The following is a 56,543-nucleotide window of genomic DNA, read 5'->3' as shown; positions in this document are numbered from 1 at the left end:
GTGACCTTCCCCGAGGAATACGGTGCTGAGAACCTGGCCGGCAAGGCCGCTGTCTTTGATTGCACCATTAAGGCCGTCAAAGCGCCGAAGGCCGCCGAGGTCAACGACGAGCTGGCCAAGAAGTTCGGTGCCGAGGATCTGGCCGCGCTGAAAGCACAGATTGCCGAGCGTCTGGAAGCAGAATACGTCGGTGCCGCACGTGCGGTGATGAAGCGTAACCTGTTGGACAAGCTGGACGAAGTTGTCAGCTTTGACCTTCCGCCGAGCCTTGTGACTGCCGAAGCCGACCAGATCGCGCACCAGCTGTGGCACGAAGAAAACCCCGATGTGCATGACCACAATCATGACAAGATCGAGACCACGGACGAGCACAAGACCCTGGCCGAACGCCGCGTGAAGCTGGGCCTGCTGCTGGCCGAGCTGGGCCAGAAAGCCGAAGTTCAGGTGACCGACGCCGAGATGACCCAGGCGATCATGAACCAGGCGCGTCAGTACCCCGGTCAGGAACGTCAGTTCTTTGAATTCATTCAGCAAAACCAGCAGATGCAACAGCAACTGCGGGCGCCGATCTTTGAAGACAAGGTCGTCGACTATGTCTTTGAACTGTCGACCGTGACGGAAAAAGAGATCACCAAGGATGAGCTTCAGGCCGCCGTCGAGGCGCTGGAAGAAGACGAATAATCCTTCGGGCATTTGCCTGATGCGAAGGGCCGCCCGGTTGGGCGGCCCTTTTGCATTTCGGGGGCGGCACAGGCATTTCGGGGCGAAATGTCGGTACGGGCCGGGTGAAATCTCGCAAGTCTTTGAAAACGCCGGATTCGAACGTCGGTATCTTGACGGTATCTGTACGGTAACTGAACGGTGCCAAAACCACCCCGGCCAAGGTGAGGATGGTGACGCGAGGTGGCGTGCGCCGGGTCAGGGGGCCGGGCGATGACGCCTGCGGACGGGTATCCCCGGACGTCGGCGCGGCGCAGCCGGGGCGCGAACATGCTCAACCGATGATGCGCGGCGAGCGGATCAGGGCGCAGCATGGGCGGTGCTCGGGGACGCCGGGGAGCAAGGCGGGCGGCGCGAGGGAGTCGCGCGTGAGGGCTGGAGGAATGAGGCAAGAGCCGCGGCCGGGCGATGACGCCTGCGGTCGGGTACCCCTGGACGCAGGCGCGGCACAGCCGGGGCGTGAACATGCTCAACCGATGACGCGCGGCGAGTGGATCAGGGCGCAGCTCGGGCGCGGCGCGGGGACTCCGTGCAGCAAGGCGGGCGGCGCGGGGGTGTTGCGCGTGAGGGCTGGAGGAATGAGGCAAGAGCCGGGGCCGGAGGATGACGCCTGCGGACGGGTATCCCCGGACGTCGGCGCGGCGCAGCCGGGGTGTGAACATGCTCAACCTATGACGCGCGGCGAGCGGATCGGGGTGCAGCTTGGGCGCGGCGCGGGGACTCCGTGCAGCAAGGCGGGCGGCGCGGGGGTGTTGCGCGTGAGGGCGGGTGGAATACGAGACGAGGCCGGGGCCGCGTGATGCGATGCGGGCAGCGACGATCAGGGGGCGGGCCACGATCTGTGGGCGGGGCTGTCAGCGGCGCGCGTCGGGCAGGTGGCGGCGCTAGGACCCGGAGAGGATGATGCGGTCACGCCCTGCCTGTTTCGCGGCGTAGAGGGCATTGTCGGCGCGCGTGTAGACATCGTCGATGGTGTCCCCGATGCGGCAGCCCGACAGACCGGCGGAAAAGGAGTAGCGGCAGGGTGTCGCGCTGCCCATCGGTTGCGACCGGCGCACGGCATAGAGCATCCGTTCGATCACCAACTGGGCCTCCTCCGGGGTCGTGTCGGGCAGAACCAGCATGAATTCTTCGCCGCCGATCCGCCCGAAGGTATCATTGCGGCGCAGCAGGGCCAGCAGCGTGCGGGCAAAATCGCGCAACACCATGTCGCCGCCGCTATGGCCAAAACGGTCATTTATGCTTTTGAAATGGTCTATGTCGAGAATGCAGACACAGCCCAGCGGATCGCCCAGCGGCCCGCCGATGGCCAGCATGTCGGCAAGGCGCCCGGTGACAAACCTGCGATTGGCGATGCCGGTCAGTTCATCGGTCTGCGAGGCCCTGATCGCAAGGTCCCGATCCTGGCGGACCGAGCGGTCTTCGACACGCAGGCCGCTGATATCCGTGGCAATGCACAGCATCCAGCCATCGGCCTGCACGGTTTCCGTCATTTGCAGCCAACGCCCATCGTGCAGATCCGTCTCGTAGCTCTTGAAGCGGGTCTTGCCACGGCGGGCCTGGGTTTCCATCAACCATTTTTCAAAGTTGTCGGTCTTGATGATGGTGCCGATCTTGCGCGGATGATTGCGCCGCATGACCTCAGCCCATGTCGGTTCTTCGTCAACGGTCAGGCCAAAGCAGTCGCGAAAGGTGGGGTTGGCATAACGCAGTCGGTCGAACCCGTCGTAGAGGGCCACCATGACGCCGGTCTGATCCAGCAGGCGCAACAATTGCTCCGTGGCTTGGGTGATCGGAACGCGGTCCTTCGGAGTCTGGCCCACCTGGGCTGGCTTGGTCGCTTTCGGCGGTGTGGACCCCTGAAGGGATGGTGCCGTCAAACGTCTGATCATTCCGGGCCTCGAAGATGCGGGCCATGCCCATTGCAACGAAACGTCTTGGCATTGTTATACAACATCCGAACCGCTTTGGCTGCATTTTTGCGTGGGGCAGTGCAAACTTTGCCGGGGGTGGGCGCCCCCGCTGCCAGATCGGCAGGCACAGGGTGATCAGGGGGTGGCTATCGGGTGACGCCGGGGAAACGCGAACGGGGCCACCCTGCGCCAGGATGGCCCCGTTGTCGTCATGAGATTCGAGGTGCCGCAGGCGGCGCCCGGTTCAATCCTTGGTGCGACGCGGCGGGGTCGATCCACCCTGCTTGGCACTGCGCGGCTTGCCGCCAGGCTTTCCACCGGCTTTCCCACCGGGTTTGCCAAAGGGCTTGGCACCGGGGCGGGTGACACGCTGCGACGGGTCGGAGGCGGAGAAGCGCGGCTTTGCCGGACCGTCGGATTTGCCCTCGGACGATTTCCCGTAGGGTTTTCCGGCCGGTTTGGAAAAGGATTTCCCGTCGGATTTGCCAAACTTGCCTGCCGGTTTGCCACCTGCGGGTTTGCCGCCCGCCGGCTTGCCGCCTGCGGGTTTGCTGCCTGCGGGTTTGCCCGAATATTTGCTGACGCCGGGCAGATCGCCCGCGACATGCGGTTTGGGTTTCTTGAAGCCGCCGGGCTTGGCCGCCGGTTTGCGATCAGCGGAATAGGGCACCTTTTCAAAGGCGCGCTTTTCCGACCGCGGTTCGGTGCGAGGTTCCGCATCGGGGCGCGGGGCCTGCGGGACCGGTGCCTCGGCTGCTGCCGGTTTGGCGGCTTTCGGGGCGTCGTAGGCGGCCTTCTCCTCGCGCGGCTTGTCGTATTTGGGTTTGTCCGATTTTGGTTTATCGAACTTGGGTTTATCGAACTTGGGCTTGTCGAACTTGGGTTTATCGTAGCTGGGGCCGCGATTGGGGCGCGGCGGGGCCTCGTCCATCGGGCGGACGCCGACACCGTCTTCAAGCTCGTGCGCGGCACCGATGGCATTGAGGAAGCCGGGGGCGCTGGATTCGAGGATCTCGACGTAGGTTTCGGAATCCTGCACGCGGATGGCGCCGATCGACTCCTTGGTGAGGTTGCCGGAGCGGCAGAGCAGGGGCAGCAGCCAGCGGGCCTCGGCCTTGTTGTCGCGGCCCACGGAAAGGGCGAACCATTTCGAGGGGCCGAAAGGCACGCGATCGGCGCGTTCACCGCGTTCGGCACGCGCCGGGCGTTCGTCCGGGTTGCCGAGCTCCTCGGGGGCGGACTGGCGGGCGCGGTAGAGGCGCAGGTAGGCGGCGGCGATCTTTTCGGGGCTGTGCTGTTCCAGCAGCTTGGCGGCAAAGGTCGCGGTGTCTTCGGAGATGTCCTCGTCCCAGGCGGGATCGGTCAGCAGGCGTTCCTCGTCCCGGCGCAGGATTTCCTCGGCCGAGGGGGCGGCGGTCCATTCGGCGTTGATCTTGGCCCATTTCAGCAGACGCTCGGCCTTCTTGACGTCGCGGGGACCGACGATCAGGGCCGAGGTGCCCTTGCGCCCGGCGCGCCCGGTGCGGCCCGAGCGGTGCAGCAGGGCCTCGGCGTTGGTGGGCAGATCGGCGTGGATGACCAGTTCGAGGTTGGGCAGGTCGATGCCGCGGGCCGCGACGTCGGTTGCGACGCAGACGCGCGCGCGACCGTCCCGCATGGCCTGCAACGCGTGGGTGCGTTCGTTCTGGCTGAGTTCACCGGACAGGCAGACGACCGAGAAACCACGGTTGGAAAAGCGCGCGGTGAGACGGTTCACGGCGGCGCGGGTGTTGGCAAAGACGATGGCGTTTTCGGCATCGTGGTAGCGCAGGGTGTTGATGATGGCGTTTTCGCCATCGGCGGCGGCCACGCGCAGCGCCTGGTAGGTGATGTCGCTGTGCTGCTTGCCGGAGGTGGCCGTGTTGACGCGCACGGCGTCGCGCTGAAACTGCTTGGCCAGGTTGGCGATCATCGGCGGCACGGTGGCCGAGAACATCAGCGTGCGGCGGTCTTCGGGCGCTTCGCCCAGCATGAATTCGAGGTCTTCGCGAAAGCCGAGGTCGAGCATTTCGTCCGCTTCGTCCAGCACGACGGCGCGCAGGCTGTTCATGTCGAGCGAGCGGCGCTTGATATGATCGACCAGGCGGCCCGGCGTGCCGACGACGATATGCGCGCCGCGTTCAAGATTGCGACGCTCTTCGCGCATGTCCATGCCGCCGACGCAGGACGCCATGCGGACACCCGCCTTGGCATAGAGCCAGGCCAGTTCGCGCATCACCTGAAGCGCCAGTTCCCGCGTGGGGGCGATGATCAGGGCCAGGGGGGCGGCGGGCGGTGCGAGGCGGTATTCCTCGCCCAGCAGGGTGTGGCCGATGGCGAGGCCGAAGCCGACGGTCTTGCCGGAGCCGGTCTGGGCGGAGACCAGTAGGTCTGCGTCCTGAAGCTCAGGCGCGGTTACGGCCTCCTGGACGGGGGTCAGGCTGTCATAGCCACGCTCGGCGAGCGCATCGGAGAGGGAAGATATCATGCTTTGGGGCGATCCGTGAGATGGCGGGCGGAGCGGGGCTTGTCAGCGCCGGGGCCGCGGAAAAAGGGACGTTTAGCCGGAAACACGCCGGATGTATATCGTAAACTTCGCAAGATTTCCATGCAGTTTTGGCGAAACGATGGCTTGGGGTGCAGGGCGCGGCGCGACAGGCGCCCCCGGCGCGCGGCGTTTTGCGTGGGGGTGATGGCACGGCGTCTTGTCCCGTCGCTGGCGCGGGCGGGGCGGTAGACGAGCCAGCGGTGGGGGCCGCGTCGGGTGGCGTCGGGGCGATGGACTGGCGGTGCTGTGCGCGTTTTCCGGAGGTCGGGCAGGAGCCTGCCGCCACCGCCCTAGCCGGGAAAGATCCGCGCCATTTCAGCATCGAAACGCGCCCATGTCATCGCGGCGCGGTTGCCCGCAAGGCCATGGTAGTAGGATTTGCCCGAGGCGGTCGGCAAGCCCGCCCAGACCTGCGCGAGATTGTGCATGAAGCCGTGGCGCGTCAGGGTGTTGCCGAGAAAGGCGTCATAGCCCGCATCCTGCAACAGCTTGTCGGCAAAGCGATCCTGCAGGACGGGCGAAAAGATCTGGCGCGGATCGGTGCCGAGGCTGTCGGCAAGGTATCGCAGGGTCTTGGGGATGATCTGGTAGCGCCCGATCGCATGTTGCTGGCCGGGGGTGGCGGCGATCCAGTCGTAGATCTCGGCCAGGGTCATCTGGGTGGGTCGTTTCGGGGGGCGGACCCTGGCGGCATATTGCACGGCGTCATAGCCATCGCGGTGGGATTCGACGCTGGCAATCAGGTGCTTGAGCCGGGCGGCGTGGCTGCCCGAGCGCAGGGGGGTGAACGCGGGGCCGCCCTCGGCGCCAGAGGGGCGACGGACCCGTGTCGAGGGGGCGAACAGGCTGGTGGCAGCGCGCCCGCTGAACAGGCTGGAGACGTGGCGGGTGGTCGGAGCGGTGGCCGCAGTCTGGATCACGCCGGTCGGTATGGTGGGGGTCGCCCTGGCCGGGCGCTGTGGCGCGGCGGGGGCAGGGCCCTTGTTGGCGGGGCGGTTAGAGGTGGGGCGCGTAGAGGTGGGGCGCGCCGGTTCCACCTGCGCCCCCCGCAGCAGGTCGCGGGCGACGGCGGCGGCCACCGTGCCTGCATCCGAGCCGGCGAGGCTGTCGACGCGCGGAGGGTCGGCGCGCGGAGGGTCAGCGCGCGCCAAGCCGGGCGCAATGCTGCCGATCTGGGGCAGCAACGCGGCGCGGCGCGGCGCATCCGAGAGCGCGGCCGGGGCGGCATCCGTGCGTGGTGCCAACAGGGACACCGGGGCGCCAGCACCGGGGCCTGCGGTCATCGCCGCAAGACCGGCAAGGAAGATAACCCGGGAGCGCACAATGGCGCGAAACCTCAACAACATGGCAGCCTTCGTTTCTACGTCGGTGTCCGGCGGCCCAAGGGGCGCGCGGCAGGGGCAGAATGGCCGGGGAGGGTTGATATTTCGTCAGTGCGGTTCGGGGTTGGCGTTGGATGGTTCGCGTTGCTGTTGGGGCCCTGTGCCTGTGCGGTGACCGCGTGGTCAGTCACTGCGAGGCGGCGCGCGCAACCTGTGATTATCGGCACCTTGCCTTGGCTATTCCCGACACGGGGTCCGTCACCCAGAGCAGCGACGTTTTTCAACGTGTGAAAGAGAGCTATCGGATAACCCGTAGGGACGGGCGGCAGATCGATGCCGTGCCTGTTGGACGCATCGCGGGCAGACCCCGCCAGCCGGGCCATGATTCCCGCACGAACGCGTTTTCATAGATGCCCGCAATAATCGCGCGGGGGAGAGCGCGGGGTGTCACGCTGTCGGGGGCGGGCGGTCGTGGAGGCGGCGTTCGCGCGGCTGAGGGGCAAGGTTCGTTCGTATTATTCCAGCACTTTCGCGCCCTTGCGCGGGCGCTGCGGGATGGGCCTGCCCTGCCAAACGAAAGAACCGCGCCCGTTGCGGGGCGCGGTTCCGGTCTGTGTGGTCGAGGGCGAAGATTAATCTTCGTCGTCGTCCGATGCGGTTTCCGACGGGGTGTAATCGTCGTCGTTGGCAGCGGAGCCCATTTCGTCGAACAGTTCCGAAATCTCGAATTCGGCTGCGGCTTCTTCTTCGGCCGCCAGTTCACGGATGGATTTGCCGGCAGCCTGCACTTCGGCTTCCTCGGGGGAGCGCGCGACGTTCAGGATGACTTCGACGATCACTTCGGGGTGCAGCGTCACGGTGGCGACGTGCAGGCCCAGATCCTTGATCGGCTGCGGGATGATGACCTGCTTGCGCTCGACCGTGTAGCCGTTTTCGGTGGCAATGTTGGCGACGTCACGCGGGGTGACGGAGCCGTAGAGGTTGCCGCCGTCGGAGGCTGCGCGAATCACGACGAACTTCTGACCGTCGAGTTTCTCGCCCAGTGCCTCGGCCTCTTTCTTGGTTTCGAGGTTGTTGGCTTCGAGCTGGGCTTTCTGGTCTTCGAATTGCGCCAGGTTCTCTTTCGAGGCGGTCAGCGCCTTGCCTTGCAGCAGCAGGTAGTTGCGGGCGAAACCCGGCTTGACGGTGACGACGTCACCCATCTGGCCAAGCTTGGCGACGCGTTCGAGAAGAATGACTTGCATCTGATCGGTCTCCTTACTTCACGGCGTAGGGGAGCAGGGCGAGGAAGCGGGCGCGTTTGATGGCACGGGCCAGTTCGCGTTGCTTCTTGGCCGAGACGGCGGTGATGCGGGACGGCACGATCTTGCCACGTTCGGAAACGTAGCGTTGCAGAAGGCGCGTGTCTTTGTAGTCGATCTTCGGCGCATTGTCGCCCGAGAAGGGGCAGACCTTGCGGCGGCGGAAAAATGGTTTCGTGGCCATGTTTTAGGTCCTTTCTTTCAGGCGTTGATCAGCGGCGTTCGCGACGGCGGTCGTCACGTTCGTCACGTTTCTGCATCTGCGCGGAGGGCAGCTCGGCGTGCTCGTCGACCTTGATGGTCAGGACGCGCATCACGTCGTCATGCAGGCGCATCAGGCGTTCCATTTCCTGCACGGCGGCCGAGGGCGCGTCGGTGCGCAGGAAGGCATAGTGGCCCTTGCGGTTCTTGTTGATCTTGTAGGCCATCGTTTTGACACCCCAGTACTCGTGATCCACGAGCGTGCCACCGTTGTCGGTGACGACGGCGCCAAAGTGTTCGATGAGGCCTTCGGCCTGCGCGTTGGAAAGGTCCTGGCGCGCGATAAAGACATGCTCGTAAAGCGGCATGTGCACTCCTGTTTATATCAAGGCGCATTTCATAGGAGGGTCGTATCCTTCCGCGACCCATCCACGAGAGACTGCGCGGTTCATCAATACCTGCGGAAGGAGCCGCCTGTTACACCGGATGCCGCAAGAGGGCAAGCGTTCGAACGGCAGGATGGCAGGGCAGATGCGGAAAGGGGCCGCAGGGCGACTGCGGCCGCGGCCAGCAGAGTGGCCCGGGCCAGTGGCAGCAGAGCGGCTGCGGCCGCGAGCAGCAGAGCGGCCCGGGCCGCGGGCAATCGCCTGGGCGTTCAAGGCGGCGGTAAGGTTTGCAGGTGCCTTTGCGGCACGCGCCTGGGCGGTCGGGTCCGGGCACGTGGCAGCAGGGCAGGAGCGGGACATGCGCAGCGAGAGCGGACGGTTTAGCCAGGGAGTGGCCTATCAGCGCAACTTTGTGCCGGTGCATCCGTCGCAGCGGATGCCGCTGTGCGGGCCTGTCCGCCTGGCGCGGCCCGCCACTGTGCCGCTGTCCGTACGACTGCGACTGATGGTGTGTCTGGCGCTGGCGATCGGGTTGCCCTGTGCGGGAATATGGGTGGCCTTTTCGGGGGATGCGCCGGTCAGCGCCCATCCGGGGCACATCGTGCTGGGGGCGGCCCTGGGCCTGTATGCCGTGGTCTGGGCACGCCGCGCCAGCGCCGCGTTTCGGGGCTGGCGGGGTATCGCGGCCGGGATGCGCCCCGGAGGACGGGCCGAGGGGGGCGAGCGGGCCGACCGACCCCGGTATTGAGGCGGTATTGAGGCGTTATTGAGACAGACCGCGTTACAGCGCCCAACAGTGCCGGGGAGGCTGGCGTCGTGAGCGAGGCCGGGTTTTGATGGAGGCTGGGGTTTTGAAAGAGGCTCGGGTTTTTGAAAGAGGCTTAGCTTTGGAAAGCGGGCGGCATTTCGCGAGAATACCGGCCTGCGTCGCGCAGCGCGTGAAAACGGGGGTGTCCGGAGCCGTCCCCCGGGGGCGCATTGGCGAGGCGGCCTGACGGGATCTTCATGCTGTTGATTGGCCAGAGGGCAGCGGCGGTTGCAAGATACAGCGCATGGACCGGCTGTCCGTGCGGCCCTGCGCCCCGACTTTTCCGCGACGGCTTGCCAACTTTGACGACTTTACGACTGTGACGGCTTGCCAGGAGTGAGGAGGCGAGGGCGGCTGTGGGCGGATTGCTACGGCCCGAGGTGGGGTAAATCTGCGGGTCCATTGCGGGGGAGCGTTGGGGGGCACATCGGGGGGCACATTGGGGGGCCAAGTTCGGGCCAGAGTGTGGGGGCCGAGTCTGGGGCCGAGTTCGGGGCACAAGTTTGCTGGGCAGCTCTGCGCACCGCCTTCGCGGGCACGAGTGCATTGCCATATGGCGCGGCGGCGGCTATCCCCCGGCGCAACATGACACAAGGGAGTGAACCATGAGCCGCGCATTTGTTTTTCCCGGTCAGGGTGCCCAGACCATCGGCATGGGGCGCGCCCTGGCCGAGGCCTATCCGGCAGCACGGGCCGTTTTCGACGAGGTTGACGAGGCGCTCGGCGAGAGCCTGAGCACGCTGATCTGGGACGGAGAGCAGGAGGCGCTGACGCTGACGCAGAACGCGCAACCGGCACTGATGGCTACCTCTCTGGCGGCGTTCCGGGCGCTGGAGGCGGAAGGTGTGAACATTGCCGATGCCGCATTCGTCGCCGGGCACAGCCTGGGCGAATATTCCGCCCTTGCCGCTGCCGGGGCGCTGAGCGTGCCCGATGCGGCGCGGCTGCTGCGCATTCGCGGGCGGGCGATGCAGGATGCGGTGCCGGTGGGCGTGGGCGCCATGGCGGCGCTGCTGGGCCTGGATTTTGCCACGGTGCGCGAGGTGGCCGAGGAGGCTGCGCAGGGGCAGGTCTGTCAGGCGGCGAATGACAATGATCCCAGCCAGGTGGTGGTGTCGGGTGACAAGGACGCGGTCGAACGGGCGTGCGAGATTGCCAAGGCCCGCGGCGCGAAACGCGCGATGTTGCTGCCGGTGAGCGCGCCGTTCCATTGCGCATTGATGCAGCCCGCCGCCGAGGTGATGGCGCAGGCGCTGGCGGAGGTCACGCTGACTGCGCCCGCCGTGCCGTTGGTGGCAAACGTGCGTGCCGCGGCGGTCAGCGACCCGGACGAGATCCGGGCGCTGTTGGTCGAGCAGGTCACCGGGTCTGTCCGCTGGCGCGAGAGCGTGTCGTGGATGGCCGGGCAGGGTGTCGACGAGGTTTGGGAGATTGGCGCGGGCAAGGCGCTGTCGGGGATGATCCGGCGGATCGAGAAGAGCATCGTCTGCAAGGCCGTCGGGACACCCGATGACGTGGCGGCGGTGAGCGCCGCGAAAGAGGGCTGAGCCTGCGGGGGGCTTTATGCTCCTGTGCGACTGGCGGCGGCCTTGCGGTGCCTGGAACTGAAAAAAGGCGGGGGGCTTTGCGCCCGCAGGCGAGGCGAGACGGGGGGCTTTGCGCCCACAGGGAATGAAAGACGGGGGGCTTTGCGCCCACAGGGAATGAAAGACGGGGGGCTTTGCGCCCGCAGGCGAGGCGAGACGGGGGGCTTTGCGCCCACAGGGAATGAAAGACGGGGGGCTTTGCGCCCGCAGGCGAGGCGAGACGGGGGGCTTTGCGCCCACAGGGAATGAAAGACGGGGGGCTTTGCGCCCACAGGGAATGAAAGACGGGGGGCTTTGCGCCCACAGGCAATGAAAGACGGGGGGCTTTGCGCCCCCCGGGACCCCCCGCAGGATATTTGGAACAGGGAAACGGACTAGGGTTTCCCGAGGAGTATGTGATGTTTGATCTGACAGGCAAAGTGGCGCTGGTGACCGGCGCGAGTGGTGGAATCGGCGGCGAGATCGCGAGGGCGCTGCATGGCGCCGGGGCGACCGTGGGGCTGAGTGGCACGCGTGTCGCGCCGCTGGAGGCGCTGGCGGCCGAGCTGGGCGAGCGGGCGCATGTGCTGGCGTGTGACCTGAGTGACGCAGCCGCCGTGGATGCCCTGCCCAAGCAGGCGATCGAGGCGATGGGGGCCCTGGATATCCTGGTGAACAACGCCGGCATCACCAAGGACCAGATCTTCATGCGGATGAGCGACGAGGATTGGCAGAGTGTCATCGACGTCAACCTGACCTCGACCATGAGGCTGTGCCGGGCCGTGATGCGGCCGATGATGAAGGCGCGTTGGGGGCGGATCATCAACATCTCGTCCATCGTCGGCACCACGGGCAATCCGGGGCAGGCGAATTACGCCGCCTCGAAGGCGGGGATGGTCGGGCTGTCGAAGTCGATTGCCTACGAGGTGGCCAGCCGGGGTATCACGGTGAACTGTGTCGCGCCGGGATTCATCGCCACCGCGATGACCGACAAGCTGAGCGACGAGCAGAAGGCCAAGATCAACGCCCAGATTCCGGCGGCCCGCATGGGCACACCCGAGGAGATCGCGGCCGCGGTGATCTATCTGGCGAGCGCCGAGGCGGGCTATGTGACCGGGGCGACGCTGCATGTGAATGGCGGCATGGCGATGATCTGATCCAACGCGCGGGGGCGGGACCCGGGGGGATTCGCGGCGCCGTGCCGCGGCTGTCCTGCCCCGTGAACCGACCCCCGCTGATGTCTTTTTGCCGAGGGTCCGATCGTTGTATCGGGCCTTTTTTTATGGCAAAATCCGTGCCGGCGCTGTCTTGCACGCGAAAAGTCGCGGGGAGAACCGGGTTGCGGACGACGCGGTTGCCCACCAAGTTGTGAAAGCGTTTGCCTACCGACGAGCATGTGCTATAGGCGGCGCAGATTGGCGGGGTGTCTGCAAAGGCTGTCCCCGTGCCTGTGCCATGCGGTGCAGGTGTCAGCGCCCGAGAGGGCATTGGTAGATGCCCCCGTCGGGGGCAAGGCAAGAACCGGGCCCGAGGGGCCCAACTGACGTGAGGGGAATACCTATGAGCGATGTCGCAGAGCGCGTGAAAAAGATCGTTGTCGAACATCTCGGCGTGGAAGAAGACAAGGTCACCGAGAACGCTTCGTTCATCGACGACCTGGGCGCAGACAGCCTCGATACCGTCGAGCTGGTCATGGCCTTCGAAGAAGAATTCGGCATCGAGATCCCCGATGACGCCGCTGAAAACATCCAGACCTTCGGCGATGCGGTAAAGTTCATCAGCGAAGCCGCCTGATTTCAGGTTGCTGTTCCGGCATCGTCCGGGATCGCAGAGATTTGGGAAAGACCCCTGCCAGTGCTGGCGGGGGTCTTTTCTTTTTGCGCCGTCGATGCAGATAGGACGGAACGTGCAGGGGGGCGCCGCTACCGGGGAGAGTTGCGCAGAAATGCCCGGCTCGCCTCATAGGCTTGCCCCCGGACGCCGCGCCGGGGTAAGAGCGTCGGTGAGAAAATGAGAAGGGCAGTATAGATGCGTCGTGTCGTTGTCACCGGGCTTGGGCTTGTCACTCCTCTGGCCTGCGGGGTCGAGGAAAGTTGGAGCCGCCTGATTGCCGGCCAGTCCGGTGCGAACCGGATCGGTCAGTTCGATCCCGAAGGTCTGACCACCACCTATGCCTGCGAAGTGCCGCGCGGCGATGGCAGCGATGGCACCTTCAATGCCGACGACTGGATGGAGCCGAAGGAACAGCGCAAGGTCGATACCTTTATCCTGTTCGGTGTCGCGGCGGCCCAGCAGGCGGTCGAGGACAGTGGCTGGAAGCCCACCGACCCCGAGGCGCAGGCGCGCACCGGCGTGTTGATCGGGTCGGGCATCGGTGGTCTGAACTCGATCGCGAATACCGCCGTGATGATGGAAGAAAAGGGCCCGCGCCGCGTCAGCCCGTTCTTTGTGCCCGGCGCGCTGATCAACCTGATCTCGGGTCAGGTCAGCATCAAGTACGGCTTTCGCGGGCCGAACCATTCGGTCGTGACCGCCTGTTCCACGGGCGCCCATGCCATTGGCGATGCGGCGCGCCTGATCCAGTGGGGCGATGCGGACGTGATGGTTGCCGGCGGCGCAGAGGCGGCGATCTGCAAGATCGGCATCGCGGGTTTCAACGCGTGCAAGGCGCTGTCGACGAAATATGGCGATGATCCCACCAAGGCAAGCCGCCCCTATGATGCGGACCGCGACGGTTTCGTCATGGGCGAGGGCGCGGGCATCGTGGTGCTGGAGGAATACGAGCACGCCGTGGCGCGCGGCGCCAAGATCTATGGTGAATACCTGGGCTATGGCCTGTCGGGCGACGCCTATCACATTACCGCCCCGTCCGAGGATGGCGATGGCGCGCGGCGCAGCATGGAAATGGCGCTGAACCGCGCCGGGATCACGCCGGCCGACGTGGATTACGTCAATGCGCATGGCACCTCGACCATGGCCGACACGATCGAGCTGGGCGCTGTCGAGCGTCTGATGGGCGATCATGCCAGTGCCGTCACCATGTCGTCGACCAAATCCGCCACCGGGCACCTGCTGGGGGCCGCCGGTGCGATCGAGGCGATCTTTTCGATCCTGGCGATCCGCGACCAGGTCGCGCCGCCCACCATCAACCTGGACAACCCGGCGGTCGAGACCGCGATCGACCTGGCCCCCAATGCCAAGGTCGAGCGCAAGATCGACATCGCGCTGTCCAACTCCTTTGGCTTTGGCGGCACCAATGCCAGCCTGGTTTTCGGAAAGGTCCGCTGAATGTGGCGTTCAGTTGCGTCCAACGGGATTTCGCTGCTGATCGTGCTGACGCTGTTGTTGGCCGGAGCGATCCTGTGGGGCAAGCGGGAATATTCCGCCGAAGGTCCGCTGAGCGAGGCGATCTGCGTACGCGTGGCGCAGGGTGAGACCATGCGCGGGGTGTCCGGCGATCTGGAGGCGCAGGGCGCGGTCAAGAGCGGCGCGCTGATGCGGGTCGGGGCCGAATACACCGACCGGTCCGAGGCGCTGAAGGCCGGGGCATTCCTGGTGCCGGCGCGTGCCAGCATGGCCGAAATCGTGGACATCGTGACCAAGGGCGGCGCGAGCACCTGCGGTACGGAAATCGTCTATCGTGTCGGTGTGCGGGCCTCGGATATCCTGGTGCGGGAGCTGGACCCGGCCAGCAGCACCTTTATCGAACGGGCCAAGTTCGTTCCCGGCGAGGGCGATGCGCCCGAGGCCTATGCCGATGTCATGGCCCAGCCCGATACGCGGTTTCGCGTGGCGATGGCCGAAGGCGTGACCAGCTGGCAGGTGGTGCAGGTTCTCAAGGCTGCCGATATCCTGTCCGGCGACGTGGCGGGCATTCCGGCCGAAGGCACGCTGGCCCCCGACAGCTATGAAGTGCTGAAGGGTGACAGCCGCGAGAGCGTGCTGGAGCGGATGGCCGCGCAGCAGAGCCTGCGCCTGCAAGCCGCCTGGGAAAGCCGTGCCGACGATCTGCCCTTTGACACGCCACAGGAGGCGCTGATCATGGCGTCGATCATCGAGAAGGAAACCGGGGTGCCGGACGAACGCGGCCTGGTGGCCAGCGTGTTCGAGAACCGGTTGCGGCGGGGGATGCGTTTGCAGACCGACCCGACGGTGATCTATGGTATCACGAAGGGCGAGGGCATTCTGGATCGCGGGCTGCGCCGCAGTGAACTGGACCGGGTGACCCCTTACAACACCTACCAGATCGATGGAATGCCACCGACCCCCATCGCCAATCCCGGCCGCGCCAGCATCGAGGCGGCGGTGAACCCGGAGGTCAGCGATTACGTGTACTTCGTCGCTGACGGTTCGGGCGGCCATGCCTTTGCCGAGACGCTGGAGCAGCACAACCAGAACGTCGCCAAATGGCGCCGGATCGAACAGGGCGGCGCAAACCAATAGGCTGAAAAGACAATGACTTGCGGCGGCCAGGCGCGAAACTGCTAAGATTTCGTGAGCCGCCGCAAACGCGCCTGGCTTTTGACAGGGCGTACGGTCTGACGTATACATCGTGACATGCTGGAAGACATGAGCGAGCGGCCCGGGAGCGATCCCGCGGCCGTTTTTTCGTGTTGCTCGATCGGGGACAACAAACGCACGAGGCAGAGCAACAATGACAATAAACACGTCCGAGAGAGAAGACTCCCGTTTGCGTACGACGATCGAAACGATCGAACGACAGGTGCTGGGCATCACCGAAGACCTCAAGGCGCTGCAGGACAGGGTGCGCGCCGGAGAGGTCGAGGCGGTCAAGGAGACGACCAAGATGTGCGGCGAAATCCGGTTCTGGGTCCGGTTTGCTTTGGAGATGGAGGCCAAGCTCGATGAAGGTAAAAAGCGGAATGGAGTATCGTCCACAAGAGGCGGAGGTACAGGAGGTGGGGACATCGACCTCGCCGCCGCAAGGGCTTCGATCGGGTGCCGCCTGGATCGCCTGCGCAGATGCGGATACGCAGAGGTGGTTTCTGGATGACCTGGAGGAGGGAGAGCTTCGTGCTCTCCCTTTTTTGTTCGATTTCTGGGCATTGCAGCATCAGTTGCCGCCCGAAGGCGACTGGCGGACATGGCTGATCCTGGGGGGGCGCGGCGCGGGCAAGAGCCGTGCCGGGGCCGAATGGGTGCGCGCGCAGGTCGAGGGCGCGGGGCCGCTGGATACCGGCAGATGTCGCCGCGTCGCGCTGGTGGCCGAGACCTTCGATCAGGCACGCGACGTGATGATCTTTGGCGAGAGCGGCATCATGGCCTGTTCGCCCCCCGACCGCCGCCCGGTCTGGAAGGCCAGCGAACGCAAGCTGATCTGGCCCAACGGCGCCGAGGCGCAGGCGTTTTCCGCCAGCGAGCCCGAGGCGCTGCGCGGGCCGCAGTTCGACGGAGCCTGGCTGGACGAGCTGGCCAAGTGGAAGAAGGCGCAGGCGACCTGGGACATGTTGCAGTTTGCCCTGCGGCTGGGCGAGGACCCACGGGTCTGCGTCACCACGACCCCGCGCAACGTGGGGGTGCTCAAGCAATTGCTGAACAGCCCGTCCAGCGTTGTCACCCAGGCGCCGACCGAGGCCAATCGCGCCAACCTGGCGGATGGGTTTCTGGAGGAGGTGCGGGCGCGCTATGCGGGCACCTGGTTGGGGCGACAGGAGCTGGACGGCGTGATGCTGGCCGACGCCGAGGGGGCGCTGTGGAGCGAGGCGATGATTGTCGGGGCGCAGGTTGACGGGGTGCCCGCGCTGGATCGTATCGTCGTGGCGGTCGATCCGCCAGTTACGGGCCACGCGGGATCGGACGAATGCGGCATCGTTGTGGCGGGCCTCGTTTCCAGTGGGCCACCGCAGACCTGGCGGGCCTATGTGCTGGAGGATGCCAGCGTGTCGGCCGCCAGTCCGGTGCAATGGGCCGAAGCTGCGATTGCCGCGATGCAGCGCCACGGGGCCGACAAGATCGTGGCCGAGGTGAACCAGGGGGGCGACCTGGTAGAGGCCGTGATCCGGCAGGTCGACCCGCTGGCCCCGGTCAAGAAGGTACGCGCCGCACGGGGCAAGTCGGCCCGGGCCGAGCCTGTGGCGGCGCTGTACGAACAGGGCCGGGTGTTTCATGTGCGCGGTCTGGGGGCGCTGGAAGATCAGCTGAGCCAGATGACCATGCGCGGCTGGGAGGGGCGCGGCAGCCCCGACCGTCTGGATGCGCTGGTCTGGGCGCTGCACGAGCTGATGATCGCCGCGCAGCCGAAATGGACGCCCACGGTGCGCAGCATCTGACGGCAGACGGATTTGCAAAGTTTGACAGGGCCTCGGGAAACCGGGGCCCTTTTTTGCATTTTGTCTGCGTAACACATTGAAATATCGGGAAACGCCCACCGCGCGGTGGGCCAGCCAGTTCTTAAGGAATTCAAGACAAATTGTCTCTCACGGATCGCCGGACGGGTGAGACGCAACAGGTATTCAAGGAGACGCGCATGGGGGTCATCGACTATTTCCGCCGCGACGGTGCCGGTCAGGCAACCGTTGCCGCGCCGGAGCAGAAGGCTTCGGCAACCGGCAAGCTGGTGGCCTATCAAAGCTCGGGTCGGGTGGCCTGGTCGCCGCGTGATGCGGTGTCGCTGACCCGGTCCGGTTTCAGTGGCAATCCGGTGGGGTTTCGTGCAGTCAAGATGATCGCCGAGGCCGCTGCCGCCCTGCCGCTGACCTTGCAGGACCGTCGGCAACGCTATGAAGAACACCCGCTGCTGGCGCTGCTGAAACAACCCAATCAGGCACAGGGCCGGGCAGAGATGTTCGAGGCGCTCTATGGCCACCTGCTGCTGACCGGGAACGCCTATCTCGAGGCGGTCGCCGCCGAGGAAGGGGCCCCTGTCGAGCTGCATGTGCTGCGCAGCGACCGCATGAGCCTGGTGCCGGGCGCGGATGGCTGGCCAGTGGCGTTCGATTACAACGTCAACGGCAGCAAGCATCGCTTCGATGTAACCGGGGACCGGCCCGCGATCTGCCACATGAAGAGCTTTCATCCTCAGGACGACCACTATGGCCTGTCGCCGATGCAGGCCGCCGCGCAGGCACTGGACGTGCACAACAGCGCGTCGCGCTGGTCCAAGGCGCTGCTGGACAATGCCGCGCGCCCATCGGGGGCCATCGTCTATAAAGGGTACGAGGGCGAAGGCTCCATGACCACCGAGCAGTACGACCGGTTGGTGATGGAGATGGAGATGCACCATCAGGGCGCGCGCAATGCGGGCCGACCGATGTTGCTGGAGGGTGGGCTGGACTGGAAGCCCATGGGCTTCAGCCCCTCCGACATGGAATTTCAAAAGACCAAGGAAGCCGCCGCACGCGAGATTGCGTTGGCCTTCGGGGTGCCGCCCATGCTGCTGGGGATCCAGGGAGATGCAACCTACGCCAATTACCAGGAAGCGCACCGGGCGTTCTTTCGCCTGACGGTTCTGCCGCTGGCCACGCGTGTGGTGGCCAGCGTGGGGGAATGGCTGGAGCGGTTTACCGGCGAGGATCTGACGCTGAGCCCCGACCTGGACCGTGTGCCGGCGCTGTCGGTCGAGCGTGACTCGCTGTGGCAGAGGATCGGAGAAGCGGATTTCCTGACCCCCGGAGAGAAGCGCGCGATGCTGGGGCTGCCGCCGCTGGACGCCGATCATGGGTGAGCCACGCGAGGTTGCGCGCATCAGCTACGAGAGCTTTGAATGCGCGCCCTCGCTGAAGCTGGAAGCGCACGAGCGGGTGTCGAAATTGCAGATCGACGGGCTGAACGGGCGCATCGACCGGCTGGAGATCATCATCGAACGGCTGGAGCGAAGGCTGTGGCTGACCGTTTACGGGGTGGTCGGTGTGATCCTGGCGCAGGCCTTTCAGTCAATCATCGAACGTTTGCCGTGAGGAGTGACAAGATGCAGGAAATGACAAGCGGGCTTGAGCGCAAGTTCTGCCAGTTCGACGAGGGGTTGAGCGTGCAGGAGGACGGGCTGTCGATCGAGGGCTATGCCTCGCGGTTCGGCGCCTGCGATCAGGGCGGCGACGTGGTGGCACAAGGGGCCTATGCGGCATCGCTGGGTGCGCTCCTGGCGGAGGGGCGGCGGGTCAAGATGCTGTGGCAGCACGACCCCGCCCAGCCCATCGGCGTCTGGGACGACATCCACGAGGATGGCACCGGGCTCTGGGTCAAGGGGCGCCTGCTGGAGAGCGTTGCAAAAGGGCGCGAGGCGGCGGCGCTGATCGGGGCCGGGGCGATTGACGGGCTGTCCATCGGCTATCGCACCAAGCGCGCCACCAAGGATACTGGAGGCCGCAGGCTTCTGACGGAACTGGAGCTTTGGGAGGTGTCGCTGGTGACCTTTCCGATGCTGCCCAGTGCGCGGGTCGCGGGCAAGGGGGACACCCCGTTCGACGATGGCCTGCGCGAACTGGCGGCGGCCTTTCGGGTCGCAGGGGCCGAATTGGGCGGCCGCTAGGGCGCTCTCTCACTTTCCATCCGAGGAGAAGACGATGGGTATGACCGAGGTGAATTCTCGGCACGGAGAGCTTGTGTCTCCGGTGGCTGAGGTAAAGTCCGCCGTGACGGATTTCATGCGGGAGTTCAAGGACTTCCAGTCTGATATTCACGCAAAGATTCAACAACAGGAAAGCCGACTGACCATGCTTGATCGCAAATCCCTGACCGCAGCGCGCCCGGCGTTGGCGCGGTCCGCCGAAATCGAAGCACCGCATCAGAAGGCGTTTAACGTCTATCTGCGCTCCGGCGATGACGACGGCCTGCGCGGCCTTGAGTTGGAGGGCAAGGCGATGTCGTCTGCTGTCAACGGCGACGGCGGATACCTGGTGGATCCGATGACATCCGAGACGATCCGTTCGGTGCTGATGGCATCGTCGTCGATCCGCCAGATTGCCAACGTGGTGAACGTCAACGCCACGTCCTATGACGTGCTGGTCGACACCACCGACATCGGGGCGGGCTGGAACGACGAAAGCTCGGTCTCCGAAACCTCGACCCCGACGGTGGATCGCATCGCCATTCCGTTGTTCGAGCTGTCGGCGCTGCCGAAAGCATCGCAGAGGCTGCTGGACGACAGCGCCTTCGATATCGAGGCGTGGCTGGCAGAACGTATCGCGGACAAGTTTTCGCGTGCCGAAGCCGCGGCGTTCATCAGCGGCGATGGGGCAGACAAGCCCAAGGGGTTTCTGAGCCATCCCAAGATCGCGGATGCCAGCTGGTCCTGGGACAACCTCGGCTATATCGCGACCGGGGCCGATGGCGATTTCGACCTGAACGATCCGGCGGATGCCATCGTCGATCTGGTCTATGCGCTGGGCGCACGTTACCGCGCCAATGGCACTTTCGTGATGAATTCGAAGACGGCCGGCGCGGTTCGCAAGCTGAAGGATGCCGATGGGCGTTTCCTTTGGTCCGACAGCATGGCGGCGGGCGAACCGGCACGCCTTATGGGCTATCCCGTGCTGGTTGCCGAGGACATGCCCGACATCGACTCCGATGCCTATGCGATTGCCTTTGGCGATTTCCACGCCGGCTACACGGTCGCCGAACGGCCGGATCTGCGGGTGCTGCGCGATCCCTTCAGCGCCAAGCCGCACGTTCTGTTCTATGCCACCAAGCGCGTCGGCGGTGATGTCAGCGATTTCGGGGCGATCAAGCTGCTGAAATTCGCCGCAGCCTAATCGCGGCGGGTCGGTAGAGCCGGAATTCCGGCTCTGCCGGGCGCGTGTCTTCTGAATGCGTTGTCCAGCTGCTCCCTCCGTCAGAGCAACGATGGGAGACACGCGCCGGGAGGGGTGTCCCGGAGCGTCAAGGGGTCGATGCAAGCGGCCCGGATCGTCGGAGTAACAAATGATATTGATCGAAGAATACCAGACGCACCCGAGCGATCTGCCGATCGACCACTTCAAGGCGCATTTGCACCTTGGTAGCGGTTTCGCAGAGGACGCGGTGCAGGATCAGGTGCTGGAGGGATATCTGCGGGCCGCGATATCGGCCATCGAGGGGCGCACGGGCCAGGCATTGTACCTGCGCGATTTCCAGTGGTCGGTCAGCGAATGGCAGAGCCCGGGCAGCCAGCCGTTGCCCCTGGCCCCGGTCCGCCTGATCCACGAGGTGAACATCGTCGCCCCGGACGGCACGGCAACCCCCTATGACGTGGGCGAGTTCCAGATCGTTGCGGACAGCCAGACGCCAGTGATGCGTCACGTCTCCGGATCGCTTCCGACAATCCCCGAAGGCAGCAATGCCGTAGTGCGGATGTATGCGGGCAGCGCCGAAGAATGGCGGGACGTGCCGCCCGATCTGGCGCAGGCGGTGTTGCTGATGGCAGCACATTACTACGAATACCGCAGTGATCTGTCGTTGTCGCGCGGCTGCACGCCCTTTGGCGTGACGGCGCTGATCGAACGGTATCGCACGATCAGGATTTCGATGCGAGGCTCAGCATGATCCCGCGTCTCAACCGGCAGCTGGTGCTGGAACGTTCAGTGCGCAGCGCCAATGGCTCGGGCGGGTATGTCACGACGTGGTCCGAGTTGGGAACGCTCTGGGCCGAGGTGCTGCCAGGGGCCAGCAGTTCGACCCGGCTGGGCGGGCTGACGGTGCATCGCCAGACGCTGAAAATCTCCGTGAGGGGAGTCGCGATCGGGCGTCCCAGCAGGCCGCTGCCGGGGCAGAGATTTCGCGATGGTGCCCGCATCTACGAGATCGAGGCGGTGACCGAACGCGATGCCGAGGGTCGCTTCCTGGTTTGCACCGCACGCGAGGAGGTCACGTCATGAGCTATGCGGTATCAGCTGCGCTGCAAGCGGCAATCTTTCAGCAACTGAGCAGCGACGCTGCGCTGGTGGCACTTGTGGGGGCCAACATCTTTGACGCACCGCCGACGGGGACGCCGCCCGCCACCTACGTCAGCCTGGGCGAGGAGCGGGTTAGCGACCGATCGGACATGACGGGGGCGGGGGCCCTGCATGATCTGACTGTCTCGGTGATCACCGAAGAAGACGGGTTTCAGGTGGCCAAGTCGGTCGCGGCGGTGATCAGCGATTCACTCGCCCAACCGCTGCCTGCGCTGACGCGCGGCGTGGTTGTCAGTCTGAACTTTCTGAAGGCGCGGGCGCGTCGTGACGGGAATGGCACGCTGCGGCGCATCGATATGAAATTTCGTGCTCGCGTGCAGGATATCTGAATATTTTCAAGGAGTAGAGAACATGGTTGCGCAGAATGGCAAGGACCTTCTGATCAAGGTGGACATGACCGGTGCCGGTCTGTTCGAGACGCTGGCAGGCCTGCGTGCCACCCGGCTGAGCTTCAACGCCGAAGCCGTGGATGTGACCAGCCTGGACAGCACCGGCGGGTGGCGTGAACTGCTGGGCGGGGCAGGTGTGCGGTCTGCCTCGATCAGCGGCTCGGGTGTCTTCAAGGACGAGGACAGCGACGAGCGGGCGCGCCAGATCTTTTTCGACCGCGAGACGCCGGATTTCCAGGTGATCATCCCCGATTTCGGCGTCGTCGAGGGGGCATTCCAGCTGACATCGATCGAATATGCCGGCAGCCACGACGGTGAGGCGACGTACGAGATGTCGTTGGCCTCCGCCGGGGCGCTGACCTTTTCGGTGCTGTGATGGCCAACCCCTGGGCGGGTGAGGTGGCGCTTGTTCTGGATGGTCAGCGACACGTCATGAAGCTGACGCTGGGCGCGTTGGCCGAACTGGAGGAGGGACTGGAGACCGGCTCGCTCGTCGCGCTGGTCGAGCGGTTCGAGGCCGGGGAATATTCCAGTCGCGATGTGCTCGCCCTGATCGTGGCGGGGCTGCGCGGTGGCGGATGGCAGGGCCGCGCGTCGGATCTGCTGGTGGCCGAGATTGAAGGCGGGCCACTGTCGGCAGCGCGCAAGGCGGCCGAACTGCTGGCACGGGCCTTCGCTTTGCCGGTTGAGAGCCAATGAGCGGATTTGACTGGCCGGCATTGATGCAGGCGGGGGTGTGCGGGGTTGGCCTGCGACCAGAAGAGTTCTGGCGCCTGACACCGGCTGAACTGCGGATGCTGTTGGGCGATGCCGCCGGGGATGAAAACAGAGTGGGCCGTGCCCGTTTGGACGAATTGCTGGCCGCCTTCCCCGATACCGGAGCGCTGCCCAAGGTTTGAGGAAAAGAGATGGATGATCTGAACGGTTTTGAAGATTTGCAAGCGCAGGCCGAAGCCCTGGATGCCAGCCTTGGCGGAGCGGCTGGCATGGCAGCTGGTTTTGATGGCGAATTGCAGCGGATGCGATCCGCTCTCAGCGAGACTGGCAAGGAGGTTCAGATCCTGGAACGCGGCCTTGGCCGTGGCCTGCGCCGTGCCCTGGATGGGGTCCTTCTGGACGGTGGCAAGCTGTCGGATGCGTTGCAGACGATGCGTGATGCGATGGTCAATTCCACCTATTCCGCCGCTGTCCGTCCGGTGACTGATCACTTTGGCGGTCTGATGGCGCAAGGTATCGGCGCACTGATGCAAGGCGCATTGCCCTTCGCGAATGGTGCCAGTTTCAGCCAGGGGCGTGTGCAGCCGTTCGCAAGGGGCGGGGTCGTGTCGGCGCCAACCATTTTCCCAATGCGTGGCGGGACCGGCCTGATGGGTGAAGCCGGGCCCGAAGCCATCATGCCGCTGGCACGTGGCGCCGATGGTCGGCTTGGCGTGCGCAGTGACACGGGCGGCGTGCCACCCGTCAACGTTGTCATCAATATCTCAACCCCTGATATCGACGGTTTTCGCCGCTCGCAAAGCCAGATTGCCGCGCAGATGGGGCGCGCCCTGTCGCGCGGCCAACGTAACCGATAAGGAGCGACGCAGATGAGCTTTCATGAGGTTCGTTTCCCGACCAACCTGTCCTTCGGTGCAATCGGTGGGCCTGAGCGGCGCACGGATGTCGTCACCCTCGCCAACGGTTTCGAAGAACGAAACACCCCCTGGCAACATTCCCGCCGCCGCTATGACGCGGGTGCCGCGATGCGCTCGCTTGACGATATCGAACTGCTGATCGCATTTTTCGAGGCGCGCCAAGGCCAGTTGCATGGTTTTCGCTGGAAAGACTGGACTGATCACAAGTCCTGCACGCCCAGCCAGGCACCTGCCTTTGACGATCAGATGATCGCGATCGGTGACGGTGTGACGCAATCCTTTCAATTGACCAAGACCTATGCCTCTGGCGATCAGAGCTATCAACGGCCGATCTGCAAGCCCGTTGGCGGCACGGTGCGGATTGCTGTCGCGGGGATCGAATTGTCCAATGGCGCGGATTTCACGGTCGATACGACGACGGGCGTTGTAAGCCTTACGACCGCACCAGCCATGTCGGCGGCGATCACAGCCGGTTTCGAATTCGACGTGCCGGTGCGGTTCGGATCGGACAGTTTCCAGACCTCCGCGGCGTCCTTCGGGGCCGGGGATGTGCCGGATGTTCCGGTGGTCGAGGTGCGCATCTGATGACCTTCAATGTCGCACTTTCCAATCATCTTGCCATGGGCGTGACCACCGTTTGCCATGCCTGGGTGATCACTCGCCGCGACGGAACTGTCATGGGGTTTACCGACCATGACATGCCCTTGTCGTTTGAGGGGATCACATTCCTTGCTGATAGCGGTCTGACCGCGACAGCGTTTCAACATGGTACAGGCCTTTCAGTTGATAATGCCGAAGCCATGGGGGCATTGTCCGCCACCGCGATCAGTGAGCAGGATATCGAAGCAGGCCGTTACGACGGTGCGGATGTCCTGTGCTGGCTGGTCAACTGGGCGGCGGTTGACGAACGCCAGATCGTTTTTCGCGGTACGATCGGAGAGCTGACGCGGGCTGATGGCGCCTTTCGCGCCGAGCTGCGCGGGCTCTCCGAGACATTGAACGTGCCGAGCGGACGTATCTATCAGCAAGGCTGCTCCGCCGGTCTTGGCGACGCCAGCTGTGGTGTCGATCTCCTGACGGAGACGTTTCACGTCGAGACAACTGCACTCACGGTTCAGGATGCTCAGCGCTTCGGGGTGCCGCTCCTCGCGTCTTTCGCGGAAGGCTGGTTCGCACGCGGGACGATGACGGTGCTGGACGGTGCCGCCGAAGGCCTTTCAGCCGCAATCAAGCGCGATACGGCCGAAGGTGGTAGCCGCCTCGTCGAACTCTGGAGCCCACTGCCCGTCGCCCCCGAGGCCGGTGCGACGCTGCGCCTGCAGGCGGGCTGCGACAAACGCTTTGCAACGTGCCAGGCAAAGTTTGCAAACACGATCAATTTTCGTGGGTATCCCGATATTCCGGGGGACGACTGGCAAATGGTCCCGCCCGCCAACAGCGCTGCAACTGCCGGGGGCAGCCGCCGGTGAGCGACCTGAACCCCTATGTCGTGGCCGCCCGGGGCTGGATCGGCACGCCCTACCTTCACCAGGCGTCGCTACGGGGCGCCGGGACGGATTGCCTTGGATTGCTGCGCGGTATCTGGCGAGAGGTGCAAGGGGCGGAACCCGAACCGGTGCCGCCCTACACAGCCGACTGGAGCGAGCCTCAGCGAGAAGAGAGGCTTTGGCAGGCGGCATCGCGACATCTGGTGGCCAAACCCCTCACCGATTCCGCACCGGGCGATGTCCTGCTCTTTCGGATGCGCGCGGGCGCGGTGGCCAAGCATCTTGGTATCGCGGCCGAAGTCGGACGAACGCCCAGCTTTATCCACGCCTATTCCGGCCACGCGGTGCTTGAAAGCCCGCTCACCTCCCCCTGGGCGCGCCGTATCGTGGCGCGTTTCGCCTTTCCGAAGGAGTCCCTGTAATGGCGACCATTCTACTTTCTGCCGCAGGTGCGGCCATCGGCGGCTCGGTTGGCGGCTCTTTTCTGGGGGTGTCGGCTGCCGTCGCCGGTCGTTTTGCAGGTGCGGCCCTTGGGCGGGTGATTGATCAGCGCATCATCGGGGCGGGTTCCGATGCCGTGGAAACTGGCCGCATCGAGAGATTTCGCCTGACCGGTGCCGGCGAAGGCGATCCCGTGCCGCGCGTCTATGGACGTATGCGCATTGCCGGCCAGGTCATCTGGGCATCCCAGTTTTCCGAAAGCGCGACAACGCAAAGCGGCGGCAAGGGCGCACCGCGCCAACCCAAGGTGGCCAGTTTCAGCTATAGCGTCAGCCTGGCCATCGCCCTCTGCGAGGGGCAGATATCTGGTGTCGGGCGGATCTGGGCCGACGGCGCCGAGGTTTCGCCTGACGCCCTGAACCTTCGTGTCTACGGCGGCAGTGAAACGCAATTGCCTGATCCAAAGATCGAGGCGATCGAGGGCACGGGAAACGTTCCGGCATATCGCGGTACCGCCTACCTTGTGATGGAAGATCTGGATCTGGCGCCTTTCGGCAATCGCATTCCGCAATTCACGTTCGAAGTTCTGCGCCCCGCTCCGGCCAGCTTGCCCGAGGCTCAGAACGAACCGTCACTCGCAATCCGCGGTGTTGCCCTGATGCCGGGCAGCGGTGAATATGCGCTTGCGACGTCGCCGGTCAGCTTTGACTATGGTGCCGGGCGCGGTGCCCTTGCCAACGTCAATTCGCCCTCCGGCAAAAGCGATCTGGCAACATCGCTCGATCAGCTCGATGGCAGCCTGCCGAATTGCGAGGCGGTGTCCCTGATCGTCAGCTGGTTCGGCGATGATCTTCGCTGTGGTGATTGCACCATTCAACCCAAGGTCGAACAGGCCCAGCATGATGGCACCGAAATGCCGTGGCAGGTTGCGGGTCTGGCCCGCGCTGACGCGCAGGTCGTTGCGCAGGATGCTCAGGGCCGGCCTATCTACGGCGGAACCCCCACAGACAGGTCCGTGATCGAGGCGATCCAGGCGCTGAACACCTCGGGCAAGGCGGTCATGTTCTATCCCTTCATGCTGATGGATCAGGCGCAGGGCAATACCCTCACCGACCCCTACAGTGGGGGGGCAGGGCAGCCGGCCTTGCCCTGGCGCGGCCGTATCACCGGCTCGCTCGCCCCCACGATGCCCGGCGCGCCTGACGGAACCACGACACAGGCGGCCGAGGTCGCGGCGTTCTTCGGAACATCTCAGGCGAGCGATTTCGCCGTCGCGCCGGGGCAGGTGGGGTATGATGGGCCGCAGGAATGGCGCTATCGTCGCTTCGTCCTGCATTGTGCCGCACTCTGCGCCGCTGCGGGGGGGGTCGAGTCGTTCTGCATCGGCTCCGAAATGCGGGGACTGACCCAGTTGCGCGGACCTGACAACAGCTTTCCCGCCGTTGCGGCTCTGCGCAGCCTTGCGGCCGACGTACGCACGATCCTCGGCCCGGCGACGAAAATCGGCTATGCGGCAGACTGGACCGAATATTCCGGCTACCAGCCCGCCGATGCCTCGGGCGACCGGTTCTTTCATCTCGACGCGCTGTGGGCTGATGCGAATATCGATTTCATCGGAATCGACAACTACATGCCGCTTTCCGACTGGCGCGACGGTGATGATCACCTCGACGCGGCCACCCACGCTTCGCTCTATGATCCTGCCTACCTCAAGGGAAACATCGAAGGAGGAGAGCTCTACGATTGGTATTATGCCAACGATGCGGACCGCGCGGCGCAGATCCGCAGCCCCATCACCGATGGGGCCTACGGCGAACCTTGGGTCTATCGGATCAAGGATGTGGCGAACTGGTGGCGCAATGCCCACCATGATCGCATCGGCGGTATCCGCCAGGCCGACGCTACTGAATGGCAACCGGAATCCAAGCCGATCTGGTTCACCGAAGTCGGGTGTGCCGCAATCGACAAGGGCACCAATCAGCCAAACAAGTTTCTCGATCCCAAATCATCGGAATCCGCGCTGCCCTACCATTCGAACGGGCAACGCGACGATACGATCCAGATGCAATATCTGCGTGCCATGTACGGATATTGGAACGACGCCGCGCACAATCCCGTGTCGTCGCACTATGGTGGTCCGATGGTCGATATGGCGCGCGGCTTCGTATGGGCGTGGGACGCGCGGCCGTTTCCATTCTTTCCCAACAATCGCGCGTTGTGGAGCGATGGGAACAATTACCATGCCGGACACTGGATCACCGGGAGGGCGTCGAACCGGTCGCTGGCGCTTGTCGTTTCCGAAATCTGCCAAGCTGCGGGGCTAAGCAATTATGACGTCTCGGGGCTGTATGGCAGCGTCAGCGGCTATCTGGCGGATGACGGCGGCCAAGCCCGCCGCAGCCTTCAACCCCTGATGCTGCGCTATGGTTTCGACGCCATCGAACGGCAGGGCCAGATCGTGTTCCGGATGCGCACCGGCCGCGCCGATGCTGTCGTGGACGCGGGACAGGTTGCCGTCAGTCGCGATGTGGAGGGCCGCATCGAGCATCAGCGCGCGGCAGAAGCAGAGCTGGCCGGTCGCATGCGCCTGAAATTCATCGAAGCCGAGGCCGATTTCGGCGCTGTCACCGAAGAGGCGATTTTGCCCGACGATACCAGCCAGAGTGTCGCAGGCAGCGAAATGCCCCTGGCCATGTGGCGCGGCGAGGGGCGGCAGGTCGTTGAACGCTGGCTTTCCGAATCCCGCGTGGCGCGGGATACGGTGCGCCTGGCCCTGCCACCGTCGCGCCGCGACATCGGTGCAGGTGACGTCATCGACCTTGTCGAGAATGGCACCGGCGCGCTCTATCGTGTCGACCGGGCCGAGGTCGGCAACACGACCCTGGTCGAGGCGGTGCGGGTCAAGCCACAGGTCTATCTTCCGGGACGGATCGACGCGGAACCGCCCGCTCATATGCCTTTCCGGGCACCTTTGCCGGTCTTTCCACTGTTTTTGGACCTGCCTCTCATGCGTGGTGACGAGGTGCCGCATGCGCCACACCTTGCCGTGACCAGCGACCCCTGGCCGGGCACCGTCGCGCTCTACAGCTCGTCGAGTGATTCCGGTTACGGGCTGGATCAGCTGCTGGCGCGCCGCGCCACGGTCGGGGTGACGACGACGCCGCTGTCGCGTGGTCCCGTCGGGCGTGTCGACCCTGGGGCGCCACTCGGGCTTGCGCTGACGTCCGGCAGTCTCTCGTCAACCGACATTGACGGGCTGCTTGCGGGGCGCAATCTGCTGGCCATCGGGGATGGAACGCCGGGCGGCTGGGAACTTCTCCAGTTTCGTGACGCACAGGTCACGGCGCCCGGGGAATACCTGATCCGTCACCGGTTGCGCGGGCAGCTCGGGACAGATGCGATCATGCCGCTGACCTGGCCCGCAGGCTCCTACGTCGTCTTGATCGATGGCACGCCGGGGCAGATCCCCCTGGCGCCGACGCAACGCGGGCTGGATCGCCACTACCGGATCGGCCCGTCCAGCCGCAGCCCTGATGATCTGTCGTACCGCCACCAGGTGCTGGCGTTCGATGGTATCGGTCTGCGTCCCTATGCGCCCTGCCATCTGCGCGTCCGAACCGACGTGGCGGGCGATCTCCATGTCTCGTGGGTGCGACGCACGCGTATCGACGGCGATGGATGGTCTGCGCCCGACGTGCCCCTGGGCGAAGAAACCCGGTCCTTCCTGGTTTCGATCTATAGTTCCGGCGCGCTGGTGCGGCAGGTGTTCACGGATCAGACAACCTGGCTCTACAGCGCGGCCGAGCAGGGCACCGATGGTATCACCGGCGCGGCCCGGATCGAGGTGGCGCAAGTCTCCGCCAGCTTCGGGGCAGGGCCTGCCAGGGGGGCCGATATCACCCTCTGATTTTCCGCGTCCTCTGAACGGTCCCTTTCGCCAGGGGGCCGTTCTGACATTTCAGATCATGATCAACCAGCGCACGGTTTTGCGTTTCCCCATTTTGTGCCTATCTGCTAACCTCAGGCTCAAACTTTGGGAACATCGCCATGGCCAACACACGCGCAAAGCTCGCAGAGCTCGACCCGGTATGGGATCGGATCATCCGCGAGGCAAAGGCAGCCATTGCCGACGAACCGCTGCTTGGCGGGCTTGTCCACAACACCGTGCTGCACCACCCCTCCATCGAACGGGCACTCGCCTACCGGATCTCCATGAAACTGGCGTCGGACGAAATGTCCGGCCAGATCCTGCGCGAAATCTGCGACGAGGCTTTTGGTGCCGACCCGAACATCGCGGCCTCGGCCCGGGCGGACATCGTCGCGACGCACGAACGTGATGCCGCCTGCCATCGCTTCATCCAGCCGCTGCTCTACTTCAAGGGGTTTCAGGCCGTGCAGGCCTACCGGGTCGGGCACTGGCTCTGGACACAGGGGCGCGTCGATCTGGCCTATTTCTTCCAGATGCGCTCGTCCGAGGTGTTTGGCGTCGACATTCACCCCAATGCCCGCATCGGCAAGGGCATCATGATCGACCATGCGCATTCCATCGTGGTCGGGGAAACCGCCATCGTGGGCGACAATGTCTCGATGCTGCATTCCGTGACGCTCGGCGGCACCGGCAAGGAAGAGGAAGACCGGCACCCAAAGATCGGCAATGGGGTGCTGATCGGGGCAGGGGCCAAGGTGCTGGGCAATATCCAGATCGGCCATTGCTCGCGGATTGCGGCGGGCTCCGTGGTCCTGCACGAAGTCCCGCCTTGCAAAACTGTCGCGGGTGTCCCTGCAAAAATCGTCGGAGAGGCCGGTTGTGCCCAGCCTGCACAGTCGATGAACCATCTGCTGGGTATGTGATTCTCCTCTCGCAAGGGGCTGACACATATCAGAGATTTCGGCCGCTCCGCACGTCGGGGCGGCTTTTGCACGCCGGTCGTGCGGCACTCGGGTAAACAGGCGCTGCAAATCGGTTGAAAAAATAATCGCGCCTTAAATCAAAATTTACCTCATCGCCCCAGAACTTCCCCTCACGGCATTGGCCGTCATGAGCAGGATTGTGAGGTGTGCAGACAATGATCGAAGGCGTGACTCGTAAGGCATCTGCGATGCCAGCGATAGAAATTTCCCTTATCCGGGAACGTGGGGCAGATGAATGGTGCCTCGACGGCGTCAAATTCGCACAGGAGGCGTTTCGCCTCTCGGTGGTACCAACCGGGGACAAACCCCGCCTGTCCAATGCCTTTTCACCCCAGTTTCTCGACGCACTTGCACCCTATCTGCCGCTCAGTGATGGCGCGGACAGCATGTTGGCCTCTTCCGTCTGCATCGAACTGCCCGAACTGGTTCTGGGCAAGATGCGTGCCTTTTTCACCAACCGGGGCGGGCGCATCGAACGCATGATGGTGCGCTTTCAACAGGCACTTGGGGATCTTCAGACGATCCTCGTGCCAAAGCTGCGCAACACCTCGCTGTCCAACCGCACGATGGAGATCGAGGCTGCGCGCGCGCTGTTCGATCTGCTGCATCCCTGTCTCGACCTCGCTGATGTCGAGATTTCCGAGCTGACGCAGGATCAGTACCACCTGATCATGGCGCGCCTCGTCGCACTGAAAAGCACCAAGGCCGAACTGGGCATCTTTTCCCATCTGTTGCGCCGCTTTCTGGAACGCACCAAGGCGGGGCCGGCCGGGGCGCTTGCGGCGCTGCAATCCCCCGAGGGCGAGATCGGCGATCTTATCGAGATGGAGCCGATCTATCCCCGCTACCAGCCCATCACCGGCATCTCCTGACCAGGGGCTCGCGCCAGTGTCACTCGGCGCATCGTGGGGACCCTTGCCCCGGAGATACCGCAAACTGCAAAAGGCCGCCCCGAGGGGCGGCCTTTTCAATGATCGCGCTGTGGGGCCCGGTCAGGCCAGCATGACCATCGGGTTTTCAAGGTTCTCGACAATCGCTTTCAGCAGCTCTGCGCCCAGGGCACCATCGATGACCCGGTGATCGACGGACAGCGTCACCGACATGACCGTGGCCACCTCGATCTCGCCCTCTGCATTCACCACAGGTTTCTTGACGCCGGACCCGACAGCCAGGATCGCGCCATGCGGCGGGTTGATCACGGCGTCGAAATTGTCGATCCCGAACATCCCGAGGTTCGACACGGCAAAGGCACCGCCCTGGTACTCATGCGGCGCAAGCTTCTTGTCGCGCGCGCGGCCTGCCAGGTCCTTCATCTCTGCCGACAGCGCCGACAGTGACTTCATGTCGGCATCCTTGAGGACGGGCGTGAACAGGCCCCCCTCGATGGCGACGGCCACGGCCACGTCCGACGGTTTCAGCTTCAGCACCCGGTCACCGGCCCAGACCGCATTCGCATCCGGTACGGCTTGCAACGCCAGTGCGCAGGCCTTGATGATGAAGTCGTTGATCGACAACTTCACGCTGCGGCCTTCCAGTTGCTTGTTCAGCTGCGCGCGGAATTTCATCAGCGCGTCCAGCTTGATGTCCCGCCGCAGGTAGAAGTGCGGGATCGTCTGTTTTGCTTCGGTCAGGCGGGCCGCGATGGTCTTGCGCATCCCGTCCAGCTTGACCTCTTCAAAGTCGCGGTCGGCGTACATCTTCAGCACGGTTTCGGTGCTCAGACCCGTCGGCATGGCGCCGGCCGGTGCCGACTTCGGCGCGCCTGCAACCGGGGCCGATTCCGCCGATTTCGCCGGCGCAGCCTCGGCCGCCTCGACATCCGCCTTGACGATCCGCCCATGCGGGCCCGAGCCTTTCATCGCCGCCAGGTCCAGACCCTTCTGCGCCGCGATCCGCCGCGCCAGCGGCGAGGCAAAGATACGCTTGCCGTCGGCATCTTTCGGCGCCGCCGGGGCAGGGGACGCATCGCCCGCCGGGGCCTTCTGAGCTTCTTTCGGGGCCTCTTTCGGGGCCGCGTCCGAAGTCTCTTCCGGGTTCGCCTTCGCCTCGGCCTTGGGCGCCGAGGTCTCGCCGATATCGTCGGCGCTCTCGCCCTCTTCCAGCAGTACCGCGATCGGCGTGTTCACCTTCACGCCCTCGCTGCCCGCCTCGACCAGGATCTTGCCGATGACACCTTCGTCAACGGCCTCGAACTCCATCGTCGCCTTGTCGGTCTCGATTTCGGCCAGCAGATCACCAGAGGAAACGGTGTCCCCCTCCTTGATCAGCCATTTCGCCAGCGTGCCTTCCTCCATCGTCGGAGACAGCGCAGGCATCAGGATTTCCGTAGGCATGTCGCTCTCTCCCTCAGCGGTAGGTGACTTTTTTCACGGCCTCGATGACCTCTTGCGTGGTCACCAGCGCCAGCTTCTCAAGGTTCGCCGCGTAGGGCATCGGTACGTCCTTGCCGGCGCAGTTGATCACCGGCGCGTCGAGGTAGTCGAACGCGCGCTCCATGATCACCGCCGACAGGTGGTTGCCGATGGACCCGACGGGAAAGCCTTCCTCGACCGTGACGCAGCGGTTGGTCTTCATCACGCTCGCCAGCACGGTGTCGTAATCCAGCGGACGGATCGTGCGCAGGTCGATCACCTCGGCGTCGATCCCCTCTTCGGCCAGCTTTTCAGCGGCTTCCAGGGCGTACTGCATCCCGATCCCGAAGGACACGATGGTGACATCGCTGCCCTCCTTCCAGATCCGCGCCTTGCCGAACGGAATCTTGAAATCGTCCAGGACGGGCACATCGAAACTGCGACCATACAGGATCTCGTTTTCCAGAAAGATCACCGGGTTCGGATCGTTGATCGCCGTCTTCATCAGACCTTTGTAGTCCGACGCCGAATAGGGCATCACCACCTTCAGCCCGGGGATCTGCGCGTACCATGCCGCGTAATCCTGGCTGTGCTGGGCGCCCACGCGGGCCGCCGCGCCGTTCGGGCCACGGAACACCATCGGCGCCCCCATCTGACCACCGGACATGTACAGCGTCTTGGCGGCTGAGTTGATGATCTGGTCAATCGCCTGCATGGCAAAGTTGAAGGTCATGAACTCGACAATCGGCTTCAACCCGCCAAAGGCCGCGCCAACCGCGATCCCGGTAAAGCCGTGCTCGGTGATCGGCGTGTCGACCACGCGCTTGGGGCCGAACTCATCCAGCATACCCTGGCTGACCTTGTAGGCCCCCTGATATTCCGCGACTTCCTCGCCCATCAGATAGACGTTCTCGTCCTTGCGCATCTCTTCCGCCATCGCATCGCGCAGCGCCTCGCGCACGGTCTGCGTTTTCATCTCGGTGCCTTCCGGCCAGTCGGGGCTGGCGTTGGACTTTACCTCGACGGGGGCGGCGGCCTTGGCAGGCGCCTTTGCGGCCTCGTCCTTCGGCGCGTTGTCTTTCGGCGCGTCGTCCTTATCTGTGGCCTTTTCCCCGGAGGCAGGGGCCGCCGAGGTCTCGCCGATATCGTCGGCGCTCTCGCCCTCTTCCAGCAGCACGGCGATCGGCGTGTTCACCTTCACGCCCTCGCTGCCCGCCTCGACCAGGATCTTGCCGATGACACCTTCGTCAACGGCCTCGAACTCCATCGTCGCCTTGTCGGTCTCGATTTCGGCCAGGATATCGCCAGAGGAGACGGTATCGCCTTCCTTGACCAGCCATTTCGCCAGCGTGCCTTCTTCCATGGTGGGGGAAAGCGCGGGCATCAGAATTTCAGTGGGCATATGCTAGTCCTCCCTCAGGCGTCTTCGTCTTGCGGCGCCACATCGGCATAAATATCGGTCCACAGCTCTTCGACACCCGGTTCCGGGCTGTCCTTGGCGAACTCGGCCGACTGGTTGACGATGCCCTTGATGGACTTGTCGATCTCTTTCAGATCGTCCTCGCTGGCATGGCCGCCCGACACCAGCAGATCACGCACGTGATCGATGGGGTCCTTCTCGGTGCGCATCTTCTGCACTTCCTCGCGGGTGCGGTACTTCGCCGGGTCCGACATGGAATGCCCGCGATACCGATAGGTCTTCACTTCCAGGATGTAGGGGCCGTCACCGGCGCGGCAGTGGGCAATCGCCTTCTCGCCCGCGGCCTTCACCGCCAGCACATCCATGCCATCGACCATCTCGCCGGGAATGCCATAGGCCTCACCGCGCCGAAAGATCTCGGGCGACGAGGTGGATCGCTTCTGCGACGTCCCCATGGCGTACTGGTTGTTCTCGATGACGAAAATCACCGGCAGCTTCCACAGCGCCGCCATGTTGAAGCTCTCGTAGACCTGCCCCTGGTTCGCGGCGCCATCGCCGAAATAGGTGAACGTCACACGATCATTGCCCAGGTACTTGTCGGCAAAGGCCAGGCCGGCCCCGATCGGCACCTGCGCGCCGACGATGCCATGCCCGCCGTAGAAGTTCTTTTCCTTGGAGAACATGTGCATCGAGCCGCCTTTCCCCTTGGAATAGCCGCCCTCGCGCCCGGTCAACTCGGCCATGACCCCATCGGGGTTCATGCCACAGGCCAGCATGTGCCCGTGGTCGCGATAGGATGTGACGCGCTTGTCGCCTTCCTCCGCCGCGGCTTCCAGGCCGACGACAACGGCCTCCTGCCCGATGTAGAGGTGGCAGAACCCCCCGATCAGACCCATGCCGTAAAGCTGCCCGGCCTTTTCTTCAAAGCGGCGGATCAACAGCATGTCGTGATAGTAGGTTTTCAGCTCATCTGCCGAAATATTCGGCGTGGCTGCGGCTTTGCGGGTTGCCATATAAGGTGTCCTCCCCGTGAATCGTCGCCGGTCTTGCGTGAAGGACCGGGACAAAGTGGCGCAAAACAAGGATAGTTTAATACTAAACTATCTCATACATCAGATCCCCGCCGGATGCGAGGGCGAATTTGCCGCAACGGCGGCGGTGGTGGCTCGTGCCGGTTTTCCGCGTGGCTGGGACGCGGGTTCCGACTGTTACCATAGACCACTCGCGTCTCACGACAATCACTCTTTAAAATGCCGTCTTCCGGCAACCGCCCCTTCTCCGACCCGCGACAGGCCCACGACATCCACCGGCACGCGCAACGTGCCGCGCGCAGAAACGCCCCGACATCCCCAAGGGATCCTCGCGCGACCGAGCCCGCCCCTCAGGGCAGGTCCCGCCATTGCGCCTGAACGCCGCCCCGAACGCCGCCCCGCACGCCCAGCACCGCCCGCCCAAACGACCCCGGCCCCAAACGCCCCCAGACAGACCCCTCAACAGCCCGCCGCCCCTCCCTGTCATCTGGCGAAAAATACCCCGGGGGAGTCAGCCAACGGCTGACGGGGGCAGCGCCCCCTTTTTCCCCTTTCTGCGGCAGCGCCCCCTTTTCCCCGCCCTGACAGCGCAGCCCATCCCGATACCCACGCGGTTCGCGCGCGAAAACACCGTTCAGATACCGCTCGGACACCGCCCTGATACCGACGTTGGAATTTAGCTGAATCAATAGGTTGCGGGTGTCTGGCCCGCGGATACCGACATCCGCTCAGCGCAGGACGAACTCGTCACCGCGCACCAGCCCCAGAACGTCCCGGGCCTGCTGGTCCAGCAGATCCAGATCGAGGTATCCATCCGACAGCCGCCGCGTGCGGTTCTCCATGACCGAGATCTGTCCCTTCAGGGCATCCAGCTGCGATTGCAGCCGGGTGTTGTCGGCCTGCACGACCGCCCGTTTGAACAACCCGTATTCCCCTTGCACGGCGGCAAAGGTGAAATACATCCCCAACATGAGGACGGCGGCGAAATAAAGGAAAAGCCCGAACGGCGGGCGGCTGTCACTGATCATGGTCTGCCTCATAGCCCACATCTGGGCCTGCGCCTCTGACGGGCGTTACGCGGCCACCATGCCACAAGCGATTCGCCAAGGGAATCCCATATTTTCAGACAAGCAAAAAGGGGCGCAAAACGCCCCTTTCCACACGACGATGATCGCAGCTCTCAGCCCGCGACAGATGCCTGGTAAATGCCGTCGATGGTTTCGGCCAGGGTCGCATCGAACTCCGCATCCGCCTGCTGGGCGGACAGCCCCTCGGTCAGCGCACGCGAGAAGCTGGCGATCATGCCCGTCTGTTTTGACAGGCGCGCATTGGCATCCTGCCGCTCGTATCCGCCCGACAGCGCCACCACCTTCATCACCGCGGGATGGTCGATTAACGCCTTGTACTGGTTCACCTTTTCCGGGATTGACAGCTTCAGCATCACTTCGACACCGGCGGGCAGGGCGTCCAGATGCGCCAGGATCTCGTCGCGCAGCAGGTCCTCGGCTTCGGCCTTGTCGGCAATGGTGATGGTCACTTCGGGTTCCAGGATCGGCATCAGACCATGGCTCAGGATCTGCATCCCGACCTCGAACTGCTGATCGACGATCTTCTTGATGCCGACCGGGTTCGCCGCATCCACGACGCTGCGCATCTTGGTCCCGAAGATTCCCTTGGACACCGCGCGCTGGCACAGGGCATCCAGGTCCGGCATCGGTTTCATCAGCTTCACACCATCCGCCGCGTCGTCCAGCCCCTTGTCGACCTTCAGAAAAGGCACGACGTGGGTTTCTTCCCACAGGTATTTCGCGGTCGGAACTCCGTCGATGTCGCCGTCCATGGTCCGCTCGAACAGGATCGCGCCGATGACCTTTTCACCGTTGAAGGCCGGGCTCTTGATGATCCGCGCCCGCATCTGGTGCATCAGCGAAAACATCTCGGCATCCGAGGAATAGGCATCCTCTTCAATGCCATACAGCTTGAGCGCCTTTGGAGTCGAGCCGCCGCTCTGGTCAAGCGCCGCGATGAAACCGTCGCCGCTGCGCATCTGTTCTGCCATGGCTGCGTCGGCACGTACCAATTCGGCCTGGGTCGTTTCCGTCATTTGCAATCGCCTGAAGTAATGGGGTTGGTTGCAGGCCGCAGCGCCTCCGCGACCTTTTCCCCATGTCTAAGCGACAGCGCAATTTCATGCAATTCAGGTTGCGCTAACGGAGGGCAGATCCCGCGATGGCTGCGTGTTTCAGCCCCCCAGAGCGGCAACGCCGGGCAGGGTCTTGCCCTCCATCCACTCCAGGAACGCGCCCCCTGCGGTCGAGATATAGCTGAAGCTTTCGGCCGCGCCGCTGGCATTCAGCGCCGCCACCGTATCACCGCCACCTGCAACCGACACCAGCTTGCCGGCCTTCGTCAGCTCGGCTGCCTTCAGTGCCGCCGCATCCGTCGCGGCGTTGAACGGCTCGATCTCGAAGGCGCCCAGGGGACCGTTCCAGATCAAGGTCTTGGAGGCTTCGAACGCGGCCGTCAGACGCAGCACACTGTCCGGCCCCGCGTCCAGAATCATCGCATCCGCCGGACATTGCGTCGCCGGAACGGTCTCGCTCTCGGCATTGGCCTTGAACTCGCGGGCGACGACGACATCGGCGGGCAGGATGATTTCGCAGCCGACATCCAGCGCCTTCATCTGGATCTGCTTCGCCGTTTCCGTCATGTCATGTTCGGCCAGCGATTTCCCGACGTCGATACCCTGCGCCGCCAGGAACGTGTTGGCCATGCCGCCGCCGATCACCAGCCGGTCGACCTTGCAGACAAGGTTGCCCAGCAGCTCCAGCTTGCTCGAAACCTTTGCCCCGCCGACGACCGCGATCACGGGTCGCACCGGATCCCCGAGCGCGGTTTCCAGGGCTTCCAGTTCGGCCTGCATCAGCCGACCGGCGCAGGCCGGCAGCTCGCGCGCCAGCGCCTCGGTGCTGGCATGAGCACGGTGAGCTGCGGAAAACGCGTCGTTGCAGTAGACATCGCCCAGGCTGGCGAGCCTTTTGGCGAATTCTGCATCGTTCTTTTCCTCGCCCGGCCAAAAGCGAATGTTTTCCAGCAGGATAATGTCCTGTTCCAGCCCCTCTGCGGCCTCCAGGTCTTCGGCAAAGGCGACCTTCTGACCGAGTGCCTGCTCCAGGGCGGGCAGCACCACTTGCAGGCTCATCTCGGGCACGACCTTGCCTTTCGGGCGGCCGAAGTGCGCCAGCATCAGAACCTTGCCGCCTTGTTCCAGGATGTACTGCACGCTCGGCACGATTCGCTCGATCCGGGTGGCGTCGGTGACTTTGCCATCCTCGACAGGAACGTTGATATCCACGCGGGTCAGCACCCGTTTGCCGTCAAGTTCCATGTCGTCCAGCGTTTTCCAGCCCATGCGTCCCACTCCTTGTGTCAGTTGCCCCAAGTTCTGGCGGCTTCGCGCCCTCCGGTCAACACGGGTTACTTGGCAATTGCCCTGCATATCCCTATTGCTGGCGCAAACATGAGTAAGGAGAGACAAATGGCCGAAATCAAGGATCCCGAAAACACCATCCTGATGGAGCTCAAGGGCGGTACCGTCGTGATCGAGCTGCTGGCGGACGTCGCCCCCAAGCACGCCGAACGGATGAAGGAGCTGGCGCGCGCCGGCTCTTATGACGGGGTGGTGTTCCACCGCGTGATCGACGGGTTCATGGCGCAGACGGGTGACGTTGCGCATGGCAATTCGACCGGCGATTTCAACCTGCGCATGGCCGGTACAGGGTCGTCTGATCTGCCCGACCTTCCGGCCGAATTCTCCAAGCTGCCGCACGAGCGCGGCACCCTGGGCGCGGCGCGCAGCCAGAACCCGAACTCGGCAAATTCGCAATTCTTCATCAACTTCAAGGACAACAGCTTTCTGAACGGTCAGTATACCGTCTACGGCCGTGTCATCGAAGGCATGGAGCATGTCGATGCCATCACCCGTGGCGAGCCGCCTGCGCAGCCCGACGTGATGATTTCGGTCAAGGTTGCGGCAGATGCGTAAGCTGGCAACCGCACTGGCGACCGCAGGCTTTGCCGCATTGGCAGGGCAGGCGGGCGCGACCGGTCTGGACATTGAGGTCGAGGGTGCCGCCAACGGCACCGTCCACGTCGATTTGTTCGATGATGTCGCGCCCAAACATGTCGCCCAGATCACCACTCTTGCCGAACAGGGCGCTTATGATGGCGTGGTGTTTCACCGCGTGATCGATGGCTTCATGGCGCAAACCGGTGACGTTCAGTACGGCAAGACCGGCGGCGACATGAGCATGGCAGGCCGTGGGGGCAGCGACCTGCCCGACATCGCCGCTGAATTTTCGGACAAGCCGTTTCAGCGCGGTACGGTCGGCATGGCCCGGTCGCAAAGCCCGGATTCGGCGAATTCGCAGTTCTTCATCATGTTCGCCCCCGGTGATTTCCTGAATGGCCAGTATACGGTCGTCGGAGAGGTGACTGACGGTATGGATGTGGTCGATCAGATCAAACGTGGCGAAGGTGCCAACGGCGCAGTCATCGGTGCGCCCGATGTCATGACGAAAGTCACTGTGACCGAGTAATCGTGACCGGCTAAGCCGGTTCGCTGGGAAAACGAAAACGGGCGTGCCATTGGCGCGCCCGTTCTGTCTGCGGAGCCATGGAAATGTCGCGGCCGGGCCTCAGGCCTTGGTGGCACCCGCGATCAGCATCTGGTCGATTTCGCCGCCCGAAACGGATTTTTTCAGACGCGAGAAACTGCCATCTTCGAACACCTCGCTCATGGCGTCGATGATGGCACGATGTGTCACACGCGCCAGAGACGAGCCGAGCGAGATCCGTGCCACGCCGATGCGGGCAAAATCCTCAAGCGTATAGCTCGCCAGCGTCCCGACGGTCAGTGCGTTGACCGGCAGAGTGGTACTCTCACAGATGCGTTGCAGGTCTTCAAAACTGGGGGGCGCGGGCACGTAGAGGCAATCTGCCCCCGCCTCTTCGAACCCGGCCAGGCGCGCCAGTGCTTCCTCGATATCATAGGTGTCGAGCATGACACCATCGGCGCGGGCCACCAGCATGAAATCACGGGGAAGCGAACGCGCGGCGGACGCCGCTGCGCGGATGCGTTCAACCGCCAGGTCGCGCTCATAGGATCCGGTCGCGCCGGACAGCGTATCCTCTATCGAGAGTCCCGCCAGACCGGCCTCGCAGGCAAGCCGGACAGTTTCGGCCACCGTATCGGGATCGTCGCCATAGCCGTTTTCGAAATCACCCGAGACGGGAAGCTCCGTAGCCGCAACGATGCTTTCGGCGTGCGCCAGTGCTTCGTCCCGCGTGACCTGCCCGTCGGGTTTGCCGAGCGTAAAGGCGAAGGCGGCAGAGGATGTGCCAATGGCCTGGGCCCCCAGGGCGGCCAGCATCCTGGCCGAGCCGATATCCCAGGCATTGGCAAGGACAAAGGGTGTTCCGGGCTGGTGCAACGCGCGAAACGCGGGGCCGGGATCATGCATGTGATGCCTCCTTCTTCACAGATCGTCGCAATCGGTCGCAGGGACGGTCCAGCAATATGCCTGCCAGCGCAAGGATTTTCCGCTTGCCAGCCGTGCTGTGGCAACGCCACGCTGTTATCATGAAAACACGCGTTGCCCCTCCGCTTCCTGCCCGCTTTGCGGTTCTGGCTGATATTCACGGCAATTCCAGTGCGTTGCGGGCTGTTCTGGATGACATTGCGCGGTATCGCGTGTCGTCCGTCCTGGTGCTGGGTGACCATTTTTCAGGCCCTTTGGACCCGGCCGGGACGGCGGCGCACCTGCTCGGCCTGCCGGCATATTGCCTGCGTGGGAACCACGACCGCTATTTGCTGGAGCAGGACCGCGCCCGGATGGGGCCCTCTGACCAGGTCGCCTTCGATGCCCTGGACGCGGCTGCGCTTGCGTGGGTGGCGGAGCTTCCCGAGGTGCTGGATTTCGGCGATGTCTGGGCCTGCCATGCGACACCGCTGGCGGATGATGTCTATTGGACACATCGGGTCGATGCCGCAGGCAACCTGCTGCCGCGCGGGATCGAGGAGGTTGCGGAATGGGCGCGCGGGGTGACAGCGTCGTTGCTATTGTGTGCCCATACGCATCTGCCGACGCTTTGGCATCTGCCCGGGGGCCAGGTGTTGCTGAATCCAGGCTCGGTCGGATGCCCGGCCTATGACGACACGACCCCGGTGCCGCACAAGGTCGAAACGCGCACCCCGGCGGCGACCTGGGCGCTGGTGTCGCGGGACGGGGCGGGGTGGCATGTGGCGCATCATCACGTGCTCTACGATACCCGTGACATGGTCGCACGCGCCCGCTCCAACGGGCGCGAGGATTGGGCGCGGGCTGTTGCTGTGGGCCGACTGTGACCCATCGCAGCGGCCGATGCGCCAGGGCAGGGGCGGGCGCGCAAAGAACGCTTGGCAAATTCCCGGCGCCGCTTTATCCACGGGGCATGAACCGGAAAGCCTGCATCATTCCCCGTTGCATTATTCCCTGCTGAGATAACCTCGCGGGCGGCTTCTTCGTTTCCAACTTCCAACGATCCTGCTAAGCCGCCTGCGCACCCGCTTGCCTGTCAGGCATGACCGAGAGGAACGTGAGATGGTCGAGATCAAGCTGCACAATTCGCGCACCCGGACGAAGGAAACCTTTGTCCCGCTCGATAAACGGGATGTGCGCATGTATGTCTGCGGCCCGACCGTCTATGATCGCGCGCATCTGGGCAATGCCCGGCCAGTGGTGGTGTTCGATGTGCTGTACCGTTTGCTGCGCCACGCGGCGAAAGAAAATGGTTGGGGCAAGGTAACTTACGTCCGCAACTTTACCGACGTCGACGACAAGATCAACGCGCGCGCGGCGCGGGACGGCCGTTCAATCCGCGAGATCACGGACGAGACGATCGGCTGGTATCATGCCGACATGGAGGCGCTTGGCACGCTGCGCCCGGATATGGAGCCGCGCGCGACCGAGTTCATCCCGCAGATGGTCGCGATGATCGAGCGTCTGATCGCAGGGGGCCATGCCTATGCGGCCGAGGGGCACGTGTTGTTTTCCGTCGGCTCTTATGCAGATTACGGCGCACTGTCGGGGCGCACTGTCGAGGACATGATCGCCGGTGCGCGGGTCGAGGTGGCGCCCTACAAGCGTGATCCGATGGATTTCGTGCTGTGGAAACCCTCGTCAGATGAGCTGCCCGGTTGGGACAGCCCCTGGGGGCGGGGGCGTCCCGGCTGGCATATCGAATGCTCGGCCATGAGCTATGAGCTGTTGGGCGAGAGTTTCGATATTCACGGCGGCGGGATCGACCTGCAATTTCCCCACCACGAGAACGAGGTCGCCCAGAGCTGCTGTGCGCACCCCGAGGGGGAATTTGCGAAATACTGGCTGCATAACGAGATGCTGCAGGTCGAGGGCAAGAAGATGTCCAAGTCGCTGGGCAACTTCTTTACCGTGCGCGATCTGCTGGATCAGGGCGTGCCGGGAGAGGTGATCCGGATGGTGTTCCTGGGCACGCATTACGGCAAGCCGATGGACTGGACCGAGAAGAAGCGTGCCGAGGCAGAGGCGACGTTGCGGAAGTGGCGTGGCCTGCTGACAGGTGTTGCTGCGGCGGAGCCGAGCGCGCTTATGCTTCGTGACCTCGGGGATGATCTGAACACATCCAAAGCGCTTTATTGGCTGCGGACCATGGCGGATGAGTTGAAGCAACATCAATATTGGGAGGAGCATCAGGTTCCCGATCTTGCCCGAACTGCGCACGATATCGAGGCCGAGTTCGTAGCAAGTGCCAACCTTCTCGGTCTTCTTCTTCCAGATCTGGGATCTTGGGCGACGTCGCCGGATGTGGATCTTTCGGCGCTGCAGATCGCCTTGAGCGAGGCACGGGCCGAGGCGATGGAGAGCAAGGATTTCTCTCGTGTCGATGCCCTCAAGGCGGGTCTGATCGCGGCGGGTGTCGAGGTGCGGATGTCGAAGGCCGGGGTCGAGCTGCTGGCGGGGCCGGACTTTGATGTGGCCAGGCTGGAGGGGCTGGCATGACGCGACTTGAGAGTGGTGAGAGGGGGCTGTCTGCCCCCTCTTGCGCGGGACGCGCAATTCACCCCCGAGGATATTTCCGACAGGGAAACATGACAGGTGCGGGAGGGCTGTGATGGAACGGCTGTATTTGTACGACACCACCTTGCGGGACGGGCAGCAGACGCAGGGTGTTCAGTTTTCGACTGACGAGAAGATCCGCATTGCGAAGATGCTGGACGGGCTGGGCGTCGATTACATCGAGGGTGGCTGGCCGGGGGCGAACCCCACCGACAGTGCGTTTTTCGAGGCAGCACCTGCTACGCGGGCCAGGATGGCGGCCTTTGGCATGACCAAGCGGGCCGGTGTTTCCGCCGAGAATGACGATGTGTTGGCTGCCGTCGTCAATGCCGGTACGGGGACGGTCTGCCTGGTGGGGAAGACGCATGATTTTCATGTCACCACCGCGCTTGGCATCACGCTGGATGAGAACCTGGAGAACATCTCGCGATCGGTGGCACATCTCGTGGCACTGGGTCATGAGGCCCTGTTCGACGCGGAACATTTCTTTGACGGCTGGAAGGCGAACCGAACCTATGCGCTGGCCGCCGTGCGCGCGGCGCATGAGGCCGGGGCGCGCTGGATCGTGTTGTGCGATACCAATGGCGGTACCTTGCCGGTGCAGATCGGCGAGATCGTGGCGGATGTGATCGCATCTGGCATTCCCGGTGATCACCTCGGGATTCATACCCATAACGATACGGCCAATGCCGTGGCCGGATCGCTGGCGGCGGTGGATGCCGGGGCCCGCCAGATCCAGGGGACGCTGAACGGGTTGGGGGAGCGCTGCGGCAACGCCAACCTGATCACGCTGATCCCGACGCTGTTGCTGAAGGAGCCCTACGCCAGTCGTTACGAAACCGGGATCGACCGGGGGGCCTTGCAGAGCCTGGTGAGCGTGTCGCGCAAGCTGGACGACATCCTGAACCGGGTTCCGGTGCGTCAGGCCCCCTTTGTCGGGGCGTCGGCCTTTGCGCACAAGGCCGGGCTGCATGCCAGCGCGATCCTGAAGGACCCCGCGACCTATGAACATATCGACCCGGCCCTGGTCGGCAACGAGCGGGTCATTCCGATGTCCAACCAGGCCGGTCAGTCGAACCTGCGTCGCCGTCTGGCGGATGCGGGGCTGGCGGTGGAAAAGGGACATCCGGCGTTGGCGGCCATCCTGAACGAGGTCAAGGCGCGGGAGGACCGCGGTTATACCTACGATTCCGCGCAGGCGAGTTTCGAGCTGCTGGCGCGGCGCGAGCTGGGCCTTTTGCCGCAATTTTTCGAGGTGGAGCGTTACCGCGTCACCATCGAGCGGCGGCGCAACCTGGCGGGACAGATGGTGAGCCTGTCGGAGGCGGTCGTGGTGTTGAACGTCGAGGGCGAAAAACGCCTGTCGGTTTCGGAGAGCCTGGATGAGACCGGGGCGGACCGCGGCCCGATAAACGCCCTGTCCAAGGCGCTGGCCAAGGATCTGGGCCGGTACCAGGAGATTATCGACGACATGCGCCTGGTCGACTTCAAGGTGCGCATCACGCAGGGCGGTACCGAGGCGGTGACCCGTGTCATCATCGACAGCGAAGACGACGCCGGGCATCGCTGGTCGAGCGTGGGCGTATCTGCCAACATAGTAGATGCCTCGTTCGAGGCGTTGCTGGATGCGGTGATCTGGAAGTTGCTGCACGCCACCCTGAGCGCGTCATGAAGGATGCGTTTCCGTGAAGGGCGTGTCTTTGTGACGGGCCCGGTGGCAGGGCAGATCAGGGGCGCGGCCTGCGGGCGTTTTTTCACCGTCGGGTTCGCGACCGTCGGCTCCGGGTGGATGTCGTCGGCGATGCCGGGGAACGAATGCGATCATCGGGCATGGGGCAGGCGCTGCTGCGGTGTCGGTAGAGGCAACGCCGCTGCGATGAACGGAGAAATTATTGACCAAATCTGAGACCACGAGCGACTGGGATGATGATCTGACCGCCTGCGCCTCGGTTGTCGAGCGTGGCGATCCGGGCCGGTTTCGCACTGTGATGGCGGCGCCGGTGACGGCGCGCATGGCGCTGTTTCCGCTGTACGCCTTCAATATCGAGGTCGCCCGCGCGCCTTGGGTGACGCAGGAGCCGATGATTGCAGAAATGCGTCTGCAATGGTGGCGGGACGCGTTGGAGGAGATCGGAGCGGGTAGCGGCATTCGGCGGCATGACGTGGTAACGCCCTTGTCGCATCGCCTGACACCGGACGGGGCCGCGCTGCTGGACAAGCTGGTCGAGGCGCGCCGCTGGGACGTCTGGAAAGAGCCCTTCGAGGACGAGGCACAGTTTCGTGGCTATCTGGATATGACCAGCGCTACCTTGTTGCGTGTCGGGGCGGGCATGTTGCGTGCGAACCTGCCCGAAGCGGTGGCGGCGGATGCGGGATTTGCGTTGGGTCTGTCGAACTGGCTGCGCGCGGTGCCAGAGCTGGAGGCGTCGGGGCGCTATCCCTTGCCCGATGGTCGGCCAGAGGCGGTCCAGGCGTTGGCGCGCGAGGGGCTGGAGCGCATTGACCGGGCACGGCGTGCGCGCGGATCGGTCGACAGGGCCGCCGCGCCGCTGCTGTTCGGGGTGGCCGAGGCGCAGGCCGTACTGAAACAGGCTGTGCGCGCGCCCGGGGCCGTCGTGTCGGGCGCGCTGGCAGTGGCGCCGTTTCGCGAGCGGCTGTCGTTGGCAAAGGCGGCCATTACCGGGCGCTGGTAGGCGCGCCCGGTCGGGGAACGGCAGAGTGGGCGACGACGGGTCGGGGCGTCACCTGATCAGGCAAGGGTGTCGTCTTTGGGGCGCATCACCAGCCAGATCAGCGCGCCGCCAGCCAGCACCAGCAACGGCACCATGGCGAGGTTGACCGCAGACCAGCCCGCCTCGGGGCTGGAACCGGCGCAGTTCATCAGGCCGCCCGACGCAAGCGAGCCGAGTGTCACGCCGCCAAACACGATCAGGTCATTCAGGCCCTGCATACGGCCCCGTTCGGACGGGGCATGTGCGCCGGACAGCATCGTGGTTGCGCCGATGAAGCCGAAGTTCCAGCCAATCCCGAGCAGGATCAGCGTGCCGAAGAAATTCTCAAGCTCGACGCCTTGAAGCGCGACGAAACCCGCGCTGGCCAGGATCAGCAGGCCCAGACCCATGATCTTGTGAACGCCGAAGCGCGCGATCAGGTGGCCGGTGAAAAAGCTGGGGACATACATGGCCAGCACGTGGCTGGTGACGACATCGGCCGCGTTGCCCTTGTCAAAGCCACAGCCGACCACGGCCAGCGGCGCCGAGGTCATCACAAGGTTCATCAGCATGTAGCTGACGGTGGCGACAATGACCGCGACTGCGATGCGCGGCGTGGTGATCAGCTCTCTCCGGGTGCGGCCCTTGGGGGCGTCGTGGGCGGGGGCGACCGGTTTGGGAATGTCGAGGAACAGGAACAGGAAGGACCCCGCGACGTTCAGCGTGATCATGGCCAGATAGGTGCCAAGGAAAGGGATCACCATGGCATCCGCAGTCACCTTGACCAGTTGCGGCCCGATCACCGCCGCCGCCAGCCCCCCCGCCATGACATAGGAAATTGCCTTGGGGCGGAAGCTGTCCGAGGCGGTATCGGTCGCGGCAAAGCGGTAGAACCCCTGCGCCGACATGTAGACCCCGGTCAGCAGCGAGCCGAGCAGGAAGATCGGAAATGATGCCAGGTACAGACCCGTCGCGCCGACAATCGCCCCGATGGTGCCGAAGAGAGCGCCGGTAAAAAAGCCTGTCCGGCGGCCGTATTTCTGCATGATCCCCGAAACCGGCGTCGCCGCCAGCATGGAACCGAGCACCACCAGAGAGATCGGCAGGGTGGCAAGGCAGGGGGTCGGGGCAAGGCTCTGACCGGCGAGACCGCCGATGGTGAAAAGCATCGGCATCTGGGCGCCCAGCACGGCCTGGGCCAGGACCAGCACGCCGACATTGCGGCGGGCCTTTCGATCATCGGGGAGGGGGAGAGTCTCTGTCATGGCGAAATCCGTAGCCGTTGCGCAGGGTTCGGGCAATAGCATTGCGCTGCAAAGTTTCGCGGCGCTCTGCCCGGCGGCAGGGGCGTGGACCGCGGGTCTTTGCGTGTCGCTCCGAAGGTGCGGCCAGTGCAGCGGCAGCGGACCGAGGCAACAAATCGGGGCAACGACCTGGGGGCGCGGTCAGGCGGGCTCGATCAGGTGGGCGAAACTGCCGCACACCTGACCCTGTCGCAGGCCCATGGCGGGCAGAGGCGTCCCCTCGGCGTCGCAGGCCTGAAAAAGGGCGTCGCCTTCGGCGCGGATTGTCGTGGCATAATGAAACTCATGCCCAGCCCAGGCCCCCGACATCGGGCCGGCGTCAGCCACGAGGCTACGGTAGCCGAGATGCAGTTTTCGCCGCTGAAAGCTGGTTTGCAACCGCAGCAGGCCGGCCATCGCGTGACACGTGCCGTTTTCGTCTGTCAGGGCATCCCCGAGCACCATGTAGCCGCCGCATTCGCCATAGACCGGGGCCGAGGCTGCATGGCGACGCAGGCTGGTCAGAAAGGCCGCGTTCGCGGCGAGGCGCCCGGCGTGCAGTTCGGGATAGCCGCCGGGCAGGAACACCAGGTCGCAGCGCGGCACCGCGTCATCCGCCAGCGGCGAAAAGAACGACAGCTGCGCGCCAGCGGCCCGCCAGGTGTCCAGCATATGCGGATAGGCAAAGGCAAAGGCGGCATCCTGGGCCACGGCGATATGCTGGGCGGGCGGAGGGGGAAAACCCGTGCGGGCCGAGGTTGCGACCGAGCCGGCCAGCGGACTGGCAAGGGCAAGCGTCGTATCGAGGTCGAATGGCCGATCGCCGGGCGCACCTGCTGCCAGCGCATCGGCGGCGCGGTCCAGAAAGGCATCCAGGTCCGGCGTTTCCCCCGCCTGGACAAGACCGAGGTGGCGTGAGGGCAGGGCCAGGTCGGCGCGACGGGGCAGGGTGCCCAGCACCGGCCGACCCAGCGGGGCAAGTGCCGCGCGCAGCATCCGGGCATGCCGGGCAGAGCCGACGCGGTTCAGGATCACCCCGGCGATGCGCACGTCAGGATCGAACCCGGCAAAGCCCGCCACCAGCGGTGCCACGCTCTGTGCCATGCGGCCTGCGTCGACGATCAGGATCACCGGCAAGGCCAACTGGCGCGCCAGGTCTGCAACGGCACCGCGGCCCGCCGGGGGCGCGCCGTCGAACAGGCCCATTGCGCCTTCGATGACCAGCAGGTCGACCGAGGGGGAGGCCGCCAGTGACGCGATGCGGGCAGGCGGCATCGCCCAGGCGTCCAGATTGATGCAGGGCTGCCGGCACGCGGCTTCGTGAAACTTCGGGTCGATATAGTCAGGCCCGGACTTTGCGCCGCGCAGGTGAATACCCGCTCGGTTCAGCAGGCGCAGCAGGGCCAATGTCACCGTCGTCTTGCCCGCGCCCGAGGACGGCGCGGCCAGGATCAGACCTTTCATGACACCTCGGCCGGGCGGCCCCGCCCAAGCGGATCGAGATCGCGCGGGATCTGTCCGGCGGCAAGCGCCTGCCAGTCGAGCACCTGCCGCATCAGGACGGACCGTCCGATGCACAGGATGGCGGGGGGCTGCATCTCTGAGGCGTCGATGTCGTCGGCAAGGCGGCCGAGCGTGGTTTCCAGAACCTGCTGCTCCGGTGTGGTGGCATTGCACACCACCGCCGCCGGTTCATCGGCGGGACGACCGGCCTGCATCAGGGCGTCCGCGATGCGGCGGGCGTGTTTCATGCCCATGTAGATCACCAGCACCTGCGCGCCTTCGGCAATGGCACGCCAGTTCAAAGACCCCGGTGCCTCGCCCGATTGATCGTGGCCAGTGACGAAGGTGACGGATTGGTTGACATCGCGGTGGGTGACCGGGATGCCGGCATAGGCCAGCCCGCCGATACCCGCCGAAATGCCGGGAATGATGCGCACGTTGACGCCATGCTGGATCAGCGTCTGTGCCTCTTCTCCGCCGCGGCCAAAGACGAAGGGATCGCCACCCTTGAGCCGCAGAACACGTTTGCCCTCTCGCGCGAGATCGACGAGGCGGAGCGAGATGTCGCGTTGCCGGGCCGAGGGTTTGCCGCCGCGCTTGCCCGCGTAGACGTGTTCGGCCTGTGGCGCCCAATCGAGGATCGCGCTTTGCACCAATGCGTCGTAGATCACGACGTCGGCCTGTCGCAGGGCGTTGAGCGCGTGTAGCGTCAGCAGGCCCGGATCGCCCGGGCCGGCCCCGCAAAGCCAGACCCAGCCGGGTTCGAGGACAGGCCAGGCGCCGCCGGGCAGCGAAGGTGCGGAGGGGGATGAGTCGGTCATGCCGCAAGTATAGCCCGCACGGACGAGGCCGCGAAAGGCCGGGCTGCACCGCAGGCCGCGAAAAGGAAAGCCATAGCCTGGCGGCAGGCGTATCGGCAGAATTATCCACCAGGCGGGGTCTGGATGGAAAACCGTTTGCGGCAATCGCGCCGCACTGGGTCAGATTCCCGTGGCGCTGCTGGGGCGTGACCGTATGATCGCGCCGCATGAGCCGCAGACCAGACCGAGAATTGCGCCGTGGCTGGACCACGGGCGCCTGTGCCACCGCCGCCCTCAAGGCGGCGCTGATGGCGCTATGGGGGCCGGGGCGGACCGACCGGGTCACGATCATTTTGCCGCGCGGTGAGAGTGCTGACTTCGCCATCGACGCGCTGGAGGTCGGCGAGGGGTGGGCGACTGCCACGATCATCAAGGATGCCGGGGATGACCCGGACGTGACGCATGGCGCGCGCATCAGCACGCGGGTCGAGCCGGGCGGAGAGGGGATCAGGTTTCGCGCCGGAACGGGTGTTGGCACGGTGACGCGCCCCGGTCTGCCGATTCCGCCGGGCGAGCCTGCGATAAACCCGGTGCCGCGACAGATGATGGAAGACGTGCTGCGCGACATGGCCGCCGCCCATGGCCGTGCCCTGGATGCGGAAATCACGGTGTCGGTCGCTGAGGGCGCCGCGCTGGCCCGCAAGACCTGGAACCCGAGGTTGGGGATCGAGGGCGGCTTGTCCATTCTGGGCACGACGGGGATCGTACGCCCGTTTTCCTGCGCCGCCTGGATCGCCTCGATCCACAGGGGGGTGGATGTCGCGCGGGCGGCGGGGCTTGCGCGGGTGGCCGGGTGCACTGGCGCCACGTCAGAGGCGGTGGTGCAGAAGATGTACGCGCTGCCCGATCATGCAATGCTCGACATGGGTGATTTCGCCGGCGGGCTGCTGAAATACATCTCTGCCCATCCGGTGCCGCATGTCACGATCGGCGGCGGCATCGGCAAGGTGTGCAAGCTGGCACAGGGGGCGGCGGATCTGCATTCAGGGCGATCACAGGTGGATTTCGATGCGCTGGCACGCGCGTTCGACGCGCCGGAGCTGCGCGACATGCGAACGGCGCTGGAGGTGCTGGCGCATCTGGGGCCGCGCTTTGGCGATTGGGTCGCCCGCATGGCGCTGGCCGAGGTGCGCCGTCGGCTGCCGCCAGAGGTCGGCGCCGATGTCGTTGTCATCGACCGAAGCGGCGTCGTGGTGGGGCGGGCATGACAATCCTGCTGTTGGGCGGAACCGCGGAGGCACGGGTGATCGCGGGCAAGCTTGCCGAAGCGGGCACGCCTGCCGTCGTGTCGCTTGCCGGGGCAGTGCGGAGGCCCGCCCCCCAACCCATTGCCAGCCGCGTCGGCGGGTTCGGCGGGGAAGAGGGATTTCGGACCTACCTTGCCTGCGCGGGTATTCGCGCCGTACTGGATGCCACGCATCCCTTTGCCGCAAGGATCACCGCGCGCACCGCCCGCATCTGTGCTGAGCAGGATCTGCCCTATGCGCTGTTGCGACGCCCGGGCTGGCAACCCGGGCGCGACGACGCCTGGACCTTTCTGGCGGACGAGAGCGAGGTTGCGGCGCATATCCCGGTGGGCGACCATGCGTTTCTGGCGACGGGGCGGCAAAGCCTGCCACGGTATGCCAACATGGCCGGGCGGCGCATGACGCTGCGGGTGATAGACCCGCCGGACCAGCCGTTCCCCCATGTCGACGGACAGTACCTGGTGGGGCGACCGCCGTTTGCCCAATCCGCCGAAGAGGCGCTGTTCCGGGATCTGGGGGTGGACTGGCTGGTGGCAAAGAATGCCGGTGGGACCGCCGGGCGCGCCAAGCTGGATGCGGCGCGCGTTCTTGGTCTGCCGGTTTTGCTGATCGCGCGGCCGGATGCACCGCCGGGCGTGACCGTGCTGCGTAGTGTTGCGGAGGCGATGACATGGCTGGCGGTGCGATGAGGGTTCTGGACTCCGAGGCGGCCCTGGGCGAAGGCGTCGCATGGCTGGCCGCGCATGACGCGGGAATGGCGCGGATCGCGGCAATGCTGCCCCTGCCGCCCCTGCGCCGACGGCCAGAAGGATTCGCCACGCTTTTGCATGCGATCACCGGTCAGCAGGTCTCGACCGCGTCGGCGGCTGCGATCTGGGCGCGGGTCGAGGGGGCCGGGCTGATCACGCCGGAGGCCGTGCTGACCGCGGGCGAGGCAGGATTGCGCGCCGTCGGTCTGAGCCGCCCGAAAATACGCTATGCCTTGGCCATCGCGGCGTCCGGCACGGATTTTGATGCCCTTGCTACCCTGCCGGACGAGGACGTCATTTCCAGTCTTGTGGCGCTGCCGGGCATTGGGCGGTGGAGCGCGGAAATCTACGCGACGACGGCCCTTGGTCGCGCCGACATCCTGCCTGCGGGCGATCTGGCCTTGCAGGAGGCCGCCCGGCTGCTTTACCGCTTGGATGCGCGGCCGGGCGAATTGGCCTTTCGCGCCATGGGGCAGGCCTGGTCGCCCTGGCGCGGGGTCGCTGCACGCATGTTGTGGTCTTTTTACCGGGCCGAGAAAAACAGAGAGGGACGAGCATGACACGGGTATTGAACGCCGAAAGAAAAGAACCTGTTTCGGGAGAAACCCGCTCGATCGTGGTGTTCCTGCACGGTTACGGGGCAAATGGCGCGGACCTGCTGAGCCTTGCGGACCCGTTGGGCGAACACTTGCCCGATACGCTGTTCGTGGCGCCCGACGCCCCCGAAACGGTGCCGAGCGCGCCGATGGGTTTTCAGTGGTTTCCGATCCCCTGGCTGGACGGTTCGTCGGAAGAAGAAGCCGAGCGGGGCATGGCGGCGGCGGTTCAGGACCTCGACGCATTTCTCGATGCGCTGATGGTTGACGAGGACGTGATGCCCGAACAGGTGGCGCTGTTCGGCTTTTCGCAAGGCACGATGATGGCATTGCACGTGGCCCCACGTCGCGAAGACGCGGTGTCGGGGGTCGTCGGATTTTCAGGGCGACTGTTGCGGCCGGAGACGCTGGGCGACGAAGTGGCGGTCAAGATGCCGATCCTGCTGGTGCACGGGGACGAGGACGATGTCGTGCCGCCGCAGAGCCTGCCCGAGGCGGCAGAGGCGTTGCAGGAAGCGGGCTTCAAGGAAGTGTTTGCCCATATCATGAAGGGGACGGCCCACGGCATTGCGCCGGACGGTCTGTCGGTGGCACTGGCCTTCCTGCGCGACAAATGCGGGTTTTGAGCTGGCGCAGAGGGCGTTGCGGGCAGGGGGCGTTGCGGGCAGGCGATCTGACACGACGAAGGCAGATCGCCGGCACCATGCCCGCGTATGAAAGATACGGTGCGGTACGGTGCGGTGCCGCGCGTCAGGCGTCGGGAAACCAGAGGCGCGGCTCGGCAAATTCCAGAGAATTGCCGGCCGGGTCGCGCAGATAGATGGAGCGCGCGCCACCGGGCCAGTGGAAGTCCGCTTCGATGGGATAGCCCGCGGAGGTCAGCCGATCCACCCAATAGGTCAGCTCGGCAGCGGTGGCGGCAAAACACAGATGGCCCTGGCCATGTGCCCCGTGCGCAGGAACCGGCAGGTCGGGGTTCGACCCGCCCAGGACGGTGCGCGCCGGGTTGAAGATCAGCAGGACCATGTCGCCGACACGATAGAACACGTGCCGGTCGTCGGCGCGCACGATCCTGGTCAGGCCGAGGACGCCGCCATAGAACGCCTCGGCGGCGTCGAGATCGGCTGTGTAGATTGCAAATTCGAGCAACGCGGCGGGCGGCGGGCCTGCGGGGGTATCGGGCTGTGTCATGCCGCCAAGTTATGCGGGGGAAAGGCGGTGTCAAGCGACGCGCACCGGCGGGATGGCGCCGGACCCGCGCGGCTGACCCCGCAAGGATCGTTGGCCCTGCGGCGCAACGGGCCATGCGCAGGGCCGGAACTGTTTCGCGATTGTCATTTGGGCGTTACGCATTGCGGTTAGGGCTTTGCGGCATATCTATATATCATGGGGCTTGTCAGGCTCTTACCGCGATATATAGTCGATGTGTTGCTGGGGCGGGGTTCCCGCTCTGGTGCCCGGTGCGGGCAGACAGGACGGAAACGGAGTCGCAGATGGACGGAGATTTCAGAACGGAATTCGTGAGGGAGCCAGCGGCGCTGAAGCAGCACCCGGCCCTGGTACTGAACGCGGATTACCGGCCATTGTCATACTATCCGTTGTCGCTGTGGCCCTGGCAGGAGGCGGTCAAGGCCGCCTGGCTGAACAGGGTGGATATCGTGGCCGAGTACGACACCTTCGTGCGAAGCCCCAGTACCCGGATAAGGATCCCTTCGGTCGTTGTCCTGAAAGATTATGTCAAACCTCAAAAGCGCGTGGCCTTCACGCGCTTTAATCTTTTTCTGAGGGACGAATTCGCCTGTCAGTACTGTGGCGCACGGGGGGATCTGACCTTTGACCACGTTGTGCCGCGCGCCAGTGGTGGCATCACGAGCTGGGAAAATGTCGTGGCCGCCTGTTCGCCCTGCAACCTGAAGAAGGGCAGCAACAGCCTGCGCCGCGCGGGCATGAATCTGCGCAAGCCGCCGCGTGCGCCGGGCGCCGAGGAATTGCGCAACATGGGCCGGCGGTTCCCGCCAAACCATCTGCATGAAAGCTGGATGGATTACCTGTATTGGGATGCCGAACTGGAAGCTTGAACCCAAACTGAACGTCTGAAACAGGCATCCCCCTGTCCGGAACTGCGCAGTGTCGCAGCCTTTGCGGCCAGGCAGGGTCTGGAACGCGAAAGCCCCGACCATTGGCCGGGGCTTTGTCATTCATGCCGGGGGAACTGCGCCCGGGGGGCGGTGCGGTGCTGCTCTGGTCCGCGCCGGTTCGATGCAAGTCCGCCCGTGCTCGGTCCGCACCCGGTCCGAGCGCCGCCGTTTGGCGATCAGCCCTCGGTCGGGGCGTCCGGGGTCGGCGGCGCCAGTTTCTTGGGGGCGGTCTTGCCGCCGGTCAGGGGATCATCCTGACGCTGCACGGAACCTTCGAAATGCGCGCCGGATTCAATCGCGATCGTCTTGTGGATGATGTCACCCTCGACGCGTGCGGTAGACGTCAGGCGGACCTTGAGACCGCGCACACGGCCAATGATGCGGCCGTTGATGACGACGTCGTCGGCGGTGACCTCACCACGGATCGTGGCGCCTTCGCCGATGGTCAGCAGGTGCGCGCGGATATCGCCTTCGATCGTGCCTTCGACCTGGATGTCGCCGGTGGTCTTGAGGTTGCCGGTGATGTGCAGGTCGGTCGACAGCACGGACGCAGGCGGCTTTGCCTTGGGCGGCGTCGGCTTGTAGTCAGGGCTGGAGGCGGGCTTGGGCGCCGAGAGGTCGGTGCCTGCCGAAGGGGAGCTTTCGGAGGTTTTCGGTCCGGGTTCGTTGATTTTGCTCTTAGAAAACATCTTTTGCAGCCTTGATATAGGTCATCGGGTTTACAGGTTTGCCGTTCACTCGCACCTCGTAATGCACGTGCGATCCAGTCGAGCGTCCGGTTGATCCCATATCACCGATGCGGTCCCCGCGCGAGACCCTTTGGCCCACCTTGACGGAAATGCGCGACATGTGACCATAGCGGGTCTCGATCCCGAAATCGTGCTTGATCTTTACCAGCTTGCCATAGCCGGTCGACCAGCCGGCATGGATCACGACACCATCCGCGGTCGAGTAGAGCGGGGTGCCGATGGAGGCAGCCATATCGACGCCATAGTGATTGCGACGTCCGCCGGTCTTGGGGTCGCGGCGCACCCCGAAGGGCGACGAATAGCGGAAGGACGTGTGCACCGGCATCGCGAAAGGCGCCTTGGACGCGGCGAGACGGTAGAGGTTGAGCGTGTCGAGCTTGGCAAGGATGGCATTGGCACGCATGGCGTCGGGCGAGGGCATTTCGCCCATCGTGGAAAAGGAGATCGGGGTCAGCGGGCCGCCCTGGCCGGAATAGCCACGCCGCACCTGCTTGAGCAGGTTGTCGGTGTTCAGACCCGCAGCGCGGAACATCTTGTCCAGCGGTTCGACCGAGACGTCCATGGCGTCTTCGAGCTGGTGAAAGATCGCGTCGTTCTGATCCTGCATCAGGGCGATGCGCTGTGACAGTTCATCCGCCTGCAGCAGGGCATCCTGCGCGTCGGCGTCGATCTTGTCGCGTTCCATCGCGGTATCGCTGAGCGCACTGGACAGAAAGGCCAGCGTATCTTCGGCGTAGGCGGGCAGTTCGGGGCGTTCGCCGCTGGCCTCGGGGGCGGTTGCAACCGCCAGTTCGGCCCGCACTTCGTCACGTTCGCGGATGGTGCGGCGCAGTGTGGTCTGGATCACGTCGATGCCGGTTTCCAGCTCGCGGTTGCGGGCCTCGGCCTTGAGCAGCTCGGTCTGCATGTCAGAGACGCGCGCGAGGGCGGCGTTGAAACGGTTCTGGGCGGCGAGGGCTTCGGATTCACGCAGGTCACGTTGCGTGGCCATGTCGTTGAGGCTGACCTGGTAGGTGAGCTGGTCGCGCAGGGCCTGTTCGCGGTAATTGCCCGACCCGATGGTGTCCATCAGCAGGATGGCGGTGGCGATGATCGTCCAGGCGACGATGGCCGCGCCGCCCGCGGTGGCAAAGAGTTGAGTGGCGGGGCGGAGCCGGATGAACCGGGTTTCGCTGTCGGATCGCAGAAACAGGCGACGTTCCGGAAAGTGGCGTTCAAGCACTGAATGCAGGCGAAT

General features: G+C 64.7%; 56 protein-coding genes (2 of these 56 only partly in view). 37 read left to right on the top strand and 19 right to left on the bottom strand.

What is annotated here, in order from left to right; all coding sequences use genetic code 11:
- Positions 1–681, top strand: partial view of a trigger factor gene (gene tig, locus DL237_RS06470; protein WP_119398216.1) — the 3' portion only. It extends 651 nt beyond the left edge of the window; only the last 681 of its 1,332 coding nucleotides appear in the window; its start codon lies beyond the left edge, outside the window; the stop codon is at positions 679–681.
- A 923-nt stretch (positions 682–1,604) separates the two neighbouring features.
- Here tig and DL237_RS06460 read toward each other — a convergent pair.
- The 6 genes from DL237_RS06460 to rpsF all read right to left on the bottom strand — a co-directional run bounded on the left by DL237_RS06460 (position 1,605) and on the right by rpsF (position 8,391).
- Positions 1,605–2,612, bottom strand: a complete 1,008-nt coding sequence (locus DL237_RS06460) for a sensor domain-containing diguanylate cyclase (RefSeq protein ID WP_119398214.1) — start codon at positions 2,610–2,612, stop codon at positions 1,605–1,607.
- Positions 2,613–2,877: 265 nt separating this feature from the next.
- A complete protein-coding gene (locus DL237_RS06455) occupies positions 2,878–5,139 on the bottom strand; it encodes a DEAD/DEAH box helicase (RefSeq protein WP_119398213.1) in 2,262 nt (753 codons plus the stop codon).
- Positions 5,140–5,489: 350 nt separating this feature from the next.
- Complete coding sequence (locus DL237_RS06450) at positions 5,490–6,545, bottom strand: hypothetical protein (RefSeq protein ID WP_119398212.1); 1,056 nt, start codon at positions 6,543–6,545, stop codon at positions 5,490–5,492.
- A gap of 608 nt (positions 6,546–7,153) precedes the next feature.
- Positions 7,154–7,765, bottom strand: coding sequence for a 50S ribosomal protein L9 (gene rplI, locus DL237_RS06445; RefSeq protein WP_119398211.1), 612 nt, complete (start codon positions 7,763–7,765; stop codon positions 7,154–7,156).
- 13 nt (positions 7,766–7,778) lie between these two features.
- Entirely contained in the window at positions 7,779–8,006 is a 228-nt protein-coding gene (gene rpsR, locus DL237_RS06440) for a 30S ribosomal protein S18 (protein WP_116133697.1), read from the bottom strand.
- Positions 8,007–8,034: 28 nt separating this feature from the next.
- Positions 8,035–8,391, bottom strand: a complete 357-nt coding sequence (gene rpsF / locus DL237_RS06435; protein ID WP_119398210.1) for a 30S ribosomal protein S6 — start codon at positions 8,389–8,391, stop codon at positions 8,035–8,037.
- Positions 8,392–8,767: 376 nt separating this feature from the next.
- Here rpsF and DL237_RS06430 point away from each other — a divergent pair, with 376 nt between their 5' ends.
- From DL237_RS06430 to DL237_RS06315, 25 genes are all read left to right on the top strand, one after another.
- Positions 8,768–9,157 (top strand): hypothetical protein, encoded by a 390-nt coding sequence (locus DL237_RS06430; RefSeq protein ID WP_119398209.1) that lies wholly within the window; start codon positions 8,768–8,770, stop codon positions 9,155–9,157.
- A 665-nt stretch (positions 9,158–9,822) separates the two neighbouring features.
- Positions 9,823–10,764, top strand: a complete 942-nt coding sequence (fabD, locus tag DL237_RS06425; RefSeq protein ID WP_119398208.1) for an ACP S-malonyltransferase — start codon at positions 9,823–9,825, stop codon at positions 10,762–10,764.
- Positions 10,765–11,201: 437 nt separating this feature from the next.
- Entirely contained in the window at positions 11,202–11,939 is a 738-nt protein-coding gene (fabG, locus tag DL237_RS06420; RefSeq protein ID WP_119398207.1) for a 3-oxoacyl-[acyl-carrier-protein] reductase, read from the top strand.
- 403 nt (positions 11,940–12,342) lie between these two features.
- Positions 12,343–12,576, top strand: a complete 234-nt coding sequence (locus DL237_RS06415; RefSeq protein WP_119398206.1) for an acyl carrier protein — start codon at positions 12,343–12,345, stop codon at positions 12,574–12,576.
- Positions 12,577–12,810: 234 nt separating this feature from the next.
- Entirely contained in the window at positions 12,811–14,070 is a 1,260-nt protein-coding gene (fabF, locus tag DL237_RS06410; protein ID WP_119398205.1) for a beta-ketoacyl-ACP synthase II, read from the top strand.
- Entirely contained in the window at positions 14,071–15,225 is a 1,155-nt protein-coding gene (gene mltG, locus DL237_RS06405) for an endolytic transglycosylase MltG (protein ID WP_119398204.1), read from the top strand.
- Between the two features lie 247 nt (positions 15,226–15,472).
- Positions 15,473–15,796 carry a hypothetical protein gene (locus DL237_RS20815; RefSeq protein WP_233544888.1) on the top strand — a complete coding sequence of 108 codons (324 nt, stop codon included), beginning with the start codon at positions 15,473–15,475 and terminating at the stop codon, positions 15,794–15,796.
- A 52-nt stretch (positions 15,797–15,848) separates the two neighbouring features.
- The gene (locus tag DL237_RS06400; protein ID WP_233544887.1) at positions 15,849–17,072 is read left to right on the top strand and encodes a DNA-packaging protein; all 1,224 of its coding nucleotides are present in this window, start codon (positions 15,849–15,851) and stop codon (positions 17,070–17,072) included.
- A 197-nt stretch (positions 17,073–17,269) separates the two neighbouring features.
- On the top strand, positions 17,270–18,466 hold the full coding sequence (locus DL237_RS06395; RefSeq protein ID WP_119398202.1) for a phage portal protein: 1,197 nt from the start codon (positions 17,270–17,272) through the stop codon (positions 18,464–18,466).
- Positions 18,459–18,698 (top strand): GTA head formation protein, RCAP_rcc01685 family, encoded by a 240-nt coding sequence (locus DL237_RS06390; RefSeq protein ID WP_119398201.1) that lies wholly within the window; start codon positions 18,459–18,461, stop codon positions 18,696–18,698. Before DL237_RS06395 ends, DL237_RS06390 begins: the two co-directional genes overlap by 8 nt.
- Positions 18,699–18,709: 11 nt before the next feature.
- A complete protein-coding gene (locus DL237_RS06385; RefSeq protein ID WP_119398200.1) occupies positions 18,710–19,270 on the top strand; it encodes an HK97 family phage prohead protease in 561 nt (186 codons plus the stop codon).
- Positions 19,271–19,304: 34 nt separating this feature from the next.
- Entirely contained in the window at positions 19,305–20,492 is a 1,188-nt protein-coding gene (locus tag DL237_RS06380) for a phage major capsid protein (RefSeq protein WP_119398199.1), read from the top strand.
- 169 nt (positions 20,493–20,661) lie between these two features.
- A complete protein-coding gene (locus tag DL237_RS06375; RefSeq protein ID WP_119398198.1) occupies positions 20,662–21,261 on the top strand; it encodes a head-tail connector protein in 600 nt (199 codons plus the stop codon).
- Positions 21,258–21,593, top strand: a complete 336-nt coding sequence (locus DL237_RS06370) for a phage head closure protein (RefSeq protein WP_119398197.1) — start codon at positions 21,258–21,260, stop codon at positions 21,591–21,593. Before DL237_RS06375 ends, DL237_RS06370 begins: the two co-directional genes overlap by 4 nt.
- On the top strand, positions 21,590–22,000 hold the full coding sequence (locus DL237_RS06365) for a DUF3168 domain-containing protein (RefSeq protein WP_119398196.1): 411 nt from the start codon (positions 21,590–21,592) through the stop codon (positions 21,998–22,000). Before DL237_RS06370 ends, DL237_RS06365 begins: the two co-directional genes overlap by 4 nt.
- A 22-nt stretch (positions 22,001–22,022) precedes the next feature.
- Entirely contained in the window at positions 22,023–22,436 is a 414-nt protein-coding gene (locus DL237_RS06360) for a phage major tail protein, TP901-1 family (protein ID WP_119398195.1), read from the top strand.
- Positions 22,436–22,759: a gene transfer agent family protein gene (locus DL237_RS06355; protein WP_119398194.1), complete on the top strand. Its 324-nt coding sequence runs from the start codon at positions 22,436–22,438 to the stop codon at positions 22,757–22,759. Before DL237_RS06360 ends, DL237_RS06355 begins: the two co-directional genes overlap by 1 nt.
- Positions 22,756–22,959 carry a rcc01693 family protein gene (locus tag DL237_RS06350; RefSeq protein ID WP_119398193.1) on the top strand — a complete coding sequence of 68 codons (204 nt, stop codon included), beginning with the start codon at positions 22,756–22,758 and terminating at the stop codon, positions 22,957–22,959. Before DL237_RS06355 ends, DL237_RS06350 begins: the two co-directional genes overlap by 4 nt.
- A gap of 9 nt (positions 22,960–22,968) precedes the next feature.
- Positions 22,969–23,634: a phage tail tape measure protein gene (locus tag DL237_RS06345; RefSeq protein WP_119398192.1), complete on the top strand. Its 666-nt coding sequence runs from the start codon at positions 22,969–22,971 to the stop codon at positions 23,632–23,634.
- 12 nt (positions 23,635–23,646) lie between these two features.
- Positions 23,647–24,279 carry a DUF2460 domain-containing protein gene (locus DL237_RS06340; RefSeq protein WP_119398191.1) on the top strand — a complete coding sequence of 211 codons (633 nt, stop codon included), beginning with the start codon at positions 23,647–23,649 and terminating at the stop codon, positions 24,277–24,279.
- Positions 24,279–25,163, top strand: a complete 885-nt coding sequence (locus tag DL237_RS06335) for a DUF2163 domain-containing protein (RefSeq protein WP_119398190.1) — start codon at positions 24,279–24,281, stop codon at positions 25,161–25,163. Before DL237_RS06340 ends, DL237_RS06335 begins: the two co-directional genes overlap by 1 nt.
- Positions 25,160–25,603 (top strand): NlpC/P60 family protein, encoded by a 444-nt coding sequence (locus DL237_RS06330; protein ID WP_119398189.1) that lies wholly within the window; start codon positions 25,160–25,162, stop codon positions 25,601–25,603. Before DL237_RS06335 ends, DL237_RS06330 begins: the two co-directional genes overlap by 4 nt.
- Positions 25,603–29,529 carry a baseplate multidomain protein megatron gene (locus tag DL237_RS06325; RefSeq protein WP_119398188.1) on the top strand — a complete coding sequence of 1,309 codons (3,927 nt, stop codon included), beginning with the start codon at positions 25,603–25,605 and terminating at the stop codon, positions 29,527–29,529. Before DL237_RS06330 ends, DL237_RS06325 begins: the two co-directional genes overlap by 1 nt.
- Positions 29,530–29,669: 140 nt before the next feature.
- Positions 29,670–30,473, top strand: a complete 804-nt coding sequence (gene cysE / locus DL237_RS06320) for a serine O-acetyltransferase (RefSeq protein ID WP_119398187.1) — start codon at positions 29,670–29,672, stop codon at positions 30,471–30,473.
- 248 nt (positions 30,474–30,721) lie between these two features.
- Positions 30,722–31,405: a hypothetical protein gene (locus tag DL237_RS06315; protein ID WP_147405313.1), complete on the top strand. Its 684-nt coding sequence runs from the start codon at positions 30,722–30,724 to the stop codon at positions 31,403–31,405.
- A 120-nt stretch (positions 31,406–31,525) separates the two neighbouring features.
- Here the strand turns inward: DL237_RS06315 and DL237_RS06310 are convergent, their stop codons facing one another.
- The 6 genes from DL237_RS06310 to DL237_RS06285 all read right to left on the bottom strand — a co-directional run bounded on the left by DL237_RS06310 (position 31,526) and on the right by DL237_RS06285 (position 38,747).
- Positions 31,526–32,866, bottom strand: coding sequence for a pyruvate dehydrogenase complex dihydrolipoamide acetyltransferase (locus DL237_RS06310; protein WP_119398185.1), 1,341 nt, complete (start codon positions 32,864–32,866; stop codon positions 31,526–31,528).
- 13 nt (positions 32,867–32,879) lie between these two features.
- Entirely contained in the window at positions 32,880–34,286 is a 1,407-nt protein-coding gene (locus DL237_RS06305; protein ID WP_119398184.1) for a pyruvate dehydrogenase complex E1 component subunit beta, read from the bottom strand.
- A 14-nt stretch (positions 34,287–34,300) separates the two neighbouring features.
- Complete coding sequence (gene pdhA / locus DL237_RS06300) at positions 34,301–35,317, bottom strand: pyruvate dehydrogenase (acetyl-transferring) E1 component subunit alpha (protein WP_119398183.1); 1,017 nt, start codon at positions 35,315–35,317, stop codon at positions 34,301–34,303.
- Between the two features lie 746 nt (positions 35,318–36,063).
- On the bottom strand, positions 36,064–36,363 hold the full coding sequence (locus DL237_RS06295) for an FtsB family cell division protein (protein ID WP_119398247.1): 300 nt from the start codon (positions 36,361–36,363) through the stop codon (positions 36,064–36,066).
- A 152-nt stretch (positions 36,364–36,515) separates the two neighbouring features.
- Complete coding sequence (locus DL237_RS06290; RefSeq protein ID WP_233544886.1) at positions 36,516–37,439, bottom strand: fructose bisphosphate aldolase; 924 nt, start codon at positions 37,437–37,439, stop codon at positions 36,516–36,518.
- 138 nt (positions 37,440–37,577) lie between these two features.
- On the bottom strand, positions 37,578–38,747 hold the full coding sequence (locus tag DL237_RS06285; protein ID WP_119398182.1) for a phosphoglycerate kinase: 1,170 nt from the start codon (positions 38,745–38,747) through the stop codon (positions 37,578–37,580).
- Between the two features lie 126 nt (positions 38,748–38,873).
- On the opposite strand from DL237_RS06285, the gene DL237_RS06280 reads away from it, so the two are divergent.
- Both DL237_RS06280 and DL237_RS06275 read left to right on the top strand, forming a co-directional pair.
- Positions 38,874–39,380 carry a peptidylprolyl isomerase gene (locus DL237_RS06280; RefSeq protein ID WP_119398181.1) on the top strand — a complete coding sequence of 169 codons (507 nt, stop codon included), beginning with the start codon at positions 38,874–38,876 and terminating at the stop codon, positions 39,378–39,380.
- On the top strand, positions 39,373–39,933 hold the full coding sequence (locus tag DL237_RS06275) for a peptidylprolyl isomerase (RefSeq protein ID WP_119398180.1): 561 nt from the start codon (positions 39,373–39,375) through the stop codon (positions 39,931–39,933). Before DL237_RS06280 ends, DL237_RS06275 begins: the two co-directional genes overlap by 8 nt.
- 99 nt (positions 39,934–40,032) lie before the next feature.
- On the opposite strand, the gene DL237_RS06270 is transcribed toward DL237_RS06275, so the two are convergent.
- Positions 40,033–40,857, bottom strand: coding sequence for an isocitrate lyase/PEP mutase family protein (locus DL237_RS06270; RefSeq protein WP_119398179.1), 825 nt, complete (start codon positions 40,855–40,857; stop codon positions 40,033–40,035).
- A 119-nt stretch (positions 40,858–40,976) separates the two neighbouring features.
- Between DL237_RS06270 and DL237_RS06265 the strand changes: the two genes are divergently transcribed.
- From DL237_RS06265 to DL237_RS06250, 4 genes are all read left to right on the top strand, one after another.
- Positions 40,977–41,741 (top strand): metallophosphoesterase family protein, encoded by a 765-nt coding sequence (locus tag DL237_RS06265; protein ID WP_119398245.1) that lies wholly within the window; start codon positions 40,977–40,979, stop codon positions 41,739–41,741.
- A 235-nt stretch (positions 41,742–41,976) separates the two neighbouring features.
- Complete coding sequence (gene cysS / locus DL237_RS06260; RefSeq protein WP_119398178.1) at positions 41,977–43,413, top strand: cysteine--tRNA ligase; 1,437 nt, start codon at positions 41,977–41,979, stop codon at positions 43,411–43,413.
- A gap of 112 nt (positions 43,414–43,525) precedes the next feature.
- Positions 43,526–45,142, top strand: coding sequence for a citramalate synthase (gene cimA / locus DL237_RS06255; protein ID WP_119398177.1), 1,617 nt, complete (start codon positions 43,526–43,528; stop codon positions 45,140–45,142).
- A 220-nt stretch (positions 45,143–45,362) separates the two neighbouring features.
- Positions 45,363–46,163 carry a squalene/phytoene synthase family protein gene (locus DL237_RS06250; RefSeq protein WP_233544885.1) on the top strand — a complete coding sequence of 267 codons (801 nt, stop codon included), beginning with the start codon at positions 45,363–45,365 and terminating at the stop codon, positions 46,161–46,163.
- Between the two features lie 56 nt (positions 46,164–46,219).
- Here the strand turns inward: DL237_RS06250 and DL237_RS06245 are convergent, their stop codons facing one another.
- The 3 genes from DL237_RS06245 to cobA form a co-directional block, all read right to left on the bottom strand.
- The gene (locus tag DL237_RS06245) at positions 46,220–47,446 is read right to left on the bottom strand and encodes an MFS transporter (protein ID WP_119398176.1); all 1,227 of its coding nucleotides are present in this window, start codon (positions 47,444–47,446) and stop codon (positions 46,220–46,222) included.
- 180 nt (positions 47,447–47,626) lie between these two features.
- Positions 47,627–48,928 carry a cobyrinate a,c-diamide synthase gene (locus DL237_RS06240; protein WP_119398175.1) on the bottom strand — a complete coding sequence of 434 codons (1,302 nt, stop codon included), beginning with the start codon at positions 48,926–48,928 and terminating at the stop codon, positions 47,627–47,629.
- Positions 48,925–49,788, bottom strand: coding sequence for a uroporphyrinogen-III C-methyltransferase (gene cobA, locus DL237_RS06235; protein ID WP_119398174.1), 864 nt, complete (start codon positions 49,786–49,788; stop codon positions 48,925–48,927). Before cobA ends, DL237_RS06240 begins: the two co-directional genes overlap by 4 nt.
- Positions 49,789–49,994: 206 nt before the next feature.
- Here cobA and DL237_RS06230 point away from each other — a divergent pair, with 206 nt between their 5' ends.
- Genes DL237_RS06230 through DL237_RS06215 form a run of 4 tightly spaced genes read left to right on the top strand, consistent with a single transcriptional unit; the run spans position 49,995 to position 53,045 of the window.
- Positions 49,995–51,035 (top strand): cobalt-precorrin-5B (C(1))-methyltransferase, encoded by a 1,041-nt coding sequence (locus tag DL237_RS06230; RefSeq protein WP_119398173.1) that lies wholly within the window; start codon positions 49,995–49,997, stop codon positions 51,033–51,035.
- On the top strand, positions 51,032–51,763 hold the full coding sequence (locus DL237_RS06225) for a cobalt-precorrin-6A reductase (RefSeq protein WP_119398172.1): 732 nt from the start codon (positions 51,032–51,034) through the stop codon (positions 51,761–51,763). Before DL237_RS06230 ends, DL237_RS06225 begins: the two co-directional genes overlap by 4 nt.
- Positions 51,745–52,383, top strand: a complete 639-nt coding sequence (locus DL237_RS06220; protein WP_119398171.1) for a DNA-3-methyladenine glycosylase family protein — start codon at positions 51,745–51,747, stop codon at positions 52,381–52,383. Before DL237_RS06225 ends, DL237_RS06220 begins: the two co-directional genes overlap by 19 nt.
- Positions 52,380–53,045, top strand: a complete 666-nt coding sequence (locus DL237_RS06215) for an alpha/beta hydrolase (RefSeq protein WP_119398170.1) — start codon at positions 52,380–52,382, stop codon at positions 53,043–53,045. Before DL237_RS06220 ends, DL237_RS06215 begins: the two co-directional genes overlap by 4 nt.
- A gap of 124 nt (positions 53,046–53,169) precedes the next feature.
- Here the strand turns inward: DL237_RS06215 and DL237_RS06210 are convergent, their stop codons facing one another.
- Positions 53,170–53,610 carry a VOC family protein gene (locus tag DL237_RS06210; protein ID WP_119398169.1) on the bottom strand — a complete coding sequence of 147 codons (441 nt, stop codon included), beginning with the start codon at positions 53,608–53,610 and terminating at the stop codon, positions 53,170–53,172.
- A gap of 302 nt (positions 53,611–53,912) precedes the next feature.
- Here DL237_RS06210 and DL237_RS06205 point away from each other — a divergent pair, with 302 nt between their 5' ends.
- Positions 53,913–54,497 carry an HNH endonuclease gene (locus DL237_RS06205; protein ID WP_119398168.1) on the top strand — a complete coding sequence of 195 codons (585 nt, stop codon included), beginning with the start codon at positions 53,913–53,915 and terminating at the stop codon, positions 54,495–54,497.
- A gap of 236 nt (positions 54,498–54,733) precedes the next feature.
- Here the strand turns inward: DL237_RS06205 and DL237_RS06200 are convergent, their stop codons facing one another.
- A complete protein-coding gene (locus DL237_RS06200; RefSeq protein ID WP_119398167.1) occupies positions 54,734–55,246 on the bottom strand; it encodes a bactofilin family protein in 513 nt (170 codons plus the stop codon).
- Positions 55,236–56,543: the 3' portion of a M23 family metallopeptidase gene (locus DL237_RS06195; protein ID WP_119398166.1), read on the bottom strand. The gene runs 18 nt beyond the window's last position; the window shows 1,308 of its 1,326 coding nt (coding positions 19–1,326); the start codon falls outside the window, past its right edge — the gene reads right to left on this strand; the stop codon is at positions 55,236–55,238. Before DL237_RS06195 ends, DL237_RS06200 begins: the two co-directional genes overlap by 11 nt.

This window comes from Pseudooceanicola sediminis, assembly GCF_003575965.1.
GTDB lineage: Bacteria > Pseudomonadota > Alphaproteobacteria > Rhodobacterales > Rhodobacteraceae > Pseudooceanicola > Pseudooceanicola sediminis.
Note: the sequence above shows the minus strand (reverse complement) of the source record. Positions and strands in the feature narration are given on the sequence as shown.

Coding starts and splice junctions, on each gene's coding strand:
- DL237_RS06460 (WP_119398214.1), bottom strand. CDS start 2,612: ATGATCAGACGTTTGACGGCACCATCCCTTCAGGGGTCCACACCGCCG.
- DL237_RS06455 (WP_119398213.1), bottom strand. CDS start 5,139: ATGATATCTTCCCTCTCCGATGCGCTCGCCGAGCGTGGCTATGACAGC.
- DL237_RS06450 (WP_119398212.1), bottom strand. CDS start 6,545: ATGTTGTTGAGGTTTCGCGCCATTGTGCGCTCCCGGGTTATCTTCCTT.
- rplI (WP_119398211.1), bottom strand. CDS start 7,765: ATGCAAGTCATTCTTCTCGAACGCGTCGCCAAGCTTGGCCAGATGGGT.
- rpsR (WP_116133697.1), bottom strand. CDS start 8,006: ATGGCCACGAAACCATTTTTCCGCCGCCGCAAGGTCTGCCCCTTCTCG.
- rpsF (WP_119398210.1), bottom strand. CDS start 8,391: ATGCCGCTTTACGAGCATGTCTTTATCGCGCGCCAGGACCTTTCCAAC.
- DL237_RS06430 (WP_119398209.1), top strand. CDS start 8,768: ATGCGCAGCGAGAGCGGACGGTTTAGCCAGGGAGTGGCCTATCAGCGC.
- fabD (WP_119398208.1), top strand. CDS start 9,823: ATGAGCCGCGCATTTGTTTTTCCCGGTCAGGGTGCCCAGACCATCGGC.
- fabG (WP_119398207.1), top strand. CDS start 11,202: ATGTTTGATCTGACAGGCAAAGTGGCGCTGGTGACCGGCGCGAGTGGT.
- DL237_RS06415 (WP_119398206.1), top strand. CDS start 12,343: ATGAGCGATGTCGCAGAGCGCGTGAAAAAGATCGTTGTCGAACATCTC.
- fabF (WP_119398205.1), top strand. CDS start 12,811: ATGCGTCGTGTCGTTGTCACCGGGCTTGGGCTTGTCACTCCTCTGGCC.
- mltG (WP_119398204.1), top strand. CDS start 14,071: ATGTGGCGTTCAGTTGCGTCCAACGGGATTTCGCTGCTGATCGTGCTG.
- DL237_RS06395 (WP_119398202.1), top strand. CDS start 17,270: ATGGGGGTCATCGACTATTTCCGCCGCGACGGTGCCGGTCAGGCAACC.
- DL237_RS06390 (WP_119398201.1), top strand. CDS start 18,459: ATGGGTGAGCCACGCGAGGTTGCGCGCATCAGCTACGAGAGCTTTGAA.
- DL237_RS06385 (WP_119398200.1), top strand. CDS start 18,710: ATGCAGGAAATGACAAGCGGGCTTGAGCGCAAGTTCTGCCAGTTCGAC.
- DL237_RS06380 (WP_119398199.1), top strand. CDS start 19,305: ATGGGTATGACCGAGGTGAATTCTCGGCACGGAGAGCTTGTGTCTCCG.
- DL237_RS06375 (WP_119398198.1), top strand. CDS start 20,662: ATGATATTGATCGAAGAATACCAGACGCACCCGAGCGATCTGCCGATC.
- DL237_RS06370 (WP_119398197.1), top strand. CDS start 21,258: ATGATCCCGCGTCTCAACCGGCAGCTGGTGCTGGAACGTTCAGTGCGC.
- DL237_RS06365 (WP_119398196.1), top strand. CDS start 21,590: ATGAGCTATGCGGTATCAGCTGCGCTGCAAGCGGCAATCTTTCAGCAA.
- DL237_RS06360 (WP_119398195.1), top strand. CDS start 22,023: ATGGTTGCGCAGAATGGCAAGGACCTTCTGATCAAGGTGGACATGACC.
- DL237_RS06355 (WP_119398194.1), top strand. CDS start 22,436: ATGGCCAACCCCTGGGCGGGTGAGGTGGCGCTTGTTCTGGATGGTCAG.
- DL237_RS06350 (WP_119398193.1), top strand. CDS start 22,756: ATGAGCGGATTTGACTGGCCGGCATTGATGCAGGCGGGGGTGTGCGGG.
- DL237_RS06345 (WP_119398192.1), top strand. CDS start 22,969: ATGGATGATCTGAACGGTTTTGAAGATTTGCAAGCGCAGGCCGAAGCC.
- DL237_RS06340 (WP_119398191.1), top strand. CDS start 23,647: ATGAGCTTTCATGAGGTTCGTTTCCCGACCAACCTGTCCTTCGGTGCA.
- DL237_RS06335 (WP_119398190.1), top strand. CDS start 24,279: ATGACCTTCAATGTCGCACTTTCCAATCATCTTGCCATGGGCGTGACC.
- DL237_RS06325 (WP_119398188.1), top strand. CDS start 25,603: ATGGCGACCATTCTACTTTCTGCCGCAGGTGCGGCCATCGGCGGCTCG.
- cysE (WP_119398187.1), top strand. CDS start 29,670: ATGGCCAACACACGCGCAAAGCTCGCAGAGCTCGACCCGGTATGGGAT.
- DL237_RS06315 (WP_147405313.1), top strand. CDS start 30,722: ATGCCAGCGATAGAAATTTCCCTTATCCGGGAACGTGGGGCAGATGAA.
- DL237_RS06310 (WP_119398185.1), bottom strand. CDS start 32,866: ATGCCTACGGAAATCCTGATGCCTGCGCTGTCTCCGACGATGGAGGAA.
- DL237_RS06305 (WP_119398184.1), bottom strand. CDS start 34,286: ATGCCCACTGAAATTCTGATGCCCGCGCTTTCCCCCACCATGGAAGAA.
- pdhA (WP_119398183.1), bottom strand. CDS start 35,317: ATGGCAACCCGCAAAGCCGCAGCCACGCCGAATATTTCGGCAGATGAG.
- DL237_RS06295 (WP_119398247.1), bottom strand. CDS start 36,363: ATGATCAGTGACAGCCGCCCGCCGTTCGGGCTTTTCCTTTATTTCGCC.
- DL237_RS06290 (WP_233544886.1), bottom strand. CDS start 37,439: ATGACGGAAACGACCCAGGCCGAATTGGTACGTGCCGACGCAGCCATG.
- DL237_RS06285 (WP_119398182.1), bottom strand. CDS start 38,747: ATGGGCTGGAAAACGCTGGACGACATGGAACTTGACGGCAAACGGGTG.
- DL237_RS06280 (WP_119398181.1), top strand. CDS start 38,874: ATGGCCGAAATCAAGGATCCCGAAAACACCATCCTGATGGAGCTCAAG.
- DL237_RS06275 (WP_119398180.1), top strand. CDS start 39,373: ATGCGTAAGCTGGCAACCGCACTGGCGACCGCAGGCTTTGCCGCATTG.
- DL237_RS06270 (WP_119398179.1), bottom strand. CDS start 40,857: ATGCATGATCCCGGCCCCGCGTTTCGCGCGTTGCACCAGCCCGGAACA.
- DL237_RS06265 (WP_119398245.1), top strand. CDS start 40,977: ATGAAAACACGCGTTGCCCCTCCGCTTCCTGCCCGCTTTGCGGTTCTG.
- cysS (WP_119398178.1), top strand. CDS start 41,977: ATGGTCGAGATCAAGCTGCACAATTCGCGCACCCGGACGAAGGAAACC.
- cimA (WP_119398177.1), top strand. CDS start 43,526: ATGGAACGGCTGTATTTGTACGACACCACCTTGCGGGACGGGCAGCAG.
- DL237_RS06245 (WP_119398176.1), bottom strand. CDS start 47,446: ATGACAGAGACTCTCCCCCTCCCCGATGATCGAAAGGCCCGCCGCAAT.
- DL237_RS06240 (WP_119398175.1), bottom strand. CDS start 48,928: ATGAAAGGTCTGATCCTGGCCGCGCCGTCCTCGGGCGCGGGCAAGACG.
- cobA (WP_119398174.1), bottom strand. CDS start 49,788: ATGACCGACTCATCCCCCTCCGCACCTTCGCTGCCCGGCGGCGCCTGG.
- DL237_RS06230 (WP_119398173.1), top strand. CDS start 49,995: ATGAGCCGCAGACCAGACCGAGAATTGCGCCGTGGCTGGACCACGGGC.
- DL237_RS06225 (WP_119398172.1), top strand. CDS start 51,032: ATGACAATCCTGCTGTTGGGCGGAACCGCGGAGGCACGGGTGATCGCG.
- DL237_RS06220 (WP_119398171.1), top strand. CDS start 51,745: ATGGCTGGCGGTGCGATGAGGGTTCTGGACTCCGAGGCGGCCCTGGGC.
- DL237_RS06215 (WP_119398170.1), top strand. CDS start 52,380: ATGACACGGGTATTGAACGCCGAAAGAAAAGAACCTGTTTCGGGAGAA.
- DL237_RS06210 (WP_119398169.1), bottom strand. CDS start 53,610: ATGACACAGCCCGATACCCCCGCAGGCCCGCCGCCCGCCGCGTTGCTC.
- DL237_RS06205 (WP_119398168.1), top strand. CDS start 53,913: ATGGACGGAGATTTCAGAACGGAATTCGTGAGGGAGCCAGCGGCGCTG.
- DL237_RS06200 (WP_119398167.1), bottom strand. CDS start 55,246: ATGTTTTCTAAGAGCAAAATCAACGAACCCGGACCGAAAACCTCCGAA.